Origin of the sequence: Clostridium sp. DSM 8431 (genome assembly GCF_900116755.1) — a bacterium.
Lineage (GTDB): Bacteria > Bacillota > Clostridia > Clostridiales > Clostridiaceae > Clostridium.
Genome location: NZ_FPBY01000004.1, coordinates 1 through 50,285 on the forward strand (window position 1 = coordinate 1; position 50,285 = coordinate 50,285).

Consider the following 50,285-nt stretch of genomic DNA (forward strand, 5'->3'; position numbering starts at 1 on the left):
GCACTTCCGAACAAATGGTTTGATGAAATCAAACTATTTGACATGTCTAAGGTAGAAACAGCAGTTTTGCATTATTATAAAGAATAATGGAGACTTATCAAGAGCCGTGTGCGAGGCCCGCATGCACGGTTTTGTGAGAGGAAAGACCTCAGAAAAAATATTTCTGAGGTTCACCTACTCGATGTTTAGAAGAGCATGAAAATTTTTAAGTGATTGAAAACTCGATAAATAAAATTTATTTTGTGGAATACGAAGTGTAAGTAAAGGAAATAATAAAAAAATAGTGTAATAATTACTAAAAAAAAATAAAAAATTTTATTGAAATTTTGCTTATCAAGAATTAAAATAGAACAAGCGATAGTTAAAAAGAAAATGTAAAATAAAAATAAATATTGTAGTTAAAAAAACTTGAAAATATTATTTGAAAATAGTATAATAAAGAAGTTGCAGAGCAAACAGCGATGAGTCAAGAGGTTGCCGGACTTCCGGGTAATTCTTGATGAGTATGTCTGGATCTAGAATCCGACGACAGGGATCTATAGTTGTGTCTAAATGTTATGAAACACCAGGAACAGTTTATAGAATAACCGCTGTTGTGCGCTCGAAGTAAAGCGTACATGAAAAGGAGGGAAATAAAGATGTCAAAACAAAAAATAAGAATAAGATTAAAAGCTTTCGATCATACAATATTAGATCAATCAGCTGAAAAAATCGTTGAAACTGCAAAGTCAACAGGAGCTAAGGTGGCTGGTCCAGTACCATTACCAACTGAAAAAGACGTTGTAACAATATTAAGAGCAGTTCATAAGTATAAAGACTCTAGAGAACAATTCGAAATAAGAACTCACAAGAGACTTATCGATATCGTTAATCCATCACCAAAGACAGTTGATGCATTAATGAGATTAAATCTACCAGCTGGTGTAGATATCGAAATAAAGCTTTAGTAGCAAATAGTTTTAAATAGAAATATGAACTATTATGATTGCGTAAGCAATCCGCTAATTAGTTTTGGAGGTGCAAGTAAATGAAAAAAGCTATTATTGGTAAGAAAATAGGAATGACTCAAATTTTCGACGAAAATGGTAAAGTAGTTCCAGTAACAGTAGTAGAAGCTGGTCCATGTGTTGTTGTTCAAAAGAAAACAACTGAAAATGATGGATATGAAGCTATAAAAGTAGGTTTTGGTGATATAAGAGAAAAATTAGTTAACAAACCTGCTAAAGGAGAATTCGCTAAGGCAGGAGTTTCTGTTAAGAGAACTCTTAAGGAATTCAGAATGGAAGATGTAAGTGAATATGAAGTGGGTCAAGAAATTACTGCTGAAATATTTGCTGCAGGAGATAAAGTAGATGTATCAGGAGTTTCTAAAGGTAAGGGATTCCAAGGTGTAATTAAGAGATGGAACCAACAAAGAGGACCAATGTCTCACGGTTCTAAGTTTAAGAGAGCACCTGGATCAATGGGAGCTTCTTCAGATCCATCAAAGACATTCAAAAACAAACGTATGCCAGGACATATGGGTTCAGAAAATAAAACTGTTATGAATTTAGAAGTAGTTAAGGTTATAGCTGAGAAGAACTTAATACTAGTTAAGGGTGGTATCCCAGGACCTAACAAAGGTACAGTAGTAATAAGAAACGCAGTTAAAGCTTAATTTCTAGAAGAAAGGAGGAAGCAGGATGCCTACAGTAGGATTATTTAATAAAGAAGGAAAGCAAGTTGGTGATTTTACATTAAACGAAGGTGTATTCGGAGTTGAAGTAAATCAAGATGCTATGCATCAAGTAGTTGTTGCATTACTTGCAAATAAGAGACAAGGAACTCAATCAGCTAAGACTAGAGCTGAAGTTAGAGGAGGCGGAATCAAACCTTGGAGACAAAAAGGAACTGGTAGAGCTAGACAAGGTTCAATCAGAGCTCCACAATGGATCAAAGGTGGTATAGTATTCGCACCAAAGCCAAGAGATTACAGAATCTCAGTGCCAAAGAGCATGAGAAGAGTAGCTCTTAAATCTGCTTTAACTAGTAAAGTTGTAGCAGGAGAAATGATTGTTATGGAAGATTTAGCTTTCGAATCAATCAAAACTAAACAAGTTGCTGAAATGATTAAAACATTAGGTTTCAAGAAAACTTTAATAGTAACTGCTGAAGCTGATGAAGTAGCTTACAAATCAGCTAGAAACATAGAAGGTGTTAACATAATACCTGCAAACAACATCAATGTTTATGATTTATTAAAATATGAAAAAGTAATCATGACAAAAGATGCTGTATCAAAGATTGAGGAGGTGTACGCATAATGAAAATGGTAAGCCATGATATAATCAGAAGACCTGTTATAACTGAAAAGACTATGACAGCTATGGCAGAAAATAAGTACACTTTCATAGTTCATATCGATTCAAACAAATCTCAAATAAAGAGAGCTGTTGAAGAAGTATTTGGCGTTAAAGTTGCTAATGTTCAAACTATAAGAACTATGGGAAAAACTAAGAGAATGGGCGTACATGTAGGAAAGAGAGCTGACTACAAGAAAGCTATAATTACACTTGCTGAAGGAAGCAAGGGTATAGAATTCTTCGAAGGTTTACAACAATAGTAAAGTGAAGTATTGGTACAACGGTACCAGATAAGCTTAAAAAAGGAGGGAAAACCAATGGCAGTTAAAAAGTTTAGACCAACTACCCCTTCAAGAAGACAAATGACTATGCCAACATTTGAAGAAATAACTTCAAATTCACCTGAAAAGTCACTTCTTGTTTCATTAAAGAAAACAGGTGGTAGAAATGCACAAGGTAAAATAACTGTTAGACATCACGGTGGTGGTGCTAAAAGAAAATATAGAATTATAGATTTCAAGAGAAATAAAGATGGAATTCCAGCAAAGGTTGCAACTATAGAATACGATCCAAACAGATCAGCATATATCGCTTTAGTTGTATACGCAGATGGTGAAAAGAGATACATCATTGCTCCAGCAGGATTAAAAGTTGGAGATACAGTAGTATCTGGATCAGAAGCAGATATCAAACCAGGAAATGCTCTTCCATTAAAGAACATACCAGTAGGTACAATAGTTCATAACATTGAATTACAAGCTGGTAAAGGTGGCCAATTAGTTAGATCTGCTGGTAACTCAGCACAATTAATGGCTAAGGAAGGTAACTATGCTACATTAAGATTACCTTCAGGTGAAATGAGATATGTAAGAATAGAATGTAGAGCTACTGTCGGTACAATATCTAACTCAACTAATGATATAGTTAACTTAGGTAAGGCTGGTAGAAAGAGACATTTAGGATGGAGACCTACAGTAAGAGGTTCTGTAATGAACCCTAATGATCACCCTCATGGTGGTGGTGAAGGTAAGTCACCAGTTGGTAGACCAAGTCCAGTTACTCCTTGGGGTAAACCAGCACTTGGATACAAAACTAGAAAGAATAAGAAGTATTCAGATAGATTCATTATTAAGAATAGAAACGCCAAGTAGTAAGAAGAGAATAGAGAATTCTCTTCCTAACTTGTCGGCGGCCTGATGTTTGTGAAGGGAGGCAAATTTAGTGAGTAGATCAGTTAAGAAGGGACCTTTTATCCATGCAGGATTATTAAAAAAGGTTGAAGAAATGAATGCAAGTGGAGATAAGAAAGTTGTTAAGACTTGGTCAAGAAGTTCAACAATTTTCCCACAAATGATAGGACATACAATTGCTGTTCACGATGGAAGAAAGCATGTTCCTGTATATATATCAGAAGATATGGTTGGACATAAGCTTGGTGAGTTCGTATTAACAAGAACTTACAGAGGCCATGTTGACACAGATAAGAAATCTAAGAAATAATAGAAGCCTGGAAAGGAGGATTATAGATGGAAGCTAGAGAAGCTAAAGCCGTAGCTAAATACGTAAGAATGTCTCCAATTAAAGTAGGAGCTGTTACTGATTTAATAAGAGGAAAAGATGTTAAAGAAGCTTTTGCTATTTTACAATATACTCCAAGAGAAGCTGCAGTAGTAATTAATAAAGTATTAAAGTCTGCTGTTGCAAATGCAGAAAACAATTTTGCATTAGATACAGATAAGTTATATGTATCAGAAATATATGTTGGTCAAGGTCCAACACTTAAGAGATTCAGACCTATGGACCACGGTAAAGCATTTAAAATTCTTAAGAAAACAAGCAATATAACAGTAGTTGTTAAAGAAAGAGCTTAGAAGAAGGAGGGAAAGATAAGTGGGTCAAAAAGTAAATCCTCATGGACTTAGAGTCGGAGTAATTAAGGATTGGGACGCAAAGTGGTATGCTGATAAGAAGAACTTTGCAGACAACTTAATAGAAGATGATAAGATAAGAAAATTCGTTAAAAAAGAACTTTTCTCAGCTGGTATTTCTAAAGTTGAAATAGAAAGAACTACAAAAAGAGTTAAGTTAAATATACACACTGCTAAACCAGGTGTTGTTATAGGAAAAGGTGGAGCAGGTATTGAAGCTTTAAAAGCTAAATTAACTAAGATTATAGCTGGTAAGAACGTATTAATCAATATAGTTGAAGTTAAGAACGCTGAAGCAGATGCTCAATTAATGGCAGAAAACATTGCTGCTCAATTAGAAAAGAGAGTATCATTTAGAAGAGCTATGAAGCAAACAATCCAAAGAGCTATGAAACATGGAGTTAAAGGTGTTAAAACTGCTTGTTCTGGTAGACTTGGTGGAGCTGAAATGGCTAGAACTGAACAATATCATGAAGGAACAATTCCACTACAAACATTAAGAGCAGATATAGAGTATGGATTTGCTGAAGCAGATACAACATACGGAAAAATCGGAGTTAAGGTTTGGGTTTATAATGGAGAAGTGCTTCCAACTAAAAAGGTTGAGAAGGAAGAAGCTCAAGCATAGAAAGGAGGAATAGATCATGTTAATGCCTAAAAGAGTAAAGCATCGTAAGGTACAACGTGGTAGAATGAAAGGTAAAGCAACTAGAGGAAATTTCCTAGCTTACGGAGATTTCGGTATTCAAGCTACTACTTGTGGTTGGGTAAAGAGTAACCAAATAGAAGCTGCCAGAATTGCTATTAATAGATACATTAAAAGAGGAGGAAAACTTTGGATAAAGATTTTCCCAGATAAGCCAATAACTAGTAAACCAATCGGTACTAGAATGGGTAAAGGTAAAGGAGCACCTGAATATTGGGTAGCTGTTGTTAAACCTGGTAGAGTATTATTCGAATTATCAGGAGTTAATGAAGAAGTTGCAAGAGAAGCAATGAGACTTGCATCACACAAACTTCCTGTAAAAACTAAGTTTGTTACAAGAAGAGATTTTGAGGAAATGGGTGGTGAAGAATAATGAAGGCTAGAGAAGTTAAAGAATTAAGAGCAAGTAATCCTCAAGATTTAGTAGTAAAATTAGGAGACCTTAAAGCTGAATTATTCAACTTAAGATTCCAATTAGCTACAGGACAATTAGAAAATCCTATGAGAATAAGAGAAGTAAAGAAATCTATAGCCCAAATAAAAACCATCTTAAGAGAAGAAGAGTTAAGGGTTCAACAGTAATTCTGGAAGGAGGTATGCCCTAATGGAAAGAGGATTAAGAAAAAAAAGAATTGGTAGAGTTGTTTCAGATAAGATGGATAAGACTATCGTAGTTGCTGTTGAAACTAAGGTTAGACATCCACTATATGGAAAGACAGTTAATAGAACTACAAAGTTCAAAGCTCATGATGAAAATAATGAAGCAAAAGTTAATGATACTGTATTAATAATGGAAACTAGACCATTATCTAAAGATAAGAGATGGAGACTTGTTGAAATAGTTGAAAAAGCTAAATAGGCTTTAAGACTGAAAGGAGGGTAATTCAATGATACAACAACAAACCTTATTAAAGGTAGCAGACAACTCAGGCGCTAAGGAAATAATGTGTATCAGAGTTTTAGGCGGATCTAAAAGAAAGTTCGGTAACATTGGAGATGTAATAGTTGCTAGCGTTAAAAGTGCAACACCAGGCGGAGTTGTTAAAAAAGGTGAAGTAGTTAAAGCTGTAATAGTTAGATCTGTAAGAGGATTAAGAAGAGCAGATGGTTCATATATTAAATTTGATGAAAATGCTGCAGTTATAATAAAAGATGATAAGCAACCAAGAGGAACTCGTATCTTCGGACCAGTTGCTAGGGAGCTAAGAGATAAAGAATTTAATAAGATATTATCATTAGCACCAGAAGTTCTATAATAGAAGGAGGTGGCTTACTTGAAGATACATGTAAAAAAGAACGATACTGTAGTCGTAATTTCAGGTAAAGACAAAGGTAAGACTGGAGAAGTTTTAAAAGCATATCCTAAAACAGGAAAAGTCCTTGTTAAAGGAGTTAACATAGTTAAGAAGCACCAAAAAGCTACAAGAAACCAAGCTGAAAGTGCTATTATAGAAAGAGAAGCTGCTATAAACAGCTCAAAAGTAATGTTATATTGTACAAAATGCAAATCTGCTACAAGAATTAGCACTAAGTTATTAGAAGACGGAGCTAAAGTAAGAGTTTGCAAGAAGTGCGGCGAAACATTCTAAGATTCTGAAAGGAGGTAACTCAGCATGATGACAAGACTTCAAGAGAAGTATGAAAAAGAAATTATACCAGCAATGATCGAAAAGTTCGGATATAAAAATATAATGGAAGTTCCAAGACTTGAAAAAATAGTAATCAACATGGGTGTTGGTGAAGCTAAAGAAAACCAAAAAGTTTTAGAGTCTGCAGTTAATGATTTAACTATAATAGCTGGTCAAAAACCAATATTAACTAGAGCAAGAAAATCAGTTGCAAACTTTAAAATAAGAGAAAATATGCCAATAGGTTGTAAAGTTACATTAAGAAAGGCAAAGATGTATGAATTTGCTGACAAATTAATGACAATAGCTTTACCAAGAGTTAGAGATTTCAGAGGTGTTTCAAGTAAGGCTTTTGATGGTAGAGGTAATTATTCTCTAGGAATTAAGGAACAATTAATATTCCCAGAAATAGAATACGATAAGATCGATAAGGTAAGAGGAATGGATATCATCTTCGTTACAACTGCAAACACTGACGAAGAAGCAAGAGAATTATTAAGATTCCTTGGAATGCCATTCGCTCATTAATAAGGAGGGATAGTTGTGGCACGTAAAGCTATAATTGAAAAGTGGAGCAAAGAACCAAAGTATAAGACTAGAGCTTATACTAGATGTAGAATATGTGGTAGACCACATGCAGTACTTAAAAAATTCGGTATATGCCGTATTTGCTTTAGAGAACTTGCTTACAAGGGCCAAATCCCTGGTTGCAAGAAAGCAAGTTGGTAATATAAAGATAGTCGAAAGGAGGCACAATTAATGGTTATGACAGATCCTATAGCAGATTTGCTAACACGTATCAGAAACGCAAATGCTGTTAGACATGAAGTAGTAGAGGTACCTTCTTCAAATATAAAGAAGGCTCTTGCAAATATATTATTACAAGAAGGATATATTAAGGAAATTAACGAATATAACGATGGAGTAGTTCCAATGTTAAGAATTTCACTTAAATATGGTTCAAACAAAGAAAGAGTTATCACTGGTATAAAGAGAATATCTAAGCCAGGTTTAAGAGTTTACTGTAAGAAAGACGAAACTCCAAAGGTATTAAACGGACTAGGAATAGCTGTTATATCTACATCAAAAGGAATCATGGTAGATAGAGAAGCTAGAAAAATGGGACTAGGCGGAGAAGTAGTTTGCTACGTTTGGTAAAACATATATTATAGAAAATATAGTAACAAATTTAATTTGTTCAAAGAAACAACAGGAGGTGCAATTATGTCTAGAGTAGGTAGATTACCAATAACTATACCTGCTGGCGTAACTGTTACTGTAACACCAGACAATGTTGTTACAGTAAAAGGGCCAAAAGGTGAGTTAGTAAAAGCTATGCACAAAGACATGAATATAGTGGTTGAAAACAACGAAGTTGTTGTTACAAGACCAAGTGATCAAAAAGATCATAGAGCTCTTCACGGATTAACAAGAGCACTTATAAATAACATGGTAATTGGAACTAATGAAGGTTATCAAAAGACTTTAGAATTAGTTGGTGTAGGTTATAGAGCTCAATTACAAGGTAAGAAGCTTGTAATGAATCTTGGATTCTCACACCCAGTTGAAGTTGAGCCAATGGATGGAATTACTTTCGAAACTCCAGCTCCAACAAAAGTTGTGATCAAGGGTATCGATAAGGAAAGAGTAGGAGCTCAAGCTGCTGATATAAGACGTTGGAGAAGACCAGAACCATACAAAGGTAAGGGTATTAAGTTTGAAGGCGAATATATCAGACGTAAAGAAGGTAAAACTGGTAAGAAATAATAGGAAGGAGTGAGCTTTATGTTCAAGAAGGCTGATAAGAAGGCAAAGAGAGCAAGACGTCACCTTAGAGTACGTAAGAAAGTTTTCGGTACTCCTGAAAGACCAAGACTTTCAGTATATAGAAGTTCAAAAAATATATACGCACAAATTATTGATGATGTAAATGCTGTAACTTTAGTTGCTGCTTCAAGTGTTGAAAAAGATTTTTCAGCTAAAGGTGGTAACAAAGAAGGAGCTAAAGTTGTTGGTGAATTAGTAGCTAAGAAAGCTTTAGATAAAGGAATTACAGAAGTTGTATTTGATAGAGGTGGATACATCTATCACGGAAGAGTACAACAATTAGCAGAATCTGCTAGAGAAGCAGGATTAAAGTTCTAATAATAAGGAGGGAAATAAATGAGAATCGATCCTAGTACACTAGACCTTAAGGAAAAGGTTGTTTTCATAAACAGAGTTACTAAGGTTGTTAAGGGTGGTAGAAACTTCAGATTCAGCGCACTTGTAGTTGTCGGAGACGAAAACGGTCATGTTGGTGTTGGTATGGGTAAATCTATTGAAATCCCTGTAGCAATTAGAAAAGGAATAGAAGATGCTAAGAAGAACCTAGTAGAAGTTTCTATGGTTGGAACTACAGTTCCTCACGAAATCTACGGAACTTTCGGAACTGGTAAGGTTCTTATAATGCCAGCTAAAGAAGGTACAGGAGTTATCGCTGGTGGACCAGCAAGAGCTGTACTTGAATTAGCAGGATTAAAGGACGTTAGAGCTAAGTCTCTAGGTTCAAATAATCCAAGAAACATGGTAAATGCAACAATTAACGGATTAGCAAACTTAAGAACAGCTGAAGATATAGCTAGATTAAGAGGAAAATCTGTTGAAGAGATATTAGGTTAGGAGGTATCTTGCGATGGCAAAGTTAAGAGTTACATTAGTAAAGAGCTTAATAGGTAGAAAGAAAGACCATATCGCTACTGCAAATGCCCTTGGACTTAAAAAAATCGGTAAGACAGTAGAACATGAGGGAACTCCTCAAATACAAGGTATGATTAACAAGATAGATTACTTATTAAAAGTAGAAGAAATATAAATAAAGAGGAGGTGCACTGAATATGAAACTTCATGAATTAAAACCAGCAGCTGGTAGCAGAAAAGCTCCTAAAAGAGTAGGTAGAGGTACTGGTTCTGGATTAGGAAGAAACACTGGTAAAGGTGAAAAAGGTCAAAAAGCTAGATCAGGCGGTGGAGTTAGACCTGGTTTTGAAGGGGGTCAAATGCCTCTTTACAGAAGACTTCCAAAGAGAGGATTCACAAATATATTTGCTAAGAAAATCGTTAGCATAAATGTTGACAGATTAAATATATTTGAAAATGGAACAGAAGTTACTCCAGAAGTTTTACTTGAAAACAGAGTAATAAGTAAAGTAATGGATGGAGTTAAGATATTAGGAAACGGAAACTTGGAAAAAAGCTTAACTATAAAAGGATGTAAGCTATCAAAGGCTGCTGTTGAAAAAATAGAAGCAGCTGGAGGAAAAGTTGAGGTGATTTAATATGCTATCAACCCTACGTAATGCCTGGAAGGTCCCAGATTTGAGAAAAAAGTTTTTTTGGACAATTGCTTTAATAGCAATATTCAGAATGGGAACTCATATCCCTGTTGCAGGAATTGATTCTACTTTCTTGCAACAACAAGTTTCTCAAAGTGGATTACTTGGTTTCTATGATTTAATATCTGGAGGAGCATTCAGTAACTTCAGTATTTTAGCACTTGGTGTAATGCCATATATTAATGCTTCAATAATCATGCAATTATTAACAATTGGTATACCTTCTTTAGAACAAATTCAAAAAGAAGGTGAAGAAGGAAGAAAGAAAATACAACAATGGACACGTTATTTAGCTATTGTTATTGCAATTACTCTTTCTTATGGAGTAGTTGCTTCCTTATCTCAAAAAGGTGGAACAATGGGAATGACAACTCCAGAGTATTTAATAGTACTTCTTTCTTTAGTTGTTGGATCTACATTTTGTATATGGCTTGGAGACCAAATTACAGTAAAAGGTTTTGGAAACGGAACATCTATCTTAATTTTTGTAAATATTATTTCGAGACTACCACTTACAGCAGCTAGAATATTCCAATTAGAGGAAGCTGGTACTGTAACAATAGTAGAATTAGCATTATTTTTTGTAGGAGTTTTTGTACTTCTAATTTCAGCAGTTTATTTCAGCTTAGCTGAAAGAAGAGTACCTGTACAATATGCAGGTAAAGCTGTAGGAAACAAAGTGATGAAGGGACAATCGACTCATATTCCATTTAGTATAATTGGAGCAGCTGTTATTGCAATAATATTTGCAATGTCAGTGATGGGATTCCCAGAAGCAATTGCTAATTTCTTCCCAAGCAAGGATTGGGCTCAATGGATTCTTACAAGTAAGTATAGTATTTTTAATAAAAGTACATGGATGTATCCAGTAGTATATGCAATATTAACAATATTCTTTACTTGGTTCTATAATGAAGTAACATTAAAACCTGATGAACTTGCAGAAAACTTAAATAAGTCTGCTGGTTTTGTACCAGGAATAAGACCAGGTGAACAAACAACAAAATTCTTTGAACGTATCGTTGCAAGAATCTCTGTTGTAGGAGGAATTTACGCAGCAATTTTAGCTGTAATTCCAGTACTTGTTGATTCATATACAGATTTTAAAAACATTTCATTTGGCGCAACAGCTATACTAATAATAATTGGTGTGGCATTAGATTTCTCAAAGAGATTAGAATCTCAAATGATCATGCGTCATTATGAAGGATTTCTTAAATAGATAATTAAAATATGGAGATGACGCCAGTGAAGATAGTATTATTAGGTCCTCCAGGAGCTGGAAAAGGAACACAGGCAAAGTCAATTAGTAATAGATATTCAATTCCACATATTTCAACAGGGGATATTTTCAGAAAGAACATTTCAGAAAATACTCCTCTAGGAATTGAAGCAAAAAGCTATATGGATAACGGTCAGTTAGTACCAGATGAAGTGACTATAAACATGGTTAAGGAAAGACTTAAAGAAGATGATTGTAAATCAGGATATCTTTTAGATGGATTCCCAAGAACAGTTAGTCAAGCAGAAGCTCTTGAAGCATTTTTAAATGAAAGAAACGAATCATTAAATACAGCTTTATTAATAGATGTACCAAGTGATTTTATTCTTGAAAGAATGACAGGAAGAAGAGTTTGTCCTTCATGCGGAGCAAGTTATCATATTAAGTTTAACCCTGCTATTGATGGAAAGTGTCAGCTTTGTGGAACAGAAGTTATTCAAAGAAAAGATGATACAGAAGAGACAGTTAAGGAAAGACTTGATGTATATGAAAAACAAACTCAGCCACTAATTGATTTTTATAAAAAGAAAAATTTACTTTCAGTAGTAGATGGAACAAAAGCTATTAATGAAGTATTCGAAAGCATTTGCGATACATTAGGAAGCTCTAAATAATGATTAAATACAAAAAACATCATGAAATAGATCTTATGCGTAAGGCTGGAAGAATAGTAGCTGAAACTTTACTGCTTGTAGAGGAAAATATAAGACCTGGTATAACTACTGCAGAATTAGACAGAATTGCAGAAGAATTTATAATTAAGTGTGGAGCAAAGCCATCCTTTAAAGGATTATATGGTTTTCCAGCAGCTTTATGTATATCTGTTAATGAGGAAGTAGTACATGGGATACCAGGAGAATATATCTTGAAAGATGGAGATATTGTAAGTGTTGATTGTGGTGCATGCTTTAATGGCTTTCATGGAGATGCAGCCAGAACGTTTCCTGTAGGAAATGTTTCAATTGATGCTGAAAAATTAATTGAAGTTACTAAAGAAAGCTTTTTTGAGGGAATTAAATTTGCTCAGATAGGCAATAGGTTAACAGATATTTCACATGAAATACAAAGATATGTTGAAGCTTCAGGTTTCTCTATAGTAAGAGATTATGTTGGACATGGAATTGGAAGAAGTGTTCACGAAGATCCTGAAGTACCTAATTTCGGGAGATCCGGTAAAGGTCCTAAACTTACAGAAGGAATGGTTCTTGCAATTGAACCAATGGTTAATGTAGGAGATTTTAAAGTGAAAACTTTAAGAAATAATTGGACTGTTGTAACAAGAGACGGAAAATTATCAGCACATTATGAGAATACTGTTGCAATTTTACCAGATGGACCGGAAATATTAACACTGATTAAATAAAGTGTTGCTTAGTTATAAATTTACATTACTTAGTTATGTTAATTTATACTAAGGTAATCATCGAGGTGAATAAAATTTGCAAAACAATGACTTGATTGGAAGAGTAGTACGTTCTAAGGCTGGTAGAGATGTTAATCATTTATATGTGATTACTGGGATAATAGATAATGAATATGTATTACTAACAAATGGTGGTACAAAAACATTAGAAAACCCAAAGAAGAAAAAAATCAAGCATTTAGATTTTTTAAAAACAATTGATGATGAATTAAAGGCAGCTATATATATAAAAGAAGAAAGTACAAACTTAGAAATTAAGAGATTTTTAAAATTTGAAGGCATTGTTAAGGAGGGTTGATTACCTTATGTCAAAAGATGATGTAATAGAAATGCAAGGTACAGTCTTAGAGGCTCTACCAAATGCTATGTTTCAAGTTGAACTTGAAAGTGGGCATAAGATTTTAGCACATATATCAGGAAAATTAAGAATGAACTTCATAAGAATTTTACCAGGTGATAAAGTTACAGTTGAGCTTTCACCTTATGATCTAACAAGAGGTAGAATTACTTGGAGAGCTAAATAAGATAGAAATATTCTATCATGACAAATACAAGGAGGGTTAGCTATGAAAGTAAGACCATCAGTTAAGCCTATTTGCGAAAAGTGCAAGATTATAAGAAGAAAAGGAAGAGTAATGGTAATCTGTGAAAATCCAAAGCACAAGCAAAAACAAGGCTAATAGATAAATATATTAGACAAAAAATACAGTTAAGGCATTTAAAATTTATTGACTTTTATAGTAAAGTCAAATATGATTATATAGGCATTAATTTAATAATTAGGTTTTAGGAGCGGCTGACATAGAGAGTTATCTCTCTTATGCCTAAAATTTTATTATATACTATAAATCAACTTTTTAAGGCATTTTAATTACCAGGAGGTGTAAATTTCAATGGCAAGAATTGCAGGTATCGATTTACCAAGAGAAAAAAGAGTTGAGATTGGTTTAACTTATATATTTGGTATAGGATTATCAACTTCTCAAAAGATATTAGCTGTTACAGGAATCAATCCTGATACAAGAATTAAAGATCTTTCAGAAGACGAAGTTAACGAAATCAGAACTTACATTAATAAGAACTTAAATGTTGAAGGTGACTTAAGAAGAGACGTTGCTTTAAACATTAAGAGATTACAAGAAATAGGATGCTATAGAGGAATTAGACATAGAAAAGGTCTTCCAGTTAGAGGACAAAAAACTAAGACTAATGCGAGAACTAGAAAAGGTCCTAAGAAGACTATCGCAAATAAGAAGAAGTAATAATAAGGAGGTAAGATAATGGCAGCTCAAAAAGTTAAAAAGACTAGAAGAAGAAAAGAAAGAAAAAACGTTGAGCATGGTGCAGCACACATCAAGTCAACTTTCAATAACTCAATTGTTACTTTAACAGATGCAGCAGGAAATGCTTTATCTTGGTCAAGTGCAGGAGCTCTTGGTTTCAGAGGATCAAAGAAGAGCACTCCTTTCGCAGCACAAATGGCAGCAGAAACTGCAGCTAAAGCAGCAATGGAACATGGATTAAAGAGCATAGAAGTATATGTAAAGGGACCAGGTGCTGGTAGAGAAGCAGCTATCAGATCTTTACAAGCAGCAGGATTAGAAGTGACTTTAATTAAAGATGTTACTCCAATTCCACACAACGGATGTAGACCACCAAAAAGAAGAAGAGTCTAGTACGACCATACAGGAGGTGTAATTTATGGCAAGATATACTGGAGCTACATGTAGATTATGTAGAAGAGAAGGTATGAAATTATTCCTTAAAGGGGATAGATGTTATACAGATAAATGTGCTTTTGCTAGAAGAAGTTATGCACCAGGACAACATGGAGCAGACAAGAAGAAGATATCTGGATACGGTGTTCAATTAAGAGAAAAGCAAAAAGCAAAAAGAATATATGGCGTTTTAGAAAGCCAATTCAGAAGTTATTATGAAAAGGCTGAACGTCTAAGAGGAATTACAGGTGAAAACCTATTAAAATTATTAGAATTAAGACTTGATAACGTAGTTTATAGATTAGGTTACGGTGCATCAAGAAATGAAGCTAGACAATTAGTAACTCATGGACATTTCTTAGTAAATGGTAAGAAAGTTGATATTGCTTCATACAAAGTATCAGTTAACGATGTAATAACTGTTGCTGAAAAGAGCAGAGGAAGCGAAAAATTCAAGACTTTTGCTGAAAATCCAAAGACATTACCAAAATGGTTAGAAGCAAATGTTGAAAACTACGAAGGCAAAGTAGTTGCTGAACCAACAAGAGAAGATATTGACGTTCCAGTTAATGAAACTCTTATCGTTGAGTTATACAGCAAGTAATATATATAAATATTTGCTGTATAAATTTATTTATTACAGCAAATATAGAATCAGTTGCCCTCAGAAGGTTGCCATTTTAATATTAAGGAGGGTTTGTGTATGTTAGAAATAGAAAAGCCAATAATCGAATGTGTAGAAGCGAATGAAGATGGTACTTATGGAAAATATGTAGTTGAACCTTTAGAAAGAGGATATGGAATTACTTTAGGTAATGCACTTAGAAGAATTTTATTATCATCTTTACCAGGTGCAGCAACAACATCTGTTAAGATAGATGGAGTACTTCATGAATTCTCTACTGTGCAAGGAGTTAAAGAAGATGTTACAGAATTAATTCTTAACATAAAAGCTTTAGCTTTAAGAATGAATGGTGAAGGTCCTAAGACTATATATATAGATGCAAAAGGACCAGGCGTTGTAACAGGCGCAGATATAAAGACTGATGGAGATGTTGAGGTTGTTAATAAAGATTTACATATTGCAACTCTTGATGATGACGGAAGACTTTATATGGAATTAACAGTTAATAAGGGAAGAGGATATGTAACTCAAAATAAGAATAAGAGTGAAGATTTACCTATTTCTGCAATTGCTGTAGATTCAATATACACACCAGTAAAAAGAGTTAACTTTACTGTAGAGAATACAAGAGTTGGTCAGATTACTGATTATGATAAGTTAACATTAGAAATATGGACTAATGGTACTATAAAAATTGATGAAGCGATAAGTTTATCGGCTAAGATTCTTATAGAACATTTCAAATTATTCATGTCATTAACAAATAATACTAATGATGTTGAAATAATGATTGAAAAAGAAGAAGATAAAAAGGAAAAAGTACTAGAAATGACAGTTGAAGAACTTGACTTATCAGTTAGATCTTATAACTGTTTAAAGAGAGCTGGAATCAATACTGTTCAAGAACTTGCTACAAGATCTATGGATGATATGATGAAGGTTAGAAATCTAGGAAAGAAATCCTTAGAAGAAGTTGAACATAAACTAAAAGAGTTAGGTTTATCTTTAAAACTAAACGACGAGTAAGGAGGTAAAAATCCATGGCAGGTTATCGTAAGTTAGGTCTTTCTACAGACCAAAGAAAAGCTATGCTTAGAAGTCTTGTTACAAGCTTTTTAAAGCATGGTAAAATTGAAACAACTGTAACAAGAGCTAAGGAAACTAGAAGTATTGCAGAAAAAATGATCACTCTTGCTAAAAGAGGAGATCTTCACGCAAGAAGACAAGTTTTATCTTATGTTCAAGAAGAAGCAGTAGTAAAAAATCTTTTTGATAATATAGCTCCACAATACGCTGAAAGAAACGGTGGATATACAAGAATGTATAAAAAAGGTCCTAGAAGAGGGGACGGAGCTGAAGTTGTTATACTTGAATTAGTATAATTACAGTAAGGGGATTAAGTTAAACTTAATCCCCATTTTGTGATATTAGGGTTTATACATTATAGAGAAGATATGTGCTGATTATTTACGTAAATAAATATCTTTTGTATAATATATAAAAGTTAGTAAATTATTTGGAGGAATTATATGAGTGAAGATATGATAAAGTTCCAAGATGTAACATATAAGTACACTTCAATTGAAGATGAAAAAGAAGTTGAAAGATATGCAATTAAAGGAATAGATTTAGATGTTAAAAAAGGAGAATTTCTTGTTGTATTAGGGCATAATGGTTCAGGAAAATCAACTATTGCTAAACATATTAATGCTTTGTTGCAGCCTAGTTCAGGAACAGTAATGGTTAATGAATTAGATACTTCTAATCCAGAGAGTGTATGGGATATAAGAAGTAAGGCGGGAATGGTATTTCAAAATCCAGATAATCAATTAGTTGCTACAATTGTTGAAGAAGATGTTGCTTTTGGACCAGAAAACTTAGGAGTAGAACCAATAGAAATAAGAAGAAGAGTGGATGAAAGTTTAGAAAGAGTTGGTATGAGCGAGTATAAGAGGCATGCACCTCATCTATTATCTGGAGGACAAAAGCAGAGAGTTGCTATTGCTGGTGTATTAGCAATGCAGCCAGATTGTATAGTCTTTGATGAACCTACAGCTATGTTAGATCCAAGTGGAAGACGAGATGTTATGGATAGTATACTTGATTTAAATAAGAATCATGGAATAACAATAGTTTTAATAACTCATTATATGGATGAAGCAGCACTAGGAGATAGAATAGTTGTTGTTGATGATGGAAAGATTATTATGCAAGGGACTCCTAAAAGGGTATTTTCTAAGGTGGAAACAATGAAAAAAATAGGATTAGATGTTCCACAAGTTACTGAATTAGCATATGAATTGCAAAAGGAAGGAATTGAAGTTAGTTCAGAAATATTAAACATAGATGAGATGGTGGATGCGTTATGTCAATTAAAATAGAAAATTTAACACACATATATATGCCTGATGGACCATTTGAAAAAAAAGCATTAAACGATGTTAATATTGAGATAGAAGACGGAGATTTTGTTGCTTTAATAGGTCATACAGGTTCGGGAAAATCAACACTTATTCAGCATATGAATGGATTATTAAAGCCATCAAGTGGAAAAATATTTGTTGATGATATAGATATTACATCTAAAAATATTAAACTTACTGACGTTAGAAAAAAGGTTGGATTAGTATTTCAATATTCAGAATATCAATTATTTGAAGAAACTATTGCTAAAGATATAGCTTATGGACCTAAGAACTTAGGATTAAGTGATGAAGAAATAAATGAAAGAGTTAAAGACTCAATGCAAATGGTTGGATTAAATTATGACTATTTTAAAGATAAGTCTCCTTTTGATTTAAGTGGAGGACAAAAAAGAAGAGTTGCAATTGCAGGAGTAATTGCTATGAAACCTTCTGTATTAATATTAGATGAGCCTACAGCTGGTTTAGATCCTAAAGGAAGAGATGATATTTTAGGTCAGATTAAGAAACTTCATGATGAATATGGTATGACTATAGTATTAGTTAGTCATAGCATGGAGGATGTAGCTAAAATAGCAAAAAAGGTTATCGTTATGGATAATGGCTCTGTTGTACTTCAAGGAAAGCCTGAAGAGGTCTTTAAAGAAGTAGAAAAACTTGAGAAAATTGGTCTTGCAGTACCTCAGGTTACATATTTAATGAGAGCTTTAAGAGAAAAAGGTTTTGATGTGTTAGAAAATGCTTATACTATAGAGCAAGCTAAGGCAGAAATATTGAAATTTATAAAAAACAATAAGTAAGGAGGAGAATATATGTTGCAAGATATAACTATAGGTCAATATATACCTGGAGAATCTTTTACGCATAAGCTTGATCCAAGAACCAAGATTATTATATCAATCTTATTTATTGTTTCATTATTTGTTATGAATAAGTTCCCAGGATATATTTTAATTGTTGCTTTTTTAGGAGCAGTAATTATTAATTCTAAAGTTCCTTTAAAGTTTATCTTAAAAGGATTAAAACCTATTCTAGTTTTAGTATTAATTACAGGAATTTTAAATATTTTTATGATAAAAGGTACAGAAGATACTCTTATTTTTCAATTAGGGTTTCTGAAAATATATAAAGAAGGGTTAAGTACTGCTGCATTTATGGCATTAAGATTAGTATTCTTAATAATTGGTACTTCATTACTTACTTTAACAACATCACCTATTGAATTAACAGATGGTATAGAAAGACTTCTTAGACCAATAGGTAAAACTTTAGCACATGAATTAGCTATGATGATGACAATTGCATTAAGATTTATTCCTACTCTTATGGAGGAAACTGATAAAATTATGAAAGCACAAAAGGCAAGAGGTGCAGATTTTGACAGTGGAAATATAATTGAAAAAGCAAAGAATTTAATTCCTATTTTAGTACCACTATTCATAAGTTCTTTTAGAAGAGCAGATGAATTAGCTATGGCAATGGAATCAAGATGCTATAGAGGTGGAGCTGGAAGGACAAGAATGAAAGAACTTAAATATTCTTATAGAGATGCTATTGCTTATGGGATATTTATGATATTATTTATTTCAAGTTTTGTAGTAAGATTTGCATTATAATGAGGTTTGGTTGATGAAAAATATAAAACTAATACTCGAGTTCGATGGAACAAATTATGGAGGATGGCAAAAGCAGAATAATAATAAGACTATTCAAGAGGAACTTGAAAAAGCTATTAGAAAAGCTACTGGAGAGGATATAGAAGTAATAGGTAGTTCTAGAACAGATGCTGGAGTTCATTCAAGAGGAATGACAGCAAATTTCAAGACAAATAGTTCTATACCACCAGAACGTTTTAGAGAAGCTGTAAATAGACATTTACCAGATGATATTGCAATTTTAAAATCTGAAGAGGTTAATGATAGTTTTCATGCTAGATATGATAGTAAGGGAAAAACTTATAGTTATACAATAGTGAATAGATATGAAAAAGTGTCTATTGGAAGAAACTATGTTTATCATGTAAAAGATGAATTAGATCTATTAAAAATGCAAGAAGCGTGTAAATATTTTATTGGAAAGCATGATTTTACTGCGTTTAAGACCAATGGTAGTTCTGTAAAAACTTCCGTAAGAACAATTAAGGAATTATACATGGAGAAAGATGGGGATTCTATTAGAATTTTTGTTACTGCAGATGGCTTTTTATATAATATGGTCAGGATTATAGTGGGCACATTGTTAGAAGTTGGAAAAGGCAAAATTGATCCAAAATCTATTGAAAATATTATAGAATCAAAGGACAGAAACCAGTCAGGACCATGTGTTCAGCCTAATGGATTAGTGCTAGAAAAAGTTTATTATTAATTGCAAAAAAAGTAGAAAATATGTTGACACGCCCGTAAGCGTGTATTATAATAAGTTTGTTTGTTAGAAATATTTATGTGTAAAAGATCCACTAGCCCCGGGTCTTGACATATAAGCGATACTTTTAAATTAAAGTAGAGCAAGATGTAAGTTCAGGGAGGGAAATAGATGAAATCATACATTGCGAAAGCACAAGACGTTGAAAGAAAATGGTATGTTGTAGATGCTGCTGGTAAGCCACTAGGAAGAGTTGCAAGCCAAGTTGCTACAATATTAAGAGGAAAGAATAAACCAACATTTACACCAAATGTTGACTGTGGAGATTATGTTATAGTAATCAATGCAGAAAAAGTTGTTTTAACTGGTAAGAAGTTAGATCAAAAATTATTCAGAAAGTACAGTGGTTATATTGGTGGATTAAAAGAAACTCCATACAGAGAAGTTTTAGCTAAGAAACCAGAATTAGCTTTTGAAGAAGCAGTAAGAAGAATGCTTCCAACAGGTGTTTTAGGAAGACAAATGCTTAAGAAATTAAAAGTATATAGAGGCGAAGATCACAATCACGACGCTCAAAAACCAGAAGTACTTGAATTAAGATACTAATACACAGCTCGGGAGGAGGAGTATAAAATGGCAAAAGTTCAATATATGGGAACTGGAAGAAGAAAGAAATCAGTTGCAAGAGTAAGACTAGTACCAGGTAACGGTAACGTAGTTATAAATAAGAGAGAAATCGAAAACTTTTTTGGTTTAGAAACATTAAGAATGATCGTAAACCAACCATTAGTTTTAACTGGAACTAAGGATAAGTTTGACGTTTTAGTAAATGTTCACGGTGGTGGATTTACAGGTCAAGCTGGAGCAATCAGACACGGTATTGCTAGAGCATTAGTTAAAGCTGACGAAGCTTTAAAGCCAGAATTAAAGAAAGCTGGATTCTTAACAAGAGATCCAAGAATGAAGGAAAGAAAGAAATACGGTCTTAAGAAAGCAAGAAGAGCTCCACAATTCTCAAAGAGATAGTTTTTATTTCCAGAGATATTCAAAGAGTACCTGTTTTTCAAGAGGTACAGTTTTTGTGGAATATGCAAAGACGTATTGGATTTCATTCGATATGTATGGGACATTTTTTAGTGAGAAATCACTGGAAAGTGTCCTTTTTTAATGCATAGAGAAGTATAAAATTTTTCTGATGTTAAACACTAATTTTGACTGGCTTTCTCATATAGAAGTTGTCAAATGCATTAAAAAATAATTGTAGGCCGCAAAAGAACCTAAAAGCAAAATAATTAAATTGTATTTTAAGATGAATTTATTTTGATTTTAGAACCTTTTGATAGGCTTTACAAAGTTGCTTCCTGCGCTGAAAAGCGTGGCGTCAGCCACTTTGTTTTTTCTAGAAAAGTGTAAAATTTTTAACTGTATTTATAAATTAAAAAAAGAATAAATGTAAAAAAACCTTCACATAATAAGTATAAATTGATTATTAGGTGGAGGATTTTTTAATGAGAAAATATAAGTTATTTCTATTATTGATCATAGCCATTTTTATAATTGCAACTCCAGTTTTAAGAGTTAATGCTGATGAAGAATGTAAGGGAATTATATTAATAGATCCAGGTCATGGTGGCGCTGATGGGGGAGCTAAAAGTAAGAATGGTACTATAGAAAAAGATATAAACTTAGAAATTTCAAAAAGGCTTAAAGAAAGACTTGAAAAAGATGGATATAAAGTACATATGACTAGAGAAGATGATACTGCTTTAGATTCAAAGAAAGTAGCAGACCTTACTAAAAGATGTGAGATGAAAAAAGAGACTAATTGTGATGTATTTATATCTATTCATCAAAATAAATTTAATTCGGAAAAATGTTTTGGAGCTCAAGTATGGTATGCAGATAATGAGAAGAGTAATATTGTTGCTGATTTTTTGCAGGATTCTCTTAAGGAAAAGACAGAAGACAATAATAAAAGAGTTGCCAAGGCTGCAAAAAAACAGTACAAAATTTTGAGAGATGGATATGATGGAGCATGTGTAATAGTTGAGTGTGGATTTTTATCTAATTCATCTGAAGAGCAGAGATTAAAAACTGAAGAACATCAATTAAAAATTGTTGAAGGCATAACTTGTGGAGTAAATAAATACTTTGAAGAAAAAAGATAATTCCCATGGAAATATAGAAAAATAGCTGTTTTTATTTGATACAGCTATTTTTTTAATATTTAATACTCAGGAAATACATCTACACTATTTGGTGGAATATATACATTATTCTTACGTATTTTATAGATAGAATATATATTATAAATTATTAGTGAAGATAGAAGTACAATAAGAAGTATTGTAAATACAGATATTATTTTTGAAGTATTTTTCATCTTAATCCCTTAATATAAGTATTTATTTTATATATAAGATTAAATAAGTAAAATTATACCTAATATATCCTTGTAAAAAGAAGGGAAAAACAATAAAATTATATAGTACTAAATATTAAGGAGGCAATTGTATGCGAGAAATACATATTAGTGAAGTTATAGACATAGTGAAAAAGTTATGTATTGAAGCTAATTATTTCATTGGGGAAGATATTAAAAATGCTTTGCAAAAGTCAAAGGAGGAAGAACCTTATTTAATAGCAGAAGATGTTTTAGATAAGATTTTATTAAATGATAAGATTGCTGCTGAAAATAATATGCCAATGTGTCAAGATACAGGAATGGCATGTGTATTTTTAGAAATTGGACAAGAAGTTCATTTTACTGGAGGACTTTTAGAAGATGCCATTAATGAAGGTGTTAGACAGGGATATAAAGAAGGATATTTAAGAAAATCTGTTGTTGGTGACCCTATTGAAAGAATTAATACTAAAGATAATACACCTGCACTTATTTATTATGATATTGTAAAGGGAGATAAGGTTAAGATAACAGTTGCTCCTAAAGGTTTTGGCTCAGAAAACATGAGTAGAATAGGAATGTTAAAACCAGCAGATGGACTTCAAGGGGTAAAGGACTTTATTATAGAAACTGTAAAGAAGGCTGGTCCTAATCCATGTCCACCTATGGTTGTAGGAGTGGGAATTGGTGGAAGTTTTGATAAAGCAGCGTATCTTGCTAAAAAAGCTTTAATAAGACCTATTAATATAAGAAATAAAAATGAATTTTACAAAAATCTTGAAGAGGAATTACTTCAAAAGATTAATGATTTAGGAATTGGACCACAAGGTTTTGGAGGAAAAACTACTGCTTTAGGTTTAAATATTGAAACTTATCCAACTCATATTGCAGGATTACCTGTGGCAGTTAATATTAATTGTCATGCAACAAGACATAAGGAATATGTTTTATAGGAAAGGATGATAGTAATATGGAGATTAAGATAAATACACCACTTACTAAAGAGAAGACTACTAAGTTAAAGGTTGGAGATACTGTACTTTTATCTGGAGTTATTTATACAGGAAGAGATGCAGCTCATAAAAGGCTTATAGAATTATTAGATAAAAATGAAAAGTTACCTATAAATGTTGAAGATGAAATTATATATTATGTAGGACCAAGTCCAGCAAAACCTGGACATGTTATTGGATCTGCAGGTCCAACAACAAGTTATAGAATGGACCCATATGCTCCAAGATTATTAGACCTTGGATTAACAGGAATGATAGGAAAGGGAGCAAGAAGTAAGGAAGTTATCGATGCAATGAAGAGAAATAAGGGAGTATACTTCGGTGCTATTGGAGGAGCTGCTGCACTTATTGGAAAGAGTATAGTAAAGTCAGAAATTATTGCTTATGAAGATTTAGGGTCTGAAGCAATAAGAAGGCTTGAAGTTAAGGATATGCCTCTTGTTGTTGTAATAGATAGTGAAGGTAATAATCTTTATGAATTAGGGCCTAAAAATTATTTTAAGCAGATATCAGAAAAGTAATTGATACCTGCTTAAAATAAAATTTATATATTTGAGAAGCCTTTTCCACGGACTTCTGATACATCTAATATACTTATGAAAGCCCTAGAATCTATTTCTAGAATTTTACTTTTTAATTGAACCATTTCTCTTGTTGTTACTAGGCAGTATAGCATACGTCTATCGTGTTCTGTAAACTCACCTTTAGCAGCAAGAGAAGTTACACCTCTATGTAAGTCTTTCATAATATAATTTATTACTTCACATTCTTTATCTGTAAGAATAAGCATTAAATTTTTTCTAGAGAAACCTTTGAGTACTTTATCTAGAAGAACACCTTGAATAAACATTGATATAAGAGTATATAACGCTCTTGGAAAACCAAATATTAAAGCACCTACAAGTACAATAATAAGGTTTAAAGAAAAACTTAAAGAACCAACATTAAAGTTTGAATACTTTTGTCTAATTAGCATGTTTATTATATCAGTACCACCAGTTGACCCATTTCTTAAAAATACAAGTCCATAACCAATTCCACAAAGTGTACCACCATATATACAATAAAGTAATATATCATTTACTTGAAGTATGGTAGAAAAGGATTTTGTTATAAGTAGAGATACTGATAAAGAAGTCATACCTACAGCTGAGTATAGTGTAAAACGCTTTGATAATTTTTTATAACTTAATAGAAATAAAGGAATGTTAATAACAAATACTGAATAACCTGAATTTATTCCAGTAAGATATTCTAGAATAAGGGCTACCCCTGTTGCACCACCACTTAGAAGTTTAGCATGTACTAAAAATAGATTTACTCCTATAGAGGCTATAAAGCTTCCTATAAAAATTATTATTACATCTAAGATAAAACTTTTATTTTTTTTAATAAGATTAATCATAATATACCTCATAGATAAATTTAATATTTCAACACAATTATATAAAAAAAGAATGAGAAAGTTAATAAGTTTTTGTGAATAAGACGAAAAAGATAGAAATTGTTGATATTTTTGAAGTTATTTAAGATAATATTGCTTGAAGGATGTGAATTATAATGGGAATATTTAAATTACCAGGGAATTTAAAAGTAAAGAAAATAATATTATTAATTTTGGTATTAATATCAATTTGTGTTATTGCTAAGTTTGCTTATGATAATAAGAAAATTGAAGTTAAGGAAGAAACAAAAACAGAGTATTCAATAACAAATACAGATAATATAGAAAATGGAGAAGAACTTGATATTAAGACAGAGCCAAGTGAAGAAGATACTTTATACGATGATGTTTATAATACATTTTTTGGAGGAGATTGTGAAGGTGCAGTAAATAAGGGAGATCTGTTAATTTCTAAGTATCCAGATAGTTATAGAGGTTATTCTATAAGAGGAATAGCTAAAGCTTTTGCTGGAGATTTTGATAAAGGCATGGAAGATATAAATAAGGCATTAGAAATTAATCCTGATTATGGTTATGGAAGATATAATAAAGCATTAAACTATGAACTTTATGGATATTATGATGATGCTCTTAGTTGGTATGATAAAGCATTAGAGATAGAAGATTATATGTGGAGTCACTATGGAAAAGCTTCTATATACGGTAGAAGAGGCGATGTTTCTAATGCTGTATTATATTTAAATAAGGCAGTAGAAGCAGAGAAAGTTTATAATGGTGAATCTGCAATTAAAAGAGAGGCTAAAACTGAAAAAGATTTTGATCCTGTAAGGGGAAAGACTGAATTTGAAAACTTCATAAATAACTAAAAAACAGCTGCTAATTAAGCGGCTGTTTTTTATTAGAATTTATATAAGGTATGTCGTTGAACCTATAAAATTAGTTTTTATATAAATTCTATATGCTATAAATTTCAAAATTAATTATAGTTTAACTCATATCATAAATAGTATTTAAAAAAATAAGATAAAGACCCTTAATTAAAATTATATGTTTAGGAATTATTATCATTATAAGTTGTGTTGGGAAATTATTCTAATCAAGATATTTCTATTTGTATATAAATTATGATATGACCCTTAACACCCCCTTATTTAAGTGAAATAATTAATGAAACTGTTAACAAAATATGTTATTTTGTAATTTTATTTTATCAAGACAAACTTAAATAAAACTTAAAGGATGCATTTAATATACATTTAAGTTTTGTGTGTTAAAATAAGAAAAAGAGAGGTGACGATAATGAGAGTTTTAATAGTAGAGGATGAAGTACAGCTATCTGAAGCGCTTGGAGCTATACTTGAAAAAAATAATTACATAGTAGATAGAGTGTTTGATGGTGAAGATGGGCTTGATTACATAATTTCAGATATATATGATGTTGTGATTTTAGATATAATGCTTCCTAAGCTTAATGGACTTGAAGTTTTAAAAAGAGCGAGAAAGGAAGGAATAGATACACCTATTATACTTCTTACTGCTAAAGGAGAGGTATCTGATAAAGTTGCAGGGTTAGATTGTGGTGCTGATGATTATCTTCCAAAACCTTTTTACACAGAGGAACTTTTAGCTAGAATAAGAGCTCTTGGAAGAAGAAAGGGTGAGGTAGTTAATAATAATGCACTAGAGTTTCATGATATAACTCTTAATGTTGGGAATTTGGATTTAAGCTGTAATGGTAAGGTTATAAAGCTTACTGCTAAAGAATGTGGGCTTTTAGAACTACTTATTAATAGAAAAGGAATGATAACTAACAAGGATGATATTATAAGTAAGTTATGGGGATATGAATCTGATGCAGAGCATAATAATGTAGAAGTTTATGTGTCTTTTATAAGAAGAAAACTTACTCATCTTAAGTCTAAAGTAGTAATTAAAGCTATTAGAAATATGGGGTATATTCTTGAATATAAGGATGGAGAATAATATGTTTAAAAAACTTAAAAGAAAGTTTATAGCTGTAGGTATGATTTTAATTACTTCAATAATTTTACTTATATGTACAGCCATATATATATCAACTAAAAGTAATTCAGAGTATATGATATTTTCTCAGCTTAAGGATAGTTTAAATGATATAAGAGTTGGTGATCCTGTAGTAAAAGGGCATTATAAGGATACCATGCTTATTGTTTATGATACAAAAACATCAACAATAGCTTATGCTAATGAAGGTTCTTTAGATGAATCTTATGTACGAAATATAATATCATCAGTACTTGAAAAGAAGAAACCTCAAGGGTTTATAGAGGAAAATGATTATAATCTAGCTTATGTTTATAAAACATCTCCTGTAGGCGTAGAAATAGCGTTAAAAGATAGTGGAATGTATAAAAAGACTATAAGAAAGTTAGTTATTTCGGAAATAATTATTGCAGGAGTTGGTATATTTTTATCCTATTTAATATCTCTATATGTAGCTAATAAAGCTGTTAAGCCTGTAGAAGAGGCGTATAATTCTCAAAAAAGATTTATTGCAGATGCTTCTCATGAATTAAAAACCCCTTTAGCTGTTGTTAAAACTAATGTTGAAATACTTAAGGCAAATAAAAGTGAAACTATTGAAAGCCAGGAAAAGTGGATTAATTATATTTCTTTTCAAACAGATAGAATGTCAAAGCTAGTAAATGATCTTTTATATCTAGCTAAAGCAGATAATAATGAGGTACTTGGAGTCCAGTCTAAGTTTGATATAAGTGAAGCTATACTTGATCAGATGCTTAGTTTTGAAGCTGTAATTTATGAAAATGAATTGGGCTTAGATTATGATATTCAAGATAATATCATGTTTTATGGTAATAAAGAAGGAATTAATCAACTAGTAGGTATATTAGTTGATAATGCTATAAAGCATTCTTATAAAAATAAAGATATAAAGGTTAGTTTAAAAGAAGATAAAGGAATTATTAGATTTTCAGTAACTAATTATGGAGATAATATACCTAAGGAAGAATTAGATAAGATATTTGAAAGATTTTATAGAGTAGATAAATCTAGATCTAAGGAAAAAGGGGGATATGGTTTAGGATTATCTATAGCTAAAACTATAGTAAGTAAGGAAAATGGAAACATTAGAGCATTTAGTGATAATAACGTTATTAATTTGGTTGTTGAATTAAACTCTCCAAGTATTAATAAAAACTAAATAATGAAATTTTAAATTATATTGATAAGGAGCTAATCTCTTTTCAATATAATTTTTTTATTTAATAAGTATTTTTTGATTAGTGTTAAAAATAAATTATTTTAAGCATATAACAGAAAAGAAACACATATAATTTAAGGTTAATATATAAAAAAGTAAGGAGGTACTATGATACATTAGGGAACTTAAAGGGAGGGGTTTTATGAGGAATAAAAAGTTATTTACAATCAAAAAAAGAGTACTTACCATAACAATTTCGTTGGTATCTATAACTGTACTTGTTCTTTCATCAGTTGCTGTTTTTCAATTCTCTTCATTATCAAAAAGGGATTTTGAAAAAAATTCTATAAGTATTGAAGATAATATTAATAAGCTAATTGGAAATAAGATTAATAGTATAGAAGATACTATGAACTATGTTGTAGAGAATACTGACATTAATAGTACAGATGATTTCTTACAAAAGGGTAAATTTATTAATGAAAGTTTAGAGGGAATACAGCTGATTTATTTATATAATGTAGATAATAAGTCATTTGTTACTTATCCTGAAAAAGATGTATCAACTGTTACTGCAGAAGAAAAAGAGTGGTATAAAGAAGCTCAGGCGTCAACTGGTGAAATGCGAGTTACTAAGGTTTATAAAGACTCTTTAAATAATAATATAGTTACAATGGTGAAACCTGTAATAGAAAAGAATAATTTAAAAGCAGTATTATGTATTGATTATGTATTAAGTGATTTGCAAAAAGATATACTAGATGCCAAGTTTGGTGATAGTGGAATAGTATCTTTATTAGATTCTAAAGGAGAAGTCATAGCTAGTAATCATGAAGAGTTAATTAACAGTGATAATATTATGAAAAATTCAGTATGGGATATAATAAGTGGCAATGAATCAGGGACATTGGATTTTTTTAATGGTGAAGAAGAGTATAAAACAGCATATACATCAGTTAAATCAACAGGTTGGAAGTTATTGTTACAGTTGCCAAAGACAGAATATGGGCAAAATCAAAAGTATTTTATTATGAATACATCTATAGTAGCTCTTATTGCATTGATTGCAGCCATTATTGATGCTGTATCATTTTCAGGTAGACTAAGCAAAAAAATAAAAAAAATAAATGAAGGAATATCAAAGGGAAGTATTGGAGATTTTAGTGAAAATATTATTATAAAACCTGGTGATGAACTTAGTTTAATGGCTGAAGGTTTTAATAGTATGCAGGATAATATATCTAACTTAATTTCAGTTACTGGGATTTCTATAAAGGATATTGATGAGTCATCTAATAATTTATATAAAATGAGTAATCAGGTTTCAAAGGCAATGAATGATGTTGCAGAAACTATTACAGAAATATCCAAAGGAAGTATAGAGTCAGCTCAAAGTTTAGAAGTACTACTTGGAAGTTTAGATGATATTTCAAAGGAAATTGATAATATAAATGAATTGAGTATGTCTATAGGAGTGTTATCAAAAGAAACTAATAATTTAAGTAGCAATGGTCTTAATACTATAAATGTAGTAATGAGTAAATCTAATGATACAAAGAAAAGTGTATCAGATGTTAATAGAGTTGTTTTAGATGTAGAAGATAGTGTTAAGAATATAGCTATTATGAATGAGACTATAGCTGAAATTACAGAACAGACAAATCTTTTAGCATTAAATGCAGCTATAGAAGCTGCAAGAGCAGGAGAATCAGGAAAAGGTTTTGCTGTTGTTGCTGAAGAGATTAGAAAATTAGCAGAGCAAACTGCATCATCAGCTCAAAATATTAGTGATGTTATAGAACAGGTAGGAGAAAGGGTAAATATAGTAGTAAACTATGTTAAGCAAACTAATAGTATAGTAGAAGTGCAACAAAATTCAGTAGCAGATGCAAAAGAGATGTTTTCTAAAATAACAGATCAAGTAAATAGGTTAAATAATAATATAGAGGATATTGTTAAAGATATAGAAAAGGTTAATAGCAGTAAGGATAGTATCATAAAGGAGGCAGAAAATATATCTTCAATAGTAGAAGAAACTTCAGCAGGAACAGAAGAAGTTACAGCTAATACTGAAGAGGTATCAGCATCTACAGAAGATGTACTTTCACATGTAGAAAAGCTTAAAAATCTAAGCCATGACCTTAATATTGAAATATGTAAATTTAAATTGAAATAAGTTTAAATAAGCAGGAGAATATATCGAGAGATGTATTTTCCTGCTTATTATTATGTATTACTTAAAAATATTAAGTTTGGATATTAATAAAAATTTAATAAAGGCAGTTTAAATTTATGCTTTAATAAGGATAGGTTATAATAAGGTTAGAAAACCTAAGGGGGTCTTAATTATGTATAATGTTTTAGTGGTAGATGATGAAAAAGAAATCAGAGACGCCATAGAAATATATCTAAGAGGTGAACATCTTAATGTAATTAAAGCAGAAGATGGATTAGAAGCTTTAGATGTGCTAGAAACCAAGCAAATTCACTTGATTATATTAGATATTATGATGCCAAGAATGGATGGTATAAAAACTTGCATGAGAATAAGAGAAACTGATAATATTCCTATAATTATGCTATCAGCAAAAGGAGAAGATTCAGATAAAATTTTAGGTCTTAATGTTGGTGCTGATGATTACATAGCAAAACCATTTAATCATCTTGAACTTGTGGCTAGAGTAAAGTCACAGCTTAGAAGATATGAAAAGCCTCTTAATGTAGAAGATAAAGGTATTATTAAAGTAAGGGATCTTGAAATAGATACTTTAGCAAAAAGAATAACTGTAAGAGGAGAAGAAGTAAGAGTCACAGCAACTGAATATAAAATATTACATCTTCTTGCTTCAAACTTAGGGCGTATTTTTTCTATAAAGGAGATATATGAGAAAGTTTGGGGAGAGCCTTTTTATAAAAGTGAAAATACAGTTACTGTACACATAAGAAGAATAAGAGAAAAAATTGAGTTAAATACAAAGGAGCCAGAATATATTAAGGTGGTGTGGGGGATTGGTTACAAAATTGAAAAATAAGATTAAATATTATCTTAAAAATGTCTGGCTTATAGAAATTGTAATAGTACTTTTTATTATAGGGTATTTTGGAATGGAGATATTTAAGGGCTTTTCACCTAATTCATACTCTAGAGCTATTTCGGCAGTTGAAGCTGTATTAAACCCTAAAGATTACTATGAAGAATCTTTGCAAAGTGACTCTCATGAGTTAATGCAAATGGTATATAACGAAACAGATTCTTTTAGATTCTTGATGTTTGGAGATAGTAATGTAAAAACAATACTTCAAAAAAATTTTTTATATAAAACTTATGAAAAACGAGGTTATGAAATAAAGGATAATGTTTTCTTTATAATTAGAAATAAATACACAAATGAAGTATATACTAATGATCCAAATCAATATTTTCAATTAGCTAATGCAGAATATTCTAAGGATAATATATTATCATACCTTGATGAAAAGTATAATGGAAAAGAATTATACTTATATTATGACAATGAAAATAAGTTTAATAATTTAGTTGATAATGAAGAGGTAACTGCAGATAATGATGTTATATCAAATTTTGAAGAGTATTACTACACATCTGTAGATACTTATGAACAAACTTCAGATAAGAGAGTGTTTGAGTATTTAAGTATTCTTGCTATAATCGGAATGTTTTTGCTTATTAAAATTGTGCTCTATTTTATTTTCTCAAATAATAAAAAGATAAGAGGAAACTTTATTTTGAACAGTATATATGTATTGAAGTATGGTTTTTCTTTTAAGCAGACTAGGAGAACTTTAATTGTAACTATTATATGTTCAATATTATTCTTTATATTATATCTTTATTTATTAGCTATTGGAGGATATGAAAGTAATTTATTAGTTACATTCTTTAGACTTTATCCATTTAAGGGAAGTTTTCTTTTAATGATACTTCCTACTATAGGAATTATGTATTCTATTAAGAAGACAATAGAAATATGCATGGTTAATGAAAGTTTAGAAAAGATTAATAATGGAGACCTTAATTATCATATAGTTGAGCAGGGAAGTCCTGAAATATTGGAACTTATAGAGAATATTAATAAGATACAGACTGGTTATGAAATTGCTGTTGAAGATACTTTAAGAAATGAGAAGTTAAAGACAGAACTTATTTCAAATGTTTCTCATGATTTAAGAACACCTTTAACATCTATAATTAATTATGTAAATATATTAAAATCCCCTGAAATAACAGAGGATGAGCGTAATGATTATTTAAAGATAGTAGATAAAAAAGCTAAAAAGCTTAAAGTGCTTATTGATGATTTATTTGAGATGTCAAAGATTAATAGTGGAAAGATAAAATTAAATAGGGATAGAATAGATATAATGTCATTAATACATCAGGTTGTTGGTGAATATGCATATCTTTATGAAGATAAAAATATAGAATTTAAAATAAGTAGTGAATCTGAAGAAATATATATGGATCTTGATGGAAATATGATGTCCAGAGTTATAGAGAATATTGTTATAAATGCACTTAAGTATTCTTTGGAAAATACAAGGGTTTATATAGATGTTAGAGAAAGTCAGGATAATGTTGAAATTTCATGTAAGAACATCGCTAATTATGAAATGAATTTTAATAATGATGAAATAATTGAAAGATTTGCAAGAGGAGATAGGTCTAGAAATTCTAAAGTTGAAGGTTCTGGACTTGGACTTGCTATAACAAAGAGTATTATTGAACTTCATAATGGAACTATTAATATTTTAAAAGAAGGGGATATGTTTAAGATATTTATTCATCTTCCAAAGAAAGTAGAGGAAAATAGCTAGCTTAAAATTTAGGCTGGCTTTTTCTTTTTATATAAAGATATAAGGAAATATAAAAAATGATTATTAAAATTATATTTTTGAATCATATTATTATATTGTAGATGAATATATTAATTAAGTAAGAGATTTTTTGATTTTTTCTAGTTTTATAAAAATAGTTGGTTTTCTAGGCTAAAAAAATTACATAACTGTTAGTGGAGTTGAGTTGTTTTTTGACGATTTTAGTGTTTCTATATTATATAGAAACAAATTTATAATTATATAATTTAATTTGAATATAATATGAAAAGAAATTATTTGGAGTTATAAATTATAGAGGGGATATTGCTAAAGAATATAGGAAAACTTATTTTATAAATGGATATTTTTGTGAAGAAAATTAATAATTTATTCTAAATTTACAATGTTTTTGATGATTTTTACAAGTAAAATTAGTTAATTTTTTAGCAATTTAAAGGTTAACATGTTCAAAAAATATGTTATAATGATTTAAGTAAACAAGTTTAAAGGTTTACTTGGGGGGAATTGGAAAAACGAATTGAAGTTTTTTTAAGATTTAGTAATATATTATTTCGAGGAGGATCATTAATTATGAAAAAAGGTATTGCCGCTTCAAAAGGATATGCAATAGGAAAAGTATTTGTACAAGAAAATGAAGAAATAGTTATAACTGATGCAAAGGTATCAGATATAGAAGCTGAAAAAGCTAAATTAAAAAGTGCTTTAGATGCATCGAGAGAACAGCTAGAAAAGATAAAAGAAAAAGCAGCAAAAGAAATGGGAGAAGAAAAAGCAGCAGTTTTTGAAGCTCACATAACATTACTAGATGATCCTGAATTTACAGGAGCTATGGAAATGGAAATAGCCAATAATAGCATTAATGCTATGAAGGCAGTAGAAAGTGTAACTAATACTTTCGTTGCAATTTTCGATGCAATGGAAGATGCATATATGAAAGAAAGAGCTGCAGATATAAAGGACGTATCTAAGAGAATTATTTCAAACTTAGCAGGTAAGGGTGGAGATGCTTTTGCAATTACTGAAGCTAATACAGTAGTTGTTGCTCACGACTTAACTCCATCAGATACAGCTCAATTAGATAGAACTAAGGTAATTGGTTTTATGACTGATATCGGTGGTAGAACTTCACATGCAGCTATAATGGCTAGAACATTAGAAATCCCAGCTGTACTTGGATTAGGAGATATAACAGAATCTGTTAAGACTGGAGATACAGTTATATTAGATGGTATTACAGGTGATGTAATAGTAAATCCAACAGAAGAACAAATAGCTGAATATCAAGCTAAAAAAGAAAAGTTCACTGCTGAACAAGAAGAATTAAAGAAATTAATAGATGTTAAGACTACAACTAAGTCTGGTAAGAGAGTAGAAGTTTGTGGTAACATCGGTAAACCAGAAGATGTACTTGGTGTAATAGCTAACGGTGGAGATGGAGTTGGACTATTTAGAACTGAGTTCTTATATATGGATAGAGATAATGCTCCAACAGAAGAAGAACAATTTGAAAGTTATAAATTTGTTCTTGAAAAAATGGAAGGAAAACAAGTTGTAATAAGAACACTTGATATCGGTGGAGATAAGACTTTACCTTACTTACCATTACCTAAAGAAATGAATCCATTCTTAGGATATAGAGCAATAAGACTTTGCTTAGATAGAAAAGAATTATTCAAGGTTCAATTAAGAGCATTACTTAGAGCATCAGTATATGGTAAGCTTTGCGTTATGTTCCCAATGATTTCAGGACTTGAAGAATTTATGCAAGCAAAAGAAGTTGTTGAAGAATGTAAGAAAGAATTAAAGGCTGAAGGAAAAGAATATTCAGATAACATTCAATGGGGTATCATGGTTGAAATTCCAGCAGCAGCAGTTATGGCTGATGAATTAGCTAAACATGTTGACTTCTTCTCAATTGGAACTAACGATTTAATTCAATATACATTAGCAGCTGACAGAATGAGTGAAAAGGTATCTTACCTATATAACCCAATGCATCCAGCTGTATTAAGACTTATAAAAATGACTATAGATGGAGCTCACAAACATGGTAAGTGGGTTGGAATGTGTGGAGAAATGGCAGGAGATGAAGCTGCTATCCCAACTCTAGTTGAATATGGATTAGACGAATTCTCAATGAGCGCAACATCTATATTAACAGCTAAGAAAATAATCTTAGATCAAGAATAATAGATTTAAAAAAGGCTGCCTTTTGGTAGCCTTTTTTTGTTTAGATTGATTTTATATTTTAAGTTATATGAATATAATAAGAATGTAAAAAATATATGGCTTGCATGGAGGGACTTATGAAGAAAGTATTTAAGATGTTTATTACATTTTTAAAAATAGGTGCATTTACCTTTGGTGGAGGTTATGCAATGATTCCGCTTATAGAAGAAGAGGTTGTTAATAAAAATAAGTGGATAGATAAAGAGGAGTTTACTGATATGATTGTGTTAGCTCAAAGCCTACCAGGACCACTAGCTCTTAATTGTTCAGGGTTTATTGGAAATAAAGTATATGGGGTTTTAGGAGAAATTATAGCTATAATTGGCATAACACTTCCATCATTTTTAATGATATTGGCTATTGCTACTGTTTTTATGCAGTTTAGGGATAATTATTATGTTAATCTTGCATTTAAAGGTATTGCGGCAGTTGTACCAATACTTGTATTAGTAGGAGTTAGTAGTGTTTCTAAAGGGATAGAGAAAAATATTCAAAATTTAATAGTATTAGCAGTAGCATTATTCCTTCTTTTAGTATTTAATGTTAATCCTGTTTATGTAACTATAGCAGGTGCTGTTTATGGAATGATTTTTTTTAGAAAGAAGGTTTAAGGTTATGAAGATTTATATACAATTATTTTTAACTTTTTTTAAGATAGGGGCTTTCAGTTTTGGAGGAGGCTATGCCATGATTCCTTTTATTCAACGAGAAGTTATAGATAAGCATAATTGGATAAACTTAAGTAATTTTAGCGATATTATTGGGATATCACAAATGACACCAGGTCCTGTTGCAGTTAATACAGCTACCTTTGTTGGATATAAACTTGCAGGAGTATTAGGAAGTTTAAGTGCGACTTTAGGAATAACAGTTGTTTCTTTTATACTAATCACATTAGTAAATAAAATAATGAATAAGTTTAAAGAATCTAAGTTATGGAAGGCTGCACTTTTAGGAATGAGGCCTGTTTTAATAGCACTAATATTAAATGCGTTTTTTTCTTTAGCAAAGACTTCCTATGTGGATATAAAATCAATTATAATGGCATTAGTATTAGGGGTAGGTTTATTTACTAAGAAATTGAATCCTATTGTAGCTATTGGTATAGCTGCGGGATTAGGAATATTTGTGTGGGGAGGATTTTAGTATTGAAATCTAAGAATAAAAATAAAACTTATTTAAAAGCTGTGCGTTATTATGAAGAAGGAAAGTTTGATGAAGCTATAAAATTATGTGATGAATGTATTTCTGAAAATTTAAAGAATAGCTCTGCTTTAAACTTAAAGGGTTTAATATTGTACATAAAGGGCGATTTGGAAAATGCAAGAAATCAGTGGAAGATAAATTCAGATCAAAATGATAATTCTTTAGCTAAAAATTATTTATTTGATTCAGTGAAAGATATGGATAGATATAAGATTTTTATGGAAGCTAAAAGAGATATAAAAGACATAAAAATTGATGAGGCTATTAGAAAGCTTATGCTATGCAGGGAAAGTGATTATAATTCTATAAATGTTAATCTTGCTTTATCAGACTGCTATTTTAAAAAAGGAGATTATTCTAATAGTAGTGCATATTTAAAAAAGGTATTAGAGTTAGATAGTAATAATGTATCAGCTAAGAAAATAGCTAAGAACCTTCAGGAGTATGGTGATATAAAAATAACGACCAATTCAGCAGGAAAAGGCTATATAAAGTACGTTATTTCTGGAGCTTTAGTTGTGTGCCTTTGTGTAGTAGCTGGTTTTACTGTTAAAGCTGTTAAATCTAACATTGATAGTAAAAAGAATAAAGTAGAAGATGTGAATATTACTGTGGAAAATACTGAAGAAGATAATGAAAATACAGAAAATCAAGCAAGTGAAGAGAAAAAAGTTAAAGAAAAAGGGAATGATAGTGTAGATAAAGGTGAAAATAAAGTAGAGAATAAAATAAACTTTAGCGAACTATCAAATTTAATAAATGAAAAGAATTATGATAAAGTATATGACGAGCTTCAAAAGATAACTCAGCCAGATAAATTAACAGGACAAGAAAAGACTATTTATTATAATGGGAAACAACTGTTAGAGGATAAAGGCGCAGAGTATTTTTATGAAACAGGGTATGAGTTATATTCTAATAAAGCATATGAGCAGGCGAATAATGAGTTTGTAAAAGGATATACTTATGGAAAGAATAGTTATTTATATCCCCATTTAATATTTTACACTGCAGCAAGTTATGAAGCTTTAGGAAATGTAAATGAAGCTATAAAATATTATGAACAATATTATAATGAATTTAGTAACTCAGATTATATTGAAGAAGTTACTTATAAACTTGCTATTCTTAATAAAAGTGTAAATATAGATTTGGCAAAGAAATATGCTGAGGAATTAAGAGAGAAGTATCCATCTTCAATGTACAATAATAATGTTATTTCAAATTTGATAGATAGCGTAAATTAGGATGTGATATTTTTGATTACCGTTATAAGAGATATTGATGTTTATGAACCTAAACATCTTGGGAAAAAACAAGTTGTTATAGTAGGGGACAAATTTGAAGGAATATATGATGAGATAAATATTCCTGAGGATTTTGTGAATATAAATATTATTAATGGTAAAGGCAAAATAATGATGCCAGGATTTATTGATAACCATGTCCACTTATTAGGTGGAGGTGGTGAAGGAGGATTTGCTACAAGGACACCAGAAGTTAAGTTTACTGAGTTAACTAAAGCAGGGATAACAACGGTAGTAGGGTGTTTAGGAACAGATAATGTATGCAGAGGTATGGCTGAATTAATAGCTAAAACCAGAGTTTTAACAGAAGAAGGTATTAGTGCTTACTGCTATACTGGATCTTATGAAATACCTGTAAAAACATTGACTAAAAGTATAAAAGAAGACTTAATGATTATTGATAAGGTAATTGGTGTAGGAGAAATAGCTATATCAGATCATAGAAGCTCTGAGCCTTCTGCTAAAGAACTTCTAAGGGGGTTATCAGAAGCAAGAGTTGGAGGACTTTTGTCAGGTAAAGGTGGTATAGTTGATATTCATGTAGGAAGTGGTAAAAAGAAAATTGATATGCTGTTTTCAATTATTGAAGATAGCGAGATACCAGCATCTCAGATTCTTCCTACCCATATGAATCGAAGCACAGAATTATTTAATGATGGAATAGAGTATATAAAAAAGGGTGGATATATTGATTTGACTACAAGTTCAAACCCAGACTATATGGAGCCAGGAGAGATTAGAACAAGTGAAGGCTTAGCAAAATTATATAAAAAAAATATACCTATAGAGCATGTTACTTTTTCATCTGATGGTAATGGCAGTCTGCCTTTATATGATAAAAACAATAAATTAGTAGGCATAGATATATGTTCAGTTAAATCTTTATACGAAGAAGTTAGAAATGCTGTTTTAAACTACAATGTTCCTTTAGAAATTGCAATTAAGGTTATAACTTCGAATGCTTCAGACATTCTAAAGTTAAGTGATGTTGGAAGGATAAAGAGTAAGTTTAATGCAGATTTTGTTATGGCAGATATGAAATCACTAGAGATAACAGATGTATTTGCAAGAGGTAGATTCCTTATAAAAGATAATAAAATACTTGTTAAAGGTAAGTTTGAATAACAAAGGAGTATGCTAATATTAGCTATACTCCTTGGATTTTTAGCATCTAAAGAAAACATGATGCCCTATGGTTTTTATATTTCGTTTTGCTGTAGACTTCATCCATGAACATGTTGCAGTAGAAGGATTATAAAAGTATAATGCATCATTAGTAGGGTCTGCTCCTCTTAATGCATCATAAGCTGCTGCATAACAATTATCATCAGGATAAGCGGTTATGTTTCCATTTTTAACACAGGAAAATGCTTTTGGCTGAAAAATAACACCTTGAATAGTATTAGGAAATTGTTTATCTAATACTCTATTCAGGACTACAGAGGCAACAGCTACCTTTCCTTCATAAGGTTCACCTCGGCTTTCAGCATAAATTAATTTTGCTAATAAATCTATATCTGACTTTGTCACATATAGAGATGTCTGACCGTGATTAAATACTTCTACTACTTGATCTATATTATTATTTATGTTTTCGACTTGTTCAACAGCTTGCACTTTAACTGTTAATATGTTGTTAGAAAGAGCTACAAATGAGAGGGCTACGTAAATTAATAACGATTTTAAAAATTTGTTCATACAAACCTCCTTTTCTAACCCGGTCAAAACATATTATGACCAAAAGTTCATGATATATACTATTTTTTATTAAATTTATCCAACTCTGTTCTTAAATTCTTTAAGTTATCTTTAAAATCAGAATACTTAGAAAAGCTGTTTTTATAATTCTCTTCAATGTCTAATTTGTGGTCAGAATTAGTAAAAGTTTTTTCGGCCTCAATTGAATGTTCAAGAGAAGTAATATATAGTTCATAATAATTAATTGTGTCTTGAAGTAGATTATAAGATTTAGTTTCACCTTCAGGGATTGTTATACAATAAGATTTATTCTTTATTGTGTTTAAAGTAGACTTTTTATCTTTAATGTCCTTAATAAGATTATTGAAATCGCGTTTATCTTCTCTAATTTTATTAATTGCAGGCTCTAAATCTTCATCAATTTTATCAAAAGAATCTATGCAGTTATTTAAATTTTCTATATAGTTATTTTTCTGAGTAGTTTTAATATCATTATCTCTATTTAGGCTTATAAGTACACTAAAATACTTATTTATATAGTTAAAGAAATCTTTAGCCCCATTATTGAAATTAAGATCTATTTTATAAGAATCTAATGAGTCATAATTATTTAAAAGTAAATTATAAGTTTTAGAATATTCATTGTATGTTGATAATAAGTTATCTGATGCAGAAGTTTTTAATAATGATGAACATAAATCATTAATTGATATATTGTAATTTAAATTATCTAAAAGACTGTTTTTTATTTCTATTTCATTATCAGAAACAGATATTTTATTTAGTGAATCTTTAATATATGATAATTGTTCATTTTTATTTGAAAGGTCAGAGATAATTTTATCAGCTTCTATTTCATCATTTATTATTAGTTCATTGAAAGTATTATTATATTGTTTTATTTGTGAAAAAATAGGGGTTAATAATGAATATACCTTTTTTGGAAATGTAAAATTAATAAATAGAATAATTAATAATGATAATGCAAATAAACACATTAAAGGGATTATTGTTTTTTTATCTAATTTTAAATTATTAAATTTCATATAAAAATACTCCTTAAAAAAATATTTATAGTGCTTATAAAATTTATATTACTTATGAATTAAGAAAATGTTCATAAAATTGTAATTAGCTTTATATTAAGGAATTTTAATTTAGTGTATAATCTATATATAAATGATTTACGAGGTGACTCCATGAACGAATATTATTCTTTAGTACTAAACACAATAAAAAATATATCCGTATGGTCTGTTGTAGATATTTTAGTTGTATCTTATATTTTTTATAAAATATATAAATTAATGCAGGAAACAAGAGCGGAACAATTATTAAAAGGATTGGTTTTAGTTTTAATTCTTTTACCAATAAGTTATGTGCTTAAGCTTAATATGCTTAATTTTATAATAAATAAGACATTAACTATAGGTGTACTATCAGTAGTAATTATCTTTCAACCAGAAATACGAAGAGCATTAGAACATTTAGGAAGAAGTGCATTTGAAGACATTCATAACATGCCTTCTGGAAAAGATAGAGTAGAAATTGTGGATGAAATAGTAACAGCTGTGGAAAACCTAGCAGAAACAAAAACAGGAGCACTTATTGTTATTGAACAAGCAACAGGGCTTGGAGAAATTTTAGGATCAGGAACTATAATAGATGCTAAAGTTTCATCAGCCTTATTAGAAAATATATTTGTAGTAAATACTCCCCTTCATGATGGAGCTACAATAATAAGAAAAGATAGAATACATGCTTCAGGATGTGTATTGCCATTAACTAATAATAACACTATAAATAAAAAGCTTGGAACTAGACATAGAGCAGCATTAGGATTATCTGAAAACTCAGATGCCTTAATTATAGTTGTGTCTGAAGAGACAGGAGTTATTTCATTAGCTGTTAATGGAAAGCTTACAAGAAACTATGACAAAGAAAAGTTAAAATCTATATTATTAAAGATAATGGCAAATAGAGAGGCTAAGAGAGTAAAAACATTAGGAGAGAGGGTAAAAACATGGATAGGACAAAGAAAAAAAGCTTAGTAGTTAAATTTGTATGTCTATTATTATCTTTTGTATTATGGCTTTATGTATCTAATGTTGAAAACCCAACGCGTAATTCAGAAATGAAAGGAGTATCAGTAGAACTTGTAAATGAGGATGTACTTTCAGAATCTAATTTGTATATTACAGGTGATACAAATTTTACTGTAAATTTAAAGCTAGAAGGTGCAGCAAATGATATATATAGTCTTCATAAAAGTGATTTTAAGTTGAGAGCTGACTTAGGTGAGTATGCATTAAAAAAGGGAGAAAACAATATTCCAGTTGAAGTTGTATCTTCACCAAGTGGAGTTACTATAAAAAATAGTGCTCTTCTTAAAATAAAAGTTAATCTTGAAGAAGGTACAGAGAAAACAGTAAAAGTTTATTCAAAGGTTGTAACATCTTATAGAAATGGAGTTAGTCAAAAGGCTATTAGTGTAAGTCCATCTGTTGTAAAAGTTTCTGGACCTGAGAGCTTAGTAAATACTCTTTCATCTGTTGCAATGAAAGGACAAATTTCAGATATATCAAAAAATATATCTCAGAATTTTAATTTAGTAGCTGTAGATTCAAATGGTAATGAGGTTAATGGGGTTAAACTTAGCCAAGAAAAAGGCGAGCTTACCATAGAAGTAGGTAAAGAAAAGGAAGTAAAAATAAATCCTATATATGCAAACAAGCTATCTGATGATTTAACTCTTCAAGATTTTTCATTATCACAGCAAACAGTAAAGATTGTTGGAGATACTTCAGTTATAAATTCTATACAGCAGATAGATACTCAGCCTATAGACTTATCAACTATAAAGGAAAGTGGGGATATTAATGTTAAATTAAATCTTCCAAACGGGGTATCCTTAGCTTCAGGAAGTGGCAATATAACTGGACATATTGATGTTAAGAAAAATGGAGATAGCAAGGAAGTTACTAATACTACTGATGAAGTGACTTCTAAGAAGATAGATGGAATAAAAGTTAATATTACAGGAAAAGAGGATAATAGTAAGTTGAATTTTGATGTGGATAATGTAACTGTTGAAGTATCAGGAAAAGAAAGTGATTTAAATGGTATAACAGCAGATAATATAGCGGCTTCAGTATCAGTTAGTGACATAAAGGAAGCAGGAGAATATGAAGAACCAGTAAATATTTCTATAACAAATTCAAATTCTCCAGTAACTATAAAAACAAAGCCAGACAAAGTTAAAGTTACTGTTAAGTAAAATAATTAAGCGAAAATTGAAAAACAAATTCATTTTCAAGAGCAATATTTTGATAGTGAAGTTTATATGGGGAAATAGAAAAATAACTAAGGTTTAGTAATGGAAAACAATTACTAAATCTTAGTTGTTTTTATTAGTATAAAGTAAGAATTTAAAGATGGAAGAATCAATAGTAAATTGCTATACTACATATGGAATTTTATTTGCTTTAACTAGAAGTGAAAATTTAACATGGATTTATAATGATTTTATTCAATTACGATATGCAGAGGCTTAGGGAATATTCATTTTTGATGAACATGAAATGTTATTAGCTAATTGTCCATACCTTAATTTCTATATAGTTCCAAATGAGCTTTTTGTACAGAAATATAATAATTCTATTGAAGACTTAATAGTTGAATTAATAGACTTGGGATTTTATTTATTTCTATATGTAGATAGATATTATATGCCTGCTTATAAGCAGTATAAAAAGGAAAACACTTATAACATGAAATTATTGTTTCAGGATATGATTTAATAAATAAGATTTGAGTTAAAGGAAAGTATTGAATTTGAAAAAAATTAATAAACGATATAATTATAATTAAGTAAAAATAAAATTTTTATTTAAATGTTATATATCTCCACTCTTAATCTTTTCAGATTTATGATAAAATGCATAGAGAGTCTAAAGAAAAGAGAGCGTGATTAAATGACTATAAGAATTAATAATATAAATTTAAGTATAGATGAACCAAAAGAATTAGTTAAAAAGAAAGTAGCTAAGGAACTTAGAATAAAAGAAGATGAAATAATAAATTATACAATCATAAAAGAAAGTATAGATGCTAGAAAGAAAGACAATATAAAGTTTAACTATTGTATAGATGTTAATTGCAATGGTGAAAAAAGAATTTTATCAAAAGCAAAGTGCAAGGATGCTAAGATTGAAGAGGAAGAATTTGAAGAAAAAACACCTCATGGAACTAAAAAAATGAATTCAAGACCTGTAGTAATTGGTTTTGGACCAGCTGGGATTTTTGCAACGTTAACATTAGCACAGCAAGGATATAAGCCAATAGTTTTTGAAAGAGGAGAAGATGCAGAAACTAGAACTAGAACTGTTGAATCTTTCTGGAAAGGTGAATCAGATCTTAATTTAGAATCTAATGTTCAGTTTGGTGAAGGGGGAGCGGGAGCGTTCTCAGACGGTAAATTAACTACAAGAATTAAAGATAAAAGATGCAGATTTGTGTTAAAAGAATTAGTTCAGGCTGGTGCACCAGAAGAAATTATGTATGAAGGCAAGCCGCATGTTGGAACTGACATTTTAAAAGATGTTGTTATGAATATAAGAGAACAGATAAAATCTCTTGGAGGAGAAGTTCACTTTAATTCAAGATTAGAATCTATAAATGTTAAAGATGGAGTTTTAAAAAGTATAGTTGTTAACGGTTCAGAAATTCCATGTGAAGCTTTAGTTTTAGCTATAGGACACAGTTCAAGAGATACATATGAAATGTTACATAGACAAGGAATATTCATGGAAAGCAAGCCTTTTGCTATAGGTGTTAGAATTGAACATCCACAGGAAATTATAAATGTAAGTCAGTATGGAAAATTTGCAAACCATCCAAGACTTAAGGCTGCAGATTATAGATTAACTTATCAATCTAGAGCAAATAATAGAGGAGTATACTCTTTCTGTATGTGCCCTGGTGGAGTTGTAGTTGCTGCAGCATCAGAAGAAAAGAGACTTGTATCTAATGGAATGAGTTATCATGCAAGAGATCTTGAAAATGCAAACTCAGCTTTAGTTGTAACTGTAGGACCAAATGATTTTGAAGGTAATTCACCACTTAACGGAATGGAATTCCAAAGACATTATGAAAGTCTTGCATACAATTTAGGAGGAGGAAACTATAAAGCACCAGTACAGCTTGTTGGAGATTTCTTAAAGGATCAGAAGTCTACTAAGATAGGAAAAGTGAATCCGTCTTATACAGCAGGATATGAGCTTAGAGAATTAAAAGAATGTCTTCCAAGTTATGTTATTGATACTTTAAAGGAAGGTATTACTGTATTTGATAATAGAATTAAAGGCTATGCTATGGATGATGCAGTGCTTACAGGAATAGAAACAAGAACTTCAGCACCAGTAAGATTAAGTAGAAATGATAATTTAGAAAGTATAAGCGCTAAGGGACTATATCCTTCAGGAGAAGGGGCAGGCTTTGCTGGAGGAATTATTTCAGCAGCTGTTGATGGAATAAAAGTAGCTGAAAAAATCATAGCTGAATATAAAGAAATGTAAAAAAGAAATATAAAATATTAAAGAATGTTCTGAAAACTTTGCTTTTTAGAACATTTTTTGTTACAATAAATTTAGCATAAATGGAAATTTTTTTAATTTTAATTTGTTATAAAATTAACATAGTGCTATAAGACTGAAATCATATTTACTGCTTGAAAAGTTAAAAAGACTATAAAAAATGGACTAAACTCCACAAAAAATAAAAAAATATAATAAGAGGTGCATGGAAATGAGTAAAAATTTTGATGAATTATTGTCAAAGGTTAAGGAGTGCGAAAGAAAAAAACTAGCTGTTGCAGTTGCACAGGACAAGCCGGTTCTAGAAGCTGTAAATGAAGCTAAGAAGATGGGGATTGCAGATGCAATTTTAGTAGGAGATAAAGATAAGATAAAGGAAGTAGCTTCAACAATCGATATGGATTTATCACAATTTGAAATTCATCATGAAGCAGATCCTAAGAAAGCTGCTTTAGATGCAGTTCAATTAGTATCAGCAGGAAAAGCTGATATGGTTATGAAAGGATTAGTTGATACAGCTACATTTTTAAGAAGCGTTTTAAATAAAGAAATTGGTTTAAGAACTGGTAAAGTAATGTCTCATGTTGCTGTATTTGAAATAAAAGGATATGATAGATTACTATTCTTAACAGATGTTGCATTTAACACATATCCAGAATTAAAAGATAAAGTTCAAATAGTTAAGAATTCAGTAACAGTTGCTCATGCTTGTGGTATTGATTGTCCAAAAGTTGCACCAGTCTGTGCAGTAGAAGTTGTAAATCAAAATATGCCAGCTACTTTAGATGCTGCACTATTATCAAAAATGAGTGATAGAGGACAAATAAAAGGATGTATAGTTGATGGACCATTAGCTTTAGATAATGCATTATCAGAAGAAGCAGCAAAACATAAGGGAGTAACAGGACCTGTAGCAGGTAAGGCAGATATACTATTAATGCCTGATATAGAAGCAGGAAACATCATGTATAAAACATTAACATACACAGCAGATGTTAAAAATGGTTGTGTTTTAGTTGGAACTTCAGCACCAGTTATCTTAACTTCAAGAGCTGACAGTTTTGAGACAAAAGTTAATTCAATAGCTTTAGCAGCAATAGTTGCAGAAGCTAGCAAATAAAATATATAAATAGTCATAAACAATTTCATATAAATACTGGGGGGTACATGTTATGTCATATAAGTTATTAATAATAAATCCAGGTTCAACATCAACTAAGATTGGTGTTTACGAAGATGAAAAGGAGCTATTAGAAGAAACTATAAGACATACTAATGAAGAAATTAAGAGATATGACACTATATTTGATCAATTTGTTTTTAGGAAAGATGTTATCTTAGAAGTACTTAAGAAAAAGAATATTGATGTTAAGGAGTTTGATGCTATTGTAGGTAGAGGAGGACTTCTAAAACCAATAGAAGGAGGTACTTATAAAGTAACTGATGATATGTTAAATGACTTAAAAGTTGGAGTTCAAGGACAACACGCATCAAACTTAGGTGGTGCACTTGCAAAGGCTATAGGAGATGAATTAAAAGTTCCTTCTTTTATAGTTGATCCAGTTGTAGTTGATGAAATGGAGGAAGTTGCAAGATATTCAGGAGTTAAGGAACTTCCAAGAAAGAGCATATTCCACGCTTTAAATCAAAAAGCAGTTGCTAAGAGATATGGTAAAGAAAGTGGAAAAGGATATGAAAATCTTAACCTAGTAGTAGTTCATATGGGGGGCGGAGTTTCTGTTGCAGCTCATAAGAATGGAAGAATCATTGATGTTAACAATACATTAGATGGAGAAGGACCATTCTCACCAGAAAGAGCTGGTTCTGTACCAGCAGGAGATTTAGTTAAAATGTGTTTCAGTGGTAAATATACTAAGGAAGAAGTATATAGCAAAATTGTTGGAAAAGGTGGCTTTGTAGGATACTTAGATACTAATGATGTAAAGGGAACTATCGATAAGATGGGAGAAGGTAATAAAGAGTGTACAAAAGTCTATAAAGCATTTGTTTATCAGATTGAAAAAGCAGTAGGTTCTATGGCTGCAGCTTTAGATGGAAAGGTAGATCAAATTATTCTTACTGGAGGAATTGCTTATTCAGATATTTTAGTTCCAGATCTTAAAGGAAGAATAGAATGGATAGCTCCAGTTACAGTATATCCTGGAGAGGATGAATTATTAGCTCTAGCTCAAGGTGCATTAAGAGTTCTTAATGGAGAAGAGGAAGCTAAAATTTATTAGTAAATAATATATTTTGAGCTGTTACTAATATTTTTATTAGTAGCAGCTTATTTTTTATAAATTAGTCAATACTTAAAGATAGGTTAAATATTTTATAGGGGGGAGACTATGAGGACAAGTGTTGATTCAGATAATAAACTTACAATGCTAGCTCAAATGTCTAATGATGCAAAATTTCAAGTTCTTGAATATGATAGACTAAGTGGAGGTTTAGATATTAAAACTGCCTTATGTCTTAACATTATAAATGATGCTGATATAAGGCTTAGGCAAGTAAGAATAATATTACAAGATAGTGCTGTGAAGTTGGAGATTGGTTCATTAAGCTATATGAAAGGTGATATAAGCATAAGAACAAAGGAGCATGGTCTTTTAGAGTTAGGTAAGAAATTTTTAAAAGGTAAGGCTACAGGAGAGAATCTAATTAAACCTACTTATAAAGGAACTGGTGAAATATTTTTAGAACCATCCTTTGGGTATTATGCTTTAATAGAATTAGAGGATGATGAAATAATAGTTGATGATGGAATGTTTTATGCCTGTGAAGATAGCGTACAAGTTGAAGTTTCAATGCAAAAGACAATATCATCTATTGCTCTTGGAAATAAAGGAGTGTTTCAAACTAAATTAAAGGGAAGTGGAATTGTTGTACTTGAACTTCCAGTACCTGAGTCAGAAATATTTAGATGTAAGCTAAATAATGATTTTTTAAAGGTAGATGGTGATTTTGTAGTTTTAAGAACAGGTAATATTGAATTTTCAGTTCAAAAATCATCTTCTGTAATAGGATCTATGACTAATGGTGAAGGATTTTTAAATGTTTATTCTGGTACTGGAGAAGTGTGGATTCTACCTACTAAAACTACATATGAAGATTTAGAGATAGATGGATTAAAAAATATAATTGGTTTAGATGAAAATAATGCTAAGGAATAATGTGGTTTAGTATAATAAAGTTGTGAATTATTAAAGCTTTAAGTATAATGATAAATAAGAATTATAATACTTTAATTAATTGGGAGTGAGATTAATGGGTTCTTTTGAATCTAAGTTAAAAAGTGATGAAATGGATTTATTATTTAAAGCTATATTAAAGCTTGAGAATATGGAGGAATGTTACAAATTTTTTGAAGATGTAGCAACCATAAATGAAATAAAATCTTTAGCTCAAAGAATACATGTGGCAAAGCTATTGAGCGAAAAGAAAACTTATACTGAAATCGCAGAAATAACAGGAGCTAGTACAGCAACCATAAGTAGGGTAAATAGGTGCGTAAATTATGGAAGCGATGGATATAATATTATACTTGAAAGGCTTAAAGAAAGTTAAAAGTTGATATAAACAACAATAGAGTTTATACTATTTATAGTAAAAAATAGATTATTTATTTTAATTGTGAGGTAGAAAAAATGAGTAGAATGTTTGGAACTGATGGAGTAAGAGGTATAGCCAATACAGAATTAACATCTCAAATAGCATATAATTTGGGAAGAGCAGGGGCTTTTGTCTTAACTGAAGGTACACACAAACCTAAGATATTAGTTGGAAAGGATACCAGAATTTCAGGTGACATGCTAGAAGCTGCATTAGTAGCTGGTATATTATCAGTAGGTGCAGAAGCGGTAGTATTAGGAGTAGTACCAACACCAGCAGTAGCACATTTAACTAGAGAATATGGAGCAGATGCTGGAGTAGTTATATCTGCATCTCATAATCCTGTTGAATATAATGGAATTAAGTTTTTTGATGCTAGAGGATATAAGCTTTCAGATGAATTAGAAGATCAAATTCAAAGCATAATAGAAAGCGATTTTGAAGGAGTACCAAGTCCAATTGGTGTGAACTTAGGAAGAGAGTATGTAAAGGCAAGTGCATTAGAAGATTACATAAACTTTGCAAAATCTACAATTTCAGGAGATTTAAAGGGATTAAAAGTTGCTTTAGATTGTGCAAATGGTGCTTCTTATAAGTCGTCAGTTGAAGCATTCAAAGAATTAGGTGCAGAAGTGCATGTTATAAATAATACACCAGATGGAACTAACATAAATAAGAAATGTGGTTCTACACATCCAGAAGAACTTATGGAATATGTAGTAAAAAACGGATGTGATATCGGATTTGCATTTGATGGTGATGCTGATAGATGTTTAGCAGTAGATGAAAAGGGAAATCTAATAACAGGAGACTTTATTTTAACTATCTGTGGAAAATATCTAAAGGAAATGAATAAGTTACATGATGATACAATAGTTGTTACAGTTATGAGTAACTTAGGTTTAGACATAGCATGTAAAGAAAATGGAATGAAGACTTTAAAAACTAAAGTTGGAGATAGATACGTTCTTGAAGAAATGACTAAAGGAAACTATGTACTTGGAGGAGAACAATCAGGACATATTATATTCTTAGATCATAACACAACTGGAGATGGACTTGTAACTGCATTACAAATTGCATCAATAGTTAAAAAAGAAGGTAAAGCTTTAAGTGAATTATGTTCTATAATGAAGGAACTTCCACAAGTATTAGCAAATGCTAAAGTTCCAAATGATATGAAGAATATTTACTTAGAAGATGAAGAAATAAAGGCTGAAATAGCTAGAATAGAAGAAAGCTTAAATGGAAGAGGAAGAGTTTTAATAAGACCTTCTGGAACAGAACCATTAGTTAGAGTTATGCTTGAAGGTGAAAACCAAGAAGAAATAGATAAGATGGCTCATAACTTAGCTGATATGATAGTTGCTAAATGTAAGTAGATAATATATAAAAATATAGGCTATTATTCGAAGAAAAATCGAGTAATAGCCTATTTTTTAAATCATAAATATTAGTCCATATTTTGTTCTTAAAATTATTATTAATTTTTACTTTATTAAATAAATTAGTAACAGTAACAAATTCATAATTATCTTTTTTTAAACTTTCAATAATTATTGGTAATGCATTCACTGTATTAATATTTCCTGTAGCATCATGAAGCAATATAATAGACCCATCTTTAACATTATCAATAATAGTTTTCGCACGTGTTTTAGCTGAAATTTCAGGAATCCAATCCTCGCAACCTATGCCGCATATAAAAGGAACATCTATGATTTCAAACATTTCATTCTTTACAGCGATATATGGTGGCCTGAAAAATTTAGGATAATATCCAGTTATGTTTTTTATAGAATTAGAAGTGTATTCAAATTCTTTTTTTAATGCATAGAAAAGTATAAAATTTTTTTTGATGTTAAACACTGATTTTGACTGGCTTTCTCATATGGAAGTTATCAAATGCATTAAAAAATAATTGTAGGCCGCAAAAGAACCTAAA

Annotated in this window: 65 protein-coding genes; 61 read left to right on the forward strand and 4 right to left on the reverse strand. The window is 30.7% G+C overall.

What is annotated here, in order from left to right; translation table 11 throughout:
- Positions 1-638 precede the first annotated feature (638 nt).
- The 41 genes from rpsJ to BM384_RS00780 all read left to right on the forward strand — a co-directional run bounded on the left by rpsJ (position 639) and on the right by BM384_RS00780 (position 23,748).
- Positions 639-947, forward strand: coding sequence for a 30S ribosomal protein S10 (gene rpsJ / locus BM384_RS00580; protein ID WP_021876938.1), 309 nt, complete (start codon positions 639-641; stop codon positions 945-947).
- 80 nt (positions 948-1,027) lie between these two features.
- Complete coding sequence (rplC, locus tag BM384_RS00585; RefSeq protein ID WP_090009540.1) at positions 1,028-1,657, forward strand: 50S ribosomal protein L3; 630 nt, start codon at positions 1,028-1,030, stop codon at positions 1,655-1,657.
- A gap of 25 nt (positions 1,658-1,682) precedes the next feature.
- Positions 1,683-2,303, forward strand: a complete 621-nt coding sequence (gene rplD / locus BM384_RS00590; RefSeq protein ID WP_090009543.1) for a 50S ribosomal protein L4 — start codon at positions 1,683-1,685, stop codon at positions 2,301-2,303.
- The gene (rplW, locus tag BM384_RS00595; protein ID WP_090009546.1) at positions 2,303-2,602 is read left to right on the forward strand and encodes a 50S ribosomal protein L23; all 300 of its coding nucleotides are present in this window, start codon (positions 2,303-2,305) and stop codon (positions 2,600-2,602) included. The genes rplD and rplW overlap by 1 nt, the downstream gene beginning before the upstream one ends.
- Positions 2,603-2,659: 57 nt before the next feature.
- A complete protein-coding gene (gene rplB, locus BM384_RS00600; RefSeq protein WP_090009549.1) occupies positions 2,660-3,493 on the forward strand; it encodes a 50S ribosomal protein L2 in 834 nt (277 codons plus the stop codon).
- A 70-nt stretch (positions 3,494-3,563) separates the two neighbouring features.
- Positions 3,564-3,842 (forward strand): 30S ribosomal protein S19, encoded by a 279-nt coding sequence (gene rpsS / locus BM384_RS00605; RefSeq protein ID WP_090009552.1) that lies wholly within the window; start codon positions 3,564-3,566, stop codon positions 3,840-3,842.
- Positions 3,843-3,868: 26 nt separating this feature from the next.
- Positions 3,869-4,213, forward strand: a complete 345-nt coding sequence (gene rplV / locus BM384_RS00610) for a 50S ribosomal protein L22 (protein ID WP_090009556.1) — start codon at positions 3,869-3,871, stop codon at positions 4,211-4,213.
- 19 nt (positions 4,214-4,232) lie between these two features.
- Positions 4,233-4,898 carry a 30S ribosomal protein S3 gene (gene rpsC, locus BM384_RS00615; RefSeq protein WP_090009560.1) on the forward strand — a complete coding sequence of 222 codons (666 nt, stop codon included), beginning with the start codon at positions 4,233-4,235 and terminating at the stop codon, positions 4,896-4,898.
- A 16-nt stretch (positions 4,899-4,914) separates the two neighbouring features.
- The gene (gene rplP, locus BM384_RS00620) at positions 4,915-5,349 is read left to right on the forward strand and encodes a 50S ribosomal protein L16 (RefSeq protein ID WP_090009562.1); all 435 of its coding nucleotides are present in this window, start codon (positions 4,915-4,917) and stop codon (positions 5,347-5,349) included.
- Entirely contained in the window at positions 5,349-5,558 is a 210-nt protein-coding gene (rpmC, locus tag BM384_RS00625; RefSeq protein WP_090009565.1) for a 50S ribosomal protein L29, read from the forward strand. The genes rplP and rpmC overlap by 1 nt, the downstream gene beginning before the upstream one ends.
- A gap of 22 nt (positions 5,559-5,580) precedes the next feature.
- Complete coding sequence (gene rpsQ, locus BM384_RS00630; protein WP_090009568.1) at positions 5,581-5,835, forward strand: 30S ribosomal protein S17; 255 nt, start codon at positions 5,581-5,583, stop codon at positions 5,833-5,835.
- A gap of 28 nt (positions 5,836-5,863) precedes the next feature.
- Complete coding sequence (rplN, locus tag BM384_RS00635; protein ID WP_090009571.1) at positions 5,864-6,232, forward strand: 50S ribosomal protein L14; 369 nt, start codon at positions 5,864-5,866, stop codon at positions 6,230-6,232.
- 18 nt (positions 6,233-6,250) lie between these two features.
- Positions 6,251-6,565: a 50S ribosomal protein L24 gene (rplX, locus tag BM384_RS00640; protein ID WP_090009574.1), complete on the forward strand. Its 315-nt coding sequence runs from the start codon at positions 6,251-6,253 to the stop codon at positions 6,563-6,565.
- Positions 6,566-6,589: 24 nt separating this feature from the next.
- Positions 6,590-7,132 carry a 50S ribosomal protein L5 gene (rplE, locus tag BM384_RS00645; RefSeq protein ID WP_090009577.1) on the forward strand — a complete coding sequence of 181 codons (543 nt, stop codon included), beginning with the start codon at positions 6,590-6,592 and terminating at the stop codon, positions 7,130-7,132.
- 15 nt (positions 7,133-7,147) lie between these two features.
- Positions 7,148-7,333, forward strand: coding sequence for a type Z 30S ribosomal protein S14 (locus BM384_RS00650; protein ID WP_090009580.1), 186 nt, complete (start codon positions 7,148-7,150; stop codon positions 7,331-7,333).
- Positions 7,334-7,363: 30 nt separating this feature from the next.
- Complete coding sequence (gene rpsH / locus BM384_RS00655) at positions 7,364-7,762, forward strand: 30S ribosomal protein S8 (protein WP_090009582.1); 399 nt, start codon at positions 7,364-7,366, stop codon at positions 7,760-7,762.
- A 66-nt stretch (positions 7,763-7,828) separates the two neighbouring features.
- A complete protein-coding gene (gene rplF, locus BM384_RS00660; RefSeq protein ID WP_090009585.1) occupies positions 7,829-8,371 on the forward strand; it encodes a 50S ribosomal protein L6 in 543 nt (180 codons plus the stop codon).
- An 18-nt stretch (positions 8,372-8,389) separates the two neighbouring features.
- Positions 8,390-8,749 (forward strand): 50S ribosomal protein L18, encoded by a 360-nt coding sequence (gene rplR, locus BM384_RS00665; protein ID WP_090009588.1) that lies wholly within the window; start codon positions 8,390-8,392, stop codon positions 8,747-8,749.
- A gap of 18 nt (positions 8,750-8,767) precedes the next feature.
- Positions 8,768-9,265 carry a 30S ribosomal protein S5 gene (gene rpsE / locus BM384_RS00670; RefSeq protein ID WP_090009590.1) on the forward strand — a complete coding sequence of 166 codons (498 nt, stop codon included), beginning with the start codon at positions 8,768-8,770 and terminating at the stop codon, positions 9,263-9,265.
- Positions 9,266-9,278: 13 nt separating this feature from the next.
- Positions 9,279-9,458 carry a 50S ribosomal protein L30 gene (rpmD, locus tag BM384_RS00675; protein ID WP_090009593.1) on the forward strand — a complete coding sequence of 60 codons (180 nt, stop codon included), beginning with the start codon at positions 9,279-9,281 and terminating at the stop codon, positions 9,456-9,458.
- A gap of 22 nt (positions 9,459-9,480) precedes the next feature.
- The gene (gene rplO, locus BM384_RS00680; protein ID WP_090009596.1) at positions 9,481-9,921 is read left to right on the forward strand and encodes a 50S ribosomal protein L15; all 441 of its coding nucleotides are present in this window, start codon (positions 9,481-9,483) and stop codon (positions 9,919-9,921) included.
- Between the two features lies 1 nt (position 9,922).
- The gene (gene secY, locus BM384_RS00685; RefSeq protein ID WP_090009598.1) at positions 9,923-11,200 is read left to right on the forward strand and encodes a preprotein translocase subunit SecY; all 1,278 of its coding nucleotides are present in this window, start codon (positions 9,923-9,925) and stop codon (positions 11,198-11,200) included.
- A 26-nt stretch (positions 11,201-11,226) separates the two neighbouring features.
- Positions 11,227-11,874: an adenylate kinase gene (locus BM384_RS00690; RefSeq protein ID WP_090009601.1), complete on the forward strand. Its 648-nt coding sequence runs from the start codon at positions 11,227-11,229 to the stop codon at positions 11,872-11,874.
- Positions 11,874-12,623: a type I methionyl aminopeptidase gene (map, locus tag BM384_RS00695; RefSeq protein ID WP_090009603.1), complete on the forward strand. Its 750-nt coding sequence runs from the start codon at positions 11,874-11,876 to the stop codon at positions 12,621-12,623. Before BM384_RS00690 ends, map begins: the two co-directional genes overlap by 1 nt.
- Before the next feature lie 76 nt (positions 12,624-12,699).
- Positions 12,700-12,981, forward strand: coding sequence for a KOW domain-containing RNA-binding protein (locus tag BM384_RS00700; RefSeq protein WP_090009606.1), 282 nt, complete (start codon positions 12,700-12,702; stop codon positions 12,979-12,981).
- Positions 12,982-12,988: 7 nt separating this feature from the next.
- Entirely contained in the window at positions 12,989-13,207 is a 219-nt protein-coding gene (infA, locus tag BM384_RS00705) for a translation initiation factor IF-1 (RefSeq protein ID WP_055668511.1), read from the forward strand.
- Between the two features lie 42 nt (positions 13,208-13,249).
- Positions 13,250-13,363, forward strand: coding sequence for a 50S ribosomal protein L36 (gene rpmJ / locus BM384_RS00710; RefSeq protein ID WP_003448032.1), 114 nt, complete (start codon positions 13,250-13,252; stop codon positions 13,361-13,363).
- 213 nt (positions 13,364-13,576) lie between these two features.
- The gene (rpsM, locus tag BM384_RS00715) at positions 13,577-13,945 is read left to right on the forward strand and encodes a 30S ribosomal protein S13 (protein WP_090009609.1); all 369 of its coding nucleotides are present in this window, start codon (positions 13,577-13,579) and stop codon (positions 13,943-13,945) included.
- Positions 13,946-13,963: 18 nt separating this feature from the next.
- Positions 13,964-14,359, forward strand: coding sequence for a 30S ribosomal protein S11 (rpsK, locus tag BM384_RS00720; protein ID WP_090009612.1), 396 nt, complete (start codon positions 13,964-13,966; stop codon positions 14,357-14,359).
- Positions 14,360-14,384: 25 nt separating this feature from the next.
- Positions 14,385-15,005 carry a 30S ribosomal protein S4 gene (gene rpsD, locus BM384_RS00725; protein ID WP_090009616.1) on the forward strand — a complete coding sequence of 207 codons (621 nt, stop codon included), beginning with the start codon at positions 14,385-14,387 and terminating at the stop codon, positions 15,003-15,005.
- Positions 15,006-15,104: 99 nt separating this feature from the next.
- Positions 15,105-16,052, forward strand: a complete 948-nt coding sequence (locus BM384_RS00730) for a DNA-directed RNA polymerase subunit alpha (protein ID WP_090009619.1) — start codon at positions 15,105-15,107, stop codon at positions 16,050-16,052.
- 14 nt (positions 16,053-16,066) lie between these two features.
- A complete protein-coding gene (gene rplQ / locus BM384_RS00735; protein ID WP_090009622.1) occupies positions 16,067-16,408 on the forward strand; it encodes a 50S ribosomal protein L17 in 342 nt (113 codons plus the stop codon).
- Between the two features lie 147 nt (positions 16,409-16,555).
- On the forward strand, positions 16,556-17,407 hold the full coding sequence (locus BM384_RS00740; RefSeq protein WP_090009624.1) for an energy-coupling factor transporter ATPase: 852 nt from the start codon (positions 16,556-16,558) through the stop codon (positions 17,405-17,407).
- Positions 17,392-18,249 (forward strand): energy-coupling factor transporter ATPase, encoded by an 858-nt coding sequence (locus BM384_RS00745; RefSeq protein ID WP_090009627.1) that lies wholly within the window; start codon positions 17,392-17,394, stop codon positions 18,247-18,249. The genes BM384_RS00740 and BM384_RS00745 overlap by 16 nt, the downstream gene beginning before the upstream one ends.
- Before the next feature lie 12 nt (positions 18,250-18,261).
- Complete coding sequence (locus BM384_RS00750; protein ID WP_090009630.1) at positions 18,262-19,065, forward strand: energy-coupling factor transporter transmembrane component T family protein; 804 nt, start codon at positions 18,262-18,264, stop codon at positions 19,063-19,065.
- A 13-nt stretch (positions 19,066-19,078) separates the two neighbouring features.
- Positions 19,079-19,813 (forward strand): tRNA pseudouridine(38-40) synthase TruA, encoded by a 735-nt coding sequence (gene truA / locus BM384_RS00755; protein ID WP_090009633.1) that lies wholly within the window; start codon positions 19,079-19,081, stop codon positions 19,811-19,813.
- A 168-nt stretch (positions 19,814-19,981) separates the two neighbouring features.
- Positions 19,982-20,416 carry a 50S ribosomal protein L13 gene (gene rplM, locus BM384_RS00760; RefSeq protein WP_090009636.1) on the forward strand — a complete coding sequence of 145 codons (435 nt, stop codon included), beginning with the start codon at positions 19,982-19,984 and terminating at the stop codon, positions 20,414-20,416.
- A 27-nt stretch (positions 20,417-20,443) separates the two neighbouring features.
- Complete coding sequence (gene rpsI / locus BM384_RS00765; protein ID WP_090009640.1) at positions 20,444-20,836, forward strand: 30S ribosomal protein S9; 393 nt, start codon at positions 20,444-20,446, stop codon at positions 20,834-20,836.
- A 482-nt stretch (positions 20,837-21,318) separates the two neighbouring features.
- Positions 21,319-21,978 (forward strand): N-acetylmuramoyl-L-alanine amidase CwlD, encoded by a 660-nt coding sequence (gene cwlD / locus BM384_RS00770; protein ID WP_090009642.1) that lies wholly within the window; start codon positions 21,319-21,321, stop codon positions 21,976-21,978.
- Between the two features lie 346 nt (positions 21,979-22,324).
- Complete coding sequence (locus tag BM384_RS00775) at positions 22,325-23,167, forward strand: fumarate hydratase (protein ID WP_090009645.1); 843 nt, start codon at positions 22,325-22,327, stop codon at positions 23,165-23,167.
- Between the two features lie 17 nt (positions 23,168-23,184).
- On the forward strand, positions 23,185-23,748 hold the full coding sequence (locus BM384_RS00780; RefSeq protein WP_090009648.1) for a Fe-S-containing hydro-lyase: 564 nt from the start codon (positions 23,185-23,187) through the stop codon (positions 23,746-23,748).
- Positions 23,749-23,771: 23 nt separating this feature from the next.
- On the opposite strand, the gene BM384_RS00785 is transcribed toward BM384_RS00780, so the two are convergent.
- Positions 23,772-24,629 carry a YitT family protein gene (locus tag BM384_RS00785; protein ID WP_090009715.1) on the reverse strand — a complete coding sequence of 286 codons (858 nt, stop codon included), beginning with the start codon at positions 24,627-24,629 and terminating at the stop codon, positions 23,772-23,774.
- A 158-nt stretch (positions 24,630-24,787) separates the two neighbouring features.
- Here BM384_RS00785 and BM384_RS00790 point away from each other — a divergent pair, with 158 nt between their 5' ends.
- The 11 genes from BM384_RS00790 to iadA all read left to right on the forward strand — a co-directional run bounded on the left by BM384_RS00790 (position 24,788) and on the right by iadA (position 38,558).
- Positions 24,788-25,498, forward strand: coding sequence for a tetratricopeptide repeat protein (locus BM384_RS00790; RefSeq protein WP_090009651.1), 711 nt, complete (start codon positions 24,788-24,790; stop codon positions 25,496-25,498).
- Positions 25,499-25,931: 433 nt separating this feature from the next.
- Complete coding sequence (locus tag BM384_RS00795) at positions 25,932-26,615, forward strand: response regulator transcription factor (RefSeq protein ID WP_090009653.1); 684 nt, start codon at positions 25,932-25,934, stop codon at positions 26,613-26,615.
- 1 nt (position 26,616) lies between these two features.
- Positions 26,617-27,834 carry a sensor histidine kinase gene (locus BM384_RS00800; RefSeq protein ID WP_175537239.1) on the forward strand — a complete coding sequence of 406 codons (1,218 nt, stop codon included), beginning with the start codon at positions 26,617-26,619 and terminating at the stop codon, positions 27,832-27,834.
- Between the two features lie 202 nt (positions 27,835-28,036).
- A complete protein-coding gene (locus tag BM384_RS00805) occupies positions 28,037-30,010 on the forward strand; it encodes a methyl-accepting chemotaxis protein (RefSeq protein WP_090009659.1) in 1,974 nt (657 codons plus the stop codon).
- A gap of 172 nt (positions 30,011-30,182) precedes the next feature.
- The gene (locus BM384_RS00810) at positions 30,183-30,866 is read left to right on the forward strand and encodes a response regulator transcription factor (protein ID WP_090009662.1); all 684 of its coding nucleotides are present in this window, start codon (positions 30,183-30,185) and stop codon (positions 30,864-30,866) included.
- Positions 30,856-32,670, forward strand: a complete 1,815-nt coding sequence (locus BM384_RS00815) for a sensor histidine kinase (RefSeq protein ID WP_242945920.1) — start codon at positions 30,856-30,858, stop codon at positions 32,668-32,670. Before BM384_RS00810 ends, BM384_RS00815 begins: the two co-directional genes overlap by 11 nt.
- Before the next feature lie 591 nt (positions 32,671-33,261).
- Positions 33,262-34,881: a phosphoenolpyruvate--protein phosphotransferase gene (ptsP, locus tag BM384_RS00820; protein WP_090009665.1), complete on the forward strand. Its 1,620-nt coding sequence runs from the start codon at positions 33,262-33,264 to the stop codon at positions 34,879-34,881.
- A 116-nt stretch (positions 34,882-34,997) separates the two neighbouring features.
- Positions 34,998-35,531, forward strand: coding sequence for a chromate transporter (locus BM384_RS00825; RefSeq protein ID WP_090009668.1), 534 nt, complete (start codon positions 34,998-35,000; stop codon positions 35,529-35,531).
- Positions 35,532-35,535: 4 nt separating this feature from the next.
- Positions 35,536-36,066, forward strand: coding sequence for a chromate transporter (locus tag BM384_RS00830; RefSeq protein ID WP_090009671.1), 531 nt, complete (start codon positions 35,536-35,538; stop codon positions 36,064-36,066).
- Positions 36,067-36,068: 2 nt separating this feature from the next.
- Positions 36,069-37,373: a tetratricopeptide repeat protein gene (locus tag BM384_RS00835; protein ID WP_090009674.1), complete on the forward strand. Its 1,305-nt coding sequence runs from the start codon at positions 36,069-36,071 to the stop codon at positions 37,371-37,373.
- Between the two features lie 12 nt (positions 37,374-37,385).
- Positions 37,386-38,558, forward strand: coding sequence for a beta-aspartyl-peptidase (iadA, locus tag BM384_RS00840; RefSeq protein ID WP_090009677.1), 1,173 nt, complete (start codon positions 37,386-37,388; stop codon positions 38,556-38,558).
- A 39-nt stretch (positions 38,559-38,597) separates the two neighbouring features.
- Here iadA and BM384_RS00845 read toward each other — a convergent pair whose 3' ends face one another.
- Together BM384_RS00845 and BM384_RS00850 are read right to left on the reverse strand one after the other, a co-directional pair.
- Positions 38,598-39,131 carry a cell wall hydrolase gene (locus tag BM384_RS00845; protein ID WP_090009680.1) on the reverse strand — a complete coding sequence of 178 codons (534 nt, stop codon included), beginning with the start codon at positions 39,129-39,131 and terminating at the stop codon, positions 38,598-38,600.
- 59 nt (positions 39,132-39,190) lie between these two features.
- Positions 39,191-40,177: a hypothetical protein gene (locus BM384_RS00850; RefSeq protein WP_090009681.1), complete on the reverse strand. Its 987-nt coding sequence runs from the start codon at positions 40,175-40,177 to the stop codon at positions 39,191-39,193.
- Positions 40,178-40,330: 153 nt separating this feature from the next.
- Between BM384_RS00850 and cdaA the strand changes: the two genes are divergently transcribed.
- From cdaA to glmM, 9 genes are all read left to right on the forward strand, one after another.
- A complete protein-coding gene (cdaA, locus tag BM384_RS00855) occupies positions 40,331-41,182 on the forward strand; it encodes a diadenylate cyclase CdaA (protein ID WP_090009683.1) in 852 nt (283 codons plus the stop codon).
- A complete protein-coding gene (locus BM384_RS00860) occupies positions 41,155-42,408 on the forward strand; it encodes a CdaR family protein (RefSeq protein WP_090009686.1) in 1,254 nt (417 codons plus the stop codon). Before cdaA ends, BM384_RS00860 begins: the two co-directional genes overlap by 28 nt.
- Before the next feature lie 304 nt (positions 42,409-42,712).
- Complete coding sequence (locus BM384_RS00865) at positions 42,713-42,931, forward strand: hypothetical protein (protein ID WP_090009690.1); 219 nt, start codon at positions 42,713-42,715, stop codon at positions 42,929-42,931.
- Positions 42,932-43,105: 174 nt separating this feature from the next.
- A complete protein-coding gene (locus tag BM384_RS00870; RefSeq protein WP_090009694.1) occupies positions 43,106-44,707 on the forward strand; it encodes an NAD(P)/FAD-dependent oxidoreductase in 1,602 nt (533 codons plus the stop codon).
- Positions 44,708-44,936: 229 nt separating this feature from the next.
- Entirely contained in the window at positions 44,937-45,845 is a 909-nt protein-coding gene (gene ptb / locus BM384_RS00875; protein WP_090009697.1) for a phosphate butyryltransferase, read from the forward strand.
- Between the two features lie 52 nt (positions 45,846-45,897).
- Positions 45,898-46,965, forward strand: a complete 1,068-nt coding sequence (gene buk, locus BM384_RS00880; protein ID WP_090009700.1) for a butyrate kinase — start codon at positions 45,898-45,900, stop codon at positions 46,963-46,965.
- 108 nt (positions 46,966-47,073) lie between these two features.
- A complete protein-coding gene (locus tag BM384_RS00885; protein ID WP_090009703.1) occupies positions 47,074-47,901 on the forward strand; it encodes an AIM24 family protein in 828 nt (275 codons plus the stop codon).
- A 94-nt stretch (positions 47,902-47,995) separates the two neighbouring features.
- Complete coding sequence (locus BM384_RS00890; protein ID WP_090009706.1) at positions 47,996-48,295, forward strand: YerC/YecD family TrpR-related protein; 300 nt, start codon at positions 47,996-47,998, stop codon at positions 48,293-48,295.
- Between the two features lie 80 nt (positions 48,296-48,375).
- Positions 48,376-49,722, forward strand: a complete 1,347-nt coding sequence (glmM, locus tag BM384_RS00895) for a phosphoglucosamine mutase (protein WP_090009709.1) — start codon at positions 48,376-48,378, stop codon at positions 49,720-49,722.
- On the opposite strand, the gene BM384_RS00900 is transcribed toward glmM, so the two are convergent.
- Positions 49,709-50,071 (reverse strand): polysaccharide deacetylase family protein, encoded by a 363-nt coding sequence (locus BM384_RS00900; RefSeq protein ID WP_139232019.1) that lies wholly within the window; start codon positions 50,069-50,071, stop codon positions 49,709-49,711. The genes glmM and BM384_RS00900 overlap by 14 nt on opposite strands.
- Between the last annotated feature and the right edge of the window lie 214 nt (positions 50,072-50,285).

What these genes read in the sequence shown, in the direction of transcription:
- BM384_RS00775 (WP_090009645.1), top strand. Translation starts at nt 22,325, where the DNA reads ATGCGAGAAATACATATTAGTGAAGTTATAGACATAGTGAAAAAGTTA.
- rpmJ (WP_003448032.1), top strand. Translation starts at nt 13,250, where the DNA reads ATGAAAGTAAGACCATCAGTTAAGCCTATTTGCGAAAAGTGCAAGATT.
- glmM (WP_090009709.1), top strand. Translation starts at nt 48,376, where the DNA reads ATGAGTAGAATGTTTGGAACTGATGGAGTAAGAGGTATAGCCAATACA.
- BM384_RS00790 (WP_090009651.1), top strand. Translation starts at nt 24,788, where the DNA reads ATGGGAATATTTAAATTACCAGGGAATTTAAAAGTAAAGAAAATAATA.
- rplV (WP_090009556.1), top strand. Translation starts at nt 3,869, where the DNA reads ATGGAAGCTAGAGAAGCTAAAGCCGTAGCTAAATACGTAAGAATGTCT.
- rplE (WP_090009577.1), top strand. Translation starts at nt 6,590, where the DNA reads ATGATGACAAGACTTCAAGAGAAGTATGAAAAAGAAATTATACCAGCA.
- BM384_RS00870 (WP_090009694.1), top strand. Translation starts at nt 43,106, where the DNA reads ATGACTATAAGAATTAATAATATAAATTTAAGTATAGATGAACCAAAA.
- BM384_RS00865 (WP_090009690.1), top strand. Translation starts at nt 42,713, where the DNA reads ATGTTATTAGCTAATTGTCCATACCTTAATTTCTATATAGTTCCAAAT.
- BM384_RS00805 (WP_090009659.1), top strand. Translation starts at nt 28,037, where the DNA reads ATGAGGAATAAAAAGTTATTTACAATCAAAAAAAGAGTACTTACCATA.
- BM384_RS00890 (WP_090009706.1), top strand. Translation starts at nt 47,996, where the DNA reads ATGGGTTCTTTTGAATCTAAGTTAAAAAGTGATGAAATGGATTTATTA.
- rplC (WP_090009540.1), top strand. Translation starts at nt 1,028, where the DNA reads ATGAAAAAAGCTATTATTGGTAAGAAAATAGGAATGACTCAAATTTTC.
- ptsP (WP_090009665.1), top strand. Translation starts at nt 33,262, where the DNA reads ATGAAAAAAGGTATTGCCGCTTCAAAAGGATATGCAATAGGAAAAGTA.
- rpsE (WP_090009590.1), top strand. Translation starts at nt 8,768, where the DNA reads ATGAGAATCGATCCTAGTACACTAGACCTTAAGGAAAAGGTTGTTTTC.
- rpsM (WP_090009609.1), top strand. Translation starts at nt 13,577, where the DNA reads ATGGCAAGAATTGCAGGTATCGATTTACCAAGAGAAAAAAGAGTTGAG.
- rpmC (WP_090009565.1), top strand. Translation starts at nt 5,349, where the DNA reads ATGAAGGCTAGAGAAGTTAAAGAATTAAGAGCAAGTAATCCTCAAGAT.
- BM384_RS00830 (WP_090009671.1), top strand. Translation starts at nt 35,536, where the DNA reads ATGAAGATTTATATACAATTATTTTTAACTTTTTTTAAGATAGGGGCT.
- rplR (WP_090009588.1), top strand. Translation starts at nt 8,390, where the DNA reads ATGTTCAAGAAGGCTGATAAGAAGGCAAAGAGAGCAAGACGTCACCTT.
- BM384_RS00825 (WP_090009668.1), top strand. Translation starts at nt 34,998, where the DNA reads ATGAAGAAAGTATTTAAGATGTTTATTACATTTTTAAAAATAGGTGCA.
- rplF (WP_090009585.1), top strand. Translation starts at nt 7,829, where the DNA reads ATGTCTAGAGTAGGTAGATTACCAATAACTATACCTGCTGGCGTAACT.
- rplW (WP_090009546.1), top strand. Translation starts at nt 2,303, where the DNA reads ATGAAAATGGTAAGCCATGATATAATCAGAAGACCTGTTATAACTGAA.
- BM384_RS00745 (WP_090009627.1), top strand. Translation starts at nt 17,392, where the DNA reads ATGTCAATTAAAATAGAAAATTTAACACACATATATATGCCTGATGGA.
- BM384_RS00850 (WP_090009681.1), bottom strand. Translation starts at nt 40,177, where the DNA reads ATGAAATTTAATAATTTAAAATTAGATAAAAAAACAATAATCCCTTTA.
- rpsJ (WP_021876938.1), top strand. Translation starts at nt 639, where the DNA reads ATGTCAAAACAAAAAATAAGAATAAGATTAAAAGCTTTCGATCATACA.
- BM384_RS00740 (WP_090009624.1), top strand. Translation starts at nt 16,556, where the DNA reads ATGAGTGAAGATATGATAAAGTTCCAAGATGTAACATATAAGTACACT.
- BM384_RS00845 (WP_090009680.1), bottom strand. Translation starts at nt 39,131, where the DNA reads ATGAACAAATTTTTAAAATCGTTATTAATTTACGTAGCCCTCTCATTT.
- BM384_RS00800 (WP_175537239.1), top strand. Translation starts at nt 26,617, where the DNA reads ATGTTTAAAAAACTTAAAAGAAAGTTTATAGCTGTAGGTATGATTTTA.
- map (WP_090009603.1), top strand. Translation starts at nt 11,874, where the DNA reads ATGATTAAATACAAAAAACATCATGAAATAGATCTTATGCGTAAGGCT.
- truA (WP_090009633.1), top strand. Translation starts at nt 19,079, where the DNA reads ATGAAAAATATAAAACTAATACTCGAGTTCGATGGAACAAATTATGGA.
- rpsK (WP_090009612.1), top strand. Translation starts at nt 13,964, where the DNA reads ATGGCAGCTCAAAAAGTTAAAAAGACTAGAAGAAGAAAAGAAAGAAAA.
- BM384_RS00860 (WP_090009686.1), top strand. Translation starts at nt 41,155, where the DNA reads ATGGATAGGACAAAGAAAAAAAGCTTAGTAGTTAAATTTGTATGTCTA.
- rplP (WP_090009562.1), top strand. Translation starts at nt 4,915, where the DNA reads ATGTTAATGCCTAAAAGAGTAAAGCATCGTAAGGTACAACGTGGTAGA.
- BM384_RS00795 (WP_090009653.1), top strand. Translation starts at nt 25,932, where the DNA reads ATGAGAGTTTTAATAGTAGAGGATGAAGTACAGCTATCTGAAGCGCTT.
- rpmD (WP_090009593.1), top strand. Translation starts at nt 9,279, where the DNA reads ATGGCAAAGTTAAGAGTTACATTAGTAAAGAGCTTAATAGGTAGAAAG.
- rpsD (WP_090009616.1), top strand. Translation starts at nt 14,385, where the DNA reads ATGGCAAGATATACTGGAGCTACATGTAGATTATGTAGAAGAGAAGGT.
- BM384_RS00885 (WP_090009703.1), top strand. Translation starts at nt 47,074, where the DNA reads ATGAGGACAAGTGTTGATTCAGATAATAAACTTACAATGCTAGCTCAA.
- secY (WP_090009598.1), top strand. Translation starts at nt 9,923, where the DNA reads ATGCTATCAACCCTACGTAATGCCTGGAAGGTCCCAGATTTGAGAAAA.
- infA (WP_055668511.1), top strand. Translation starts at nt 12,989, where the DNA reads ATGTCAAAAGATGATGTAATAGAAATGCAAGGTACAGTCTTAGAGGCT.
- rplO (WP_090009596.1), top strand. Translation starts at nt 9,481, where the DNA reads ATGAAACTTCATGAATTAAAACCAGCAGCTGGTAGCAGAAAAGCTCCT.
- BM384_RS00810 (WP_090009662.1), top strand. Translation starts at nt 30,183, where the DNA reads ATGTATAATGTTTTAGTGGTAGATGATGAAAAAGAAATCAGAGACGCC.
- cwlD (WP_090009642.1), top strand. Translation starts at nt 21,319, where the DNA reads ATGAGAAAATATAAGTTATTTCTATTATTGATCATAGCCATTTTTATA.
- buk (WP_090009700.1), top strand. Translation starts at nt 45,898, where the DNA reads ATGTCATATAAGTTATTAATAATAAATCCAGGTTCAACATCAACTAAG.
- cdaA (WP_090009683.1), top strand. Translation starts at nt 40,331, where the DNA reads ATGAACGAATATTATTCTTTAGTACTAAACACAATAAAAAATATATCC.
- rplQ (WP_090009622.1), top strand. Translation starts at nt 16,067, where the DNA reads ATGGCAGGTTATCGTAAGTTAGGTCTTTCTACAGACCAAAGAAAAGCT.
- rpsQ (WP_090009568.1), top strand. Translation starts at nt 5,581, where the DNA reads ATGGAAAGAGGATTAAGAAAAAAAAGAATTGGTAGAGTTGTTTCAGAT.
- rpsH (WP_090009582.1), top strand. Translation starts at nt 7,364, where the DNA reads ATGGTTATGACAGATCCTATAGCAGATTTGCTAACACGTATCAGAAAC.
- ptb (WP_090009697.1), top strand. Translation starts at nt 44,937, where the DNA reads ATGAGTAAAAATTTTGATGAATTATTGTCAAAGGTTAAGGAGTGCGAA.
- BM384_RS00730 (WP_090009619.1), top strand. Translation starts at nt 15,105, where the DNA reads ATGTTAGAAATAGAAAAGCCAATAATCGAATGTGTAGAAGCGAATGAA.
- BM384_RS00780 (WP_090009648.1), top strand. Translation starts at nt 23,185, where the DNA reads ATGGAGATTAAGATAAATACACCACTTACTAAAGAGAAGACTACTAAG.
- rplM (WP_090009636.1), top strand. Translation starts at nt 19,982, where the DNA reads ATGAAATCATACATTGCGAAAGCACAAGACGTTGAAAGAAAATGGTAT.
- BM384_RS00750 (WP_090009630.1), top strand. Translation starts at nt 18,262, where the DNA reads ATGTTGCAAGATATAACTATAGGTCAATATATACCTGGAGAATCTTTT.
- rplD (WP_090009543.1), top strand. Translation starts at nt 1,683, where the DNA reads ATGCCTACAGTAGGATTATTTAATAAAGAAGGAAAGCAAGTTGGTGAT.
- rpsI (WP_090009640.1), top strand. Translation starts at nt 20,444, where the DNA reads ATGGCAAAAGTTCAATATATGGGAACTGGAAGAAGAAAGAAATCAGTT.
- BM384_RS00900 (WP_139232019.1), bottom strand. Translation starts at nt 50,071, where the DNA reads ATGTTTGAAATCATAGATGTTCCTTTTATATGCGGCATAGGTTGCGAG.
- rplB (WP_090009549.1), top strand. Translation starts at nt 2,660, where the DNA reads ATGGCAGTTAAAAAGTTTAGACCAACTACCCCTTCAAGAAGACAAATG.
- rplN (WP_090009571.1), top strand. Translation starts at nt 5,864, where the DNA reads ATGATACAACAACAAACCTTATTAAAGGTAGCAGACAACTCAGGCGCT.